This window comes from Burkholderia territorii (genome assembly GCF_902833055.1).
In the GTDB taxonomy this organism is placed as follows: Bacteria; Pseudomonadota; Gammaproteobacteria; order Burkholderiales; family Burkholderiaceae; genus Burkholderia; species Burkholderia territorii.
Window position 1 is genome coordinate 1 of the sequence record NZ_CADFEJ010000031.1, and the last position, 46,867, is coordinate 46,867.

50 protein-coding genes and 1 tRNA gene are annotated in these 46,867 nt (G+C 67.4%); 38 read left to right on the forward strand and 13 right to left on the reverse strand.

What is annotated here, in order from left to right; genetic code table 11:
• The 3 genes from gspD to gspF form a co-directional block, all read left to right on the forward strand.
• On the forward strand, positions 1 to 1,236 hold a 1,236-nt coding region (gene gspD / locus HW466_RS29340), incomplete at its 5' end, for a type II secretion system secretin GspD (protein ID WP_151006668.1).
• On the forward strand, positions 1,233 to 2,732 hold the full coding sequence (gspE, locus tag HW466_RS29345; RefSeq protein WP_151006670.1) for a type II secretion system ATPase GspE: 1,500 nt from the start codon (positions 1,233 to 1,235) through the stop codon (positions 2,730 to 2,732). The genes gspD and gspE, both read left to right, overlap by 4 nt.
• 4 nt (positions 2,733 to 2,736) lie before the next feature.
• Complete coding sequence (gspF, locus tag HW466_RS29350; protein ID WP_060348691.1) at positions 2,737 to 3,954, forward strand: type II secretion system inner membrane protein GspF; 1,218 nt, start codon at positions 2,737 to 2,739, stop codon at positions 3,952 to 3,954.
• A 30-nt stretch (positions 3,955 to 3,984) separates the two neighbouring features.
• Here gspF and HW466_RS29355 read toward each other — a convergent pair whose 3' ends face one another.
• Positions 3,985 to 4,395: a type II secretion system protein N gene (locus HW466_RS29355; RefSeq protein ID WP_059448336.1), complete on the reverse strand. Its 411-nt coding sequence runs from the start codon at positions 4,393 to 4,395 to the stop codon at positions 3,985 to 3,987.
• Between the two features lie 177 nt (positions 4,396 to 4,572).
• Between HW466_RS29355 and gspG the strand changes: the two genes are divergently transcribed.
• Genes gspG through HW466_RS29395 form a run of 8 tightly spaced genes read left to right on the forward strand, consistent with a single transcriptional unit; the run spans position 4,573 to position 10,542 of the window.
• Positions 4,573 to 5,025, forward strand: a complete 453-nt coding sequence (gspG, locus tag HW466_RS29360) for a type II secretion system major pseudopilin GspG (protein ID WP_059448335.1) — start codon at positions 4,573 to 4,575, stop codon at positions 5,023 to 5,025.
• 43 nt (positions 5,026 to 5,068) lie between these two features.
• The gene (locus tag HW466_RS29365; protein ID WP_059505733.1) at positions 5,069 to 5,611 is read left to right on the forward strand and encodes a GspH/FimT family pseudopilin; all 543 of its coding nucleotides are present in this window, start codon (positions 5,069 to 5,071) and stop codon (positions 5,609 to 5,611) included.
• A 2-nt stretch (positions 5,612 to 5,613) separates the two neighbouring features.
• Positions 5,614 to 6,012, forward strand: a complete 399-nt coding sequence (gspI, locus tag HW466_RS29370; RefSeq protein ID WP_151006756.1) for a type II secretion system minor pseudopilin GspI — start codon at positions 5,614 to 5,616, stop codon at positions 6,010 to 6,012.
• On the forward strand, positions 5,990 to 6,694 hold the full coding sequence (locus HW466_RS29375; RefSeq protein WP_059546691.1) for a PulJ/GspJ family protein: 705 nt from the start codon (positions 5,990 to 5,992) through the stop codon (positions 6,692 to 6,694). The genes gspI and HW466_RS29375 overlap by 23 nt, the downstream gene beginning before the upstream one ends.
• A gap of 2 nt (positions 6,695 to 6,696) precedes the next feature.
• Positions 6,697 to 7,821 (forward strand): type II secretion system minor pseudopilin GspK, encoded by a 1,125-nt coding sequence (gspK, locus tag HW466_RS29380; RefSeq protein ID WP_060348708.1) that lies wholly within the window; start codon positions 6,697 to 6,699, stop codon positions 7,819 to 7,821.
• 24 nt (positions 7,822 to 7,845) lie between these two features.
• Positions 7,846 to 9,219 (forward strand): type II secretion system protein GspL, encoded by a 1,374-nt coding sequence (gene gspL / locus HW466_RS29385; protein ID WP_059808834.1) that lies wholly within the window; start codon positions 7,846 to 7,848, stop codon positions 9,217 to 9,219.
• Positions 9,216 to 9,722, forward strand: coding sequence for a type II secretion system protein GspM (gene gspM, locus HW466_RS29390; protein ID WP_059448337.1), 507 nt, complete (start codon positions 9,216 to 9,218; stop codon positions 9,720 to 9,722). Before gspL ends, gspM begins: the two co-directional genes overlap by 4 nt.
• 31 nt (positions 9,723 to 9,753) lie before the next feature.
• Positions 9,754 to 10,542, forward strand: a complete 789-nt coding sequence (locus HW466_RS29395) for a type II secretion system protein N (protein WP_059448330.1) — start codon at positions 9,754 to 9,756, stop codon at positions 10,540 to 10,542.
• A gap of 27 nt (positions 10,543 to 10,569) precedes the next feature.
• On the opposite strand, the gene HW466_RS29400 is transcribed toward HW466_RS29395, so the two are convergent.
• Complete coding sequence (locus tag HW466_RS29400) at positions 10,570 to 12,126, reverse strand: efflux transporter outer membrane subunit (protein ID WP_174905990.1); 1,557 nt, start codon at positions 12,124 to 12,126, stop codon at positions 10,570 to 10,572.
• A gap of 283 nt (positions 12,127 to 12,409) precedes the next feature.
• Positions 12,410 to 12,694, reverse strand: coding sequence for a multidrug ABC transporter ATPase (locus HW466_RS29405; protein WP_081053054.1), 285 nt, complete (start codon positions 12,692 to 12,694; stop codon positions 12,410 to 12,412).
• Between the two features lie 175 nt (positions 12,695 to 12,869).
• On the opposite strand from HW466_RS29405, the gene HW466_RS29410 reads away from it, so the two are divergent.
• The 4 genes from HW466_RS29410 (at position 12,870) to HW466_RS29425 (ending at position 15,827) form a co-directional block, all read left to right on the forward strand.
• Positions 12,870 to 13,358, forward strand: coding sequence for a MarR family winged helix-turn-helix transcriptional regulator (locus tag HW466_RS29410; RefSeq protein ID WP_060117465.1), 489 nt, complete (start codon positions 12,870 to 12,872; stop codon positions 13,356 to 13,358).
• A 174-nt stretch (positions 13,359 to 13,532) separates the two neighbouring features.
• A complete protein-coding gene (locus HW466_RS29415; protein ID WP_060348694.1) occupies positions 13,533 to 15,095 on the forward strand; it encodes a DHA2 family efflux MFS transporter permease subunit in 1,563 nt (520 codons plus the stop codon).
• Between the two features lie 100 nt (positions 15,096 to 15,195).
• A complete protein-coding gene (locus HW466_RS29420; RefSeq protein ID WP_060322646.1) occupies positions 15,196 to 15,444 on the forward strand; it encodes a type II toxin-antitoxin system Phd/YefM family antitoxin in 249 nt (82 codons plus the stop codon).
• A complete protein-coding gene (locus HW466_RS29425) occupies positions 15,441 to 15,827 on the forward strand; it encodes a type II toxin-antitoxin system VapC family toxin (RefSeq protein WP_060322644.1) in 387 nt (128 codons plus the stop codon). Before HW466_RS29420 ends, HW466_RS29425 begins: the two co-directional genes overlap by 4 nt.
• A gap of 21 nt (positions 15,828 to 15,848) precedes the next feature.
• Here the strand turns inward: HW466_RS29425 and HW466_RS29430 are convergent, their stop codons facing one another.
• Positions 15,849 to 16,775 carry a LysR family transcriptional regulator gene (locus HW466_RS29430; protein ID WP_059505725.1) on the reverse strand — a complete coding sequence of 309 codons (927 nt, stop codon included), beginning with the start codon at positions 16,773 to 16,775 and terminating at the stop codon, positions 15,849 to 15,851.
• A gap of 139 nt (positions 16,776 to 16,914) precedes the next feature.
• Between HW466_RS29430 and HW466_RS29435 the strand changes: the two genes are divergently transcribed.
• The 17 genes from HW466_RS29435 to HW466_RS29515 all read left to right on the forward strand — a co-directional run bounded on the left by HW466_RS29435 (position 16,915) and on the right by HW466_RS29515 (position 34,694).
• Entirely contained in the window at positions 16,915 to 17,391 is a 477-nt protein-coding gene (locus HW466_RS29435) for a CidA/LrgA family protein (protein WP_059546679.1), read from the forward strand.
• A gap of 13 nt (positions 17,392 to 17,404) precedes the next feature.
• Positions 17,405 to 18,127, forward strand: coding sequence for an LrgB family protein (locus tag HW466_RS29440; protein ID WP_151005274.1), 723 nt, complete (start codon positions 17,405 to 17,407; stop codon positions 18,125 to 18,127).
• A gap of 220 nt (positions 18,128 to 18,347) precedes the next feature.
• On the forward strand, positions 18,348 to 18,884 hold the full coding sequence (gene fliL / locus HW466_RS29445; RefSeq protein ID WP_059505721.1) for a flagellar basal body-associated protein FliL: 537 nt from the start codon (positions 18,348 to 18,350) through the stop codon (positions 18,882 to 18,884).
• Between the two features lie 22 nt (positions 18,885 to 18,906).
• Positions 18,907 to 19,905, forward strand: a complete 999-nt coding sequence (fliM, locus tag HW466_RS29450; protein ID WP_059448321.1) for a flagellar motor switch protein FliM — start codon at positions 18,907 to 18,909, stop codon at positions 19,903 to 19,905.
• On the forward strand, positions 19,898 to 20,389 hold the full coding sequence (fliN, locus tag HW466_RS29455; RefSeq protein ID WP_059448320.1) for a flagellar motor switch protein FliN: 492 nt from the start codon (positions 19,898 to 19,900) through the stop codon (positions 20,387 to 20,389). Before fliM ends, fliN begins: the two co-directional genes overlap by 8 nt.
• Positions 20,386 to 20,958, forward strand: a complete 573-nt coding sequence (gene fliO, locus HW466_RS29460) for a flagellar biosynthetic protein FliO (protein ID WP_059797982.1) — start codon at positions 20,386 to 20,388, stop codon at positions 20,956 to 20,958. The genes fliN and fliO overlap by 4 nt, the downstream gene beginning before the upstream one ends.
• Before the next feature lie 36 nt (positions 20,959 to 20,994).
• Complete coding sequence (gene fliP / locus HW466_RS29465) at positions 20,995 to 21,756, forward strand: flagellar type III secretion system pore protein FliP (RefSeq protein WP_059505717.1); 762 nt, start codon at positions 20,995 to 20,997, stop codon at positions 21,754 to 21,756.
• A gap of 16 nt (positions 21,757 to 21,772) precedes the next feature.
• On the forward strand, positions 21,773 to 22,045 hold the full coding sequence (gene fliQ / locus HW466_RS29470; protein ID WP_006750427.1) for a flagellar biosynthesis protein FliQ: 273 nt from the start codon (positions 21,773 to 21,775) through the stop codon (positions 22,043 to 22,045).
• A gap of 28 nt (positions 22,046 to 22,073) precedes the next feature.
• Positions 22,074 to 22,856: a flagellar biosynthetic protein FliR gene (gene fliR, locus HW466_RS29475; protein ID WP_059465942.1), complete on the forward strand. Its 783-nt coding sequence runs from the start codon at positions 22,074 to 22,076 to the stop codon at positions 22,854 to 22,856.
• 142 nt (positions 22,857 to 22,998) lie between these two features.
• Positions 22,999 to 24,003 carry an ABC transporter substrate-binding protein gene (locus HW466_RS29480; protein WP_059505738.1) on the forward strand — a complete coding sequence of 335 codons (1,005 nt, stop codon included), beginning with the start codon at positions 22,999 to 23,001 and terminating at the stop codon, positions 24,001 to 24,003.
• 121 nt (positions 24,004 to 24,124) lie between these two features.
• Positions 24,125 to 24,922 (forward strand): ABC transporter ATP-binding protein, encoded by a 798-nt coding sequence (locus HW466_RS29485; RefSeq protein ID WP_059448019.1) that lies wholly within the window; start codon positions 24,125 to 24,127, stop codon positions 24,920 to 24,922.
• A 24-nt stretch (positions 24,923 to 24,946) separates the two neighbouring features.
• The gene (locus tag HW466_RS29490; protein ID WP_147955832.1) at positions 24,947 to 25,804 is read left to right on the forward strand and encodes an ABC transporter permease; all 858 of its coding nucleotides are present in this window, start codon (positions 24,947 to 24,949) and stop codon (positions 25,802 to 25,804) included.
• A 73-nt stretch (positions 25,805 to 25,877) separates the two neighbouring features.
• Positions 25,878 to 27,245: a sensor histidine kinase gene (locus HW466_RS29495; protein WP_059942066.1), complete on the forward strand. Its 1,368-nt coding sequence runs from the start codon at positions 25,878 to 25,880 to the stop codon at positions 27,243 to 27,245.
• Positions 27,246 to 27,257: 12 nt separating this feature from the next.
• The gene (locus HW466_RS29500) at positions 27,258 to 27,935 is read left to right on the forward strand and encodes a response regulator (protein WP_059797979.1); all 678 of its coding nucleotides are present in this window, start codon (positions 27,258 to 27,260) and stop codon (positions 27,933 to 27,935) included.
• 255 nt (positions 27,936 to 28,190) lie between these two features.
• Entirely contained in the window at positions 28,191 to 29,321 is a 1,131-nt protein-coding gene (locus tag HW466_RS29505; protein WP_059448022.1) for a porin, read from the forward strand.
• Between the two features lie 331 nt (positions 29,322 to 29,652).
• A complete protein-coding gene (locus HW466_RS29510; protein ID WP_174905989.1) occupies positions 29,653 to 31,659 on the forward strand; it encodes a site-specific DNA-methyltransferase in 2,007 nt (668 codons plus the stop codon).
• A complete protein-coding gene (locus tag HW466_RS29515) occupies positions 31,659 to 34,694 on the forward strand; it encodes a type III restriction-modification system endonuclease (protein WP_151003679.1) in 3,036 nt (1,011 codons plus the stop codon). The genes HW466_RS29510 and HW466_RS29515 overlap by 1 nt, the downstream gene beginning before the upstream one ends.
• Before the next feature lie 248 nt (positions 34,695 to 34,942).
• Here HW466_RS29515 and HW466_RS29520 read toward each other — a convergent pair whose 3' ends face one another.
• From HW466_RS29520 to HW466_RS29545, 6 genes are all read right to left on the reverse strand, one after another.
• On the reverse strand, positions 34,943 to 35,311 hold the full coding sequence (locus HW466_RS29520) for a hypothetical protein (RefSeq protein ID WP_059546663.1): 369 nt from the start codon (positions 35,309 to 35,311) through the stop codon (positions 34,943 to 34,945).
• A gap of 203 nt (positions 35,312 to 35,514) precedes the next feature.
• A complete protein-coding gene (locus HW466_RS29525) occupies positions 35,515 to 35,769 on the reverse strand; it encodes a hypothetical protein (protein WP_151003677.1) in 255 nt (84 codons plus the stop codon).
• 56 nt (positions 35,770 to 35,825) lie between these two features.
• Complete coding sequence (locus HW466_RS29530) at positions 35,826 to 36,128, reverse strand: hypothetical protein (protein WP_151003675.1); 303 nt, start codon at positions 36,126 to 36,128, stop codon at positions 35,826 to 35,828.
• Between the two features lie 249 nt (positions 36,129 to 36,377).
• Positions 36,378 to 37,391 carry an L-histidine N(alpha)-methyltransferase gene (egtD, locus tag HW466_RS29535; protein ID WP_059771416.1) on the reverse strand — a complete coding sequence of 338 codons (1,014 nt, stop codon included), beginning with the start codon at positions 37,389 to 37,391 and terminating at the stop codon, positions 36,378 to 36,380.
• A complete protein-coding gene (gene egtB, locus HW466_RS29540; protein WP_060348703.1) occupies positions 37,375 to 38,604 on the reverse strand; it encodes an ergothioneine biosynthesis protein EgtB in 1,230 nt (409 codons plus the stop codon). The genes egtD and egtB overlap by 17 nt, the downstream gene beginning before the upstream one ends.
• A 4-nt stretch (positions 38,605 to 38,608) precedes the next feature.
• Positions 38,609 to 38,923 carry a hypothetical protein gene (locus HW466_RS29545; protein ID WP_170296625.1) on the reverse strand — a complete coding sequence of 105 codons (315 nt, stop codon included), beginning with the start codon at positions 38,921 to 38,923 and terminating at the stop codon, positions 38,609 to 38,611.
• Positions 38,924 to 39,191: 268 nt separating this feature from the next.
• Here HW466_RS29545 and HW466_RS29550 point away from each other — a divergent pair, with 268 nt between their 5' ends.
• Both HW466_RS29550 and HW466_RS29555 read left to right on the forward strand, forming a co-directional pair.
• Positions 39,192 to 39,668 (forward strand): carboxymuconolactone decarboxylase family protein, encoded by a 477-nt coding sequence (locus HW466_RS29550; protein WP_060109748.1) that lies wholly within the window; start codon positions 39,192 to 39,194, stop codon positions 39,666 to 39,668.
• On the forward strand, positions 39,668 to 40,549 hold the full coding sequence (locus tag HW466_RS29555; RefSeq protein WP_151003673.1) for a sigma-70 family RNA polymerase sigma factor: 882 nt from the start codon (positions 39,668 to 39,670) through the stop codon (positions 40,547 to 40,549). Before HW466_RS29550 ends, HW466_RS29555 begins: the two co-directional genes overlap by 1 nt.
• Positions 40,550 to 40,780: 231 nt before the next feature.
• Here the strand turns inward: HW466_RS29555 and HW466_RS29560 are convergent.
• Positions 40,781 to 40,857: transfer RNA gene (locus HW466_RS29560), tRNA-Val, on the reverse strand.
• Positions 40,858 to 41,401: 544 nt separating this feature from the next.
• Between HW466_RS29560 and HW466_RS29565 the strand changes: the two genes are divergently transcribed.
• The gene (locus HW466_RS29565) at positions 41,402 to 42,301 is read left to right on the forward strand and encodes an Imm72 family immunity protein (RefSeq protein WP_151003671.1); all 900 of its coding nucleotides are present in this window, start codon (positions 41,402 to 41,404) and stop codon (positions 42,299 to 42,301) included.
• Positions 42,302 to 42,516: 215 nt separating this feature from the next.
• A complete protein-coding gene (locus HW466_RS29570; RefSeq protein WP_151003669.1) occupies positions 42,517 to 42,840 on the forward strand; it encodes a hypothetical protein in 324 nt (107 codons plus the stop codon).
• A 405-nt stretch (positions 42,841 to 43,245) separates the two neighbouring features.
• Here the strand turns inward: HW466_RS29570 and HW466_RS29575 are convergent, their stop codons facing one another.
• Both HW466_RS29575 and HW466_RS29580 read right to left on the reverse strand, forming a co-directional pair.
• Entirely contained in the window at positions 43,246 to 44,007 is a 762-nt protein-coding gene (locus HW466_RS29575; RefSeq protein ID WP_151003667.1) for an anti-sigma factor family protein, read from the reverse strand.
• Positions 44,004 to 44,522 carry a sigma-70 family RNA polymerase sigma factor gene (locus HW466_RS29580; RefSeq protein WP_059450697.1) on the reverse strand — a complete coding sequence of 173 codons (519 nt, stop codon included), beginning with the start codon at positions 44,520 to 44,522 and terminating at the stop codon, positions 44,004 to 44,006. Before HW466_RS29580 ends, HW466_RS29575 begins: the two co-directional genes overlap by 4 nt.
• A 157-nt stretch (positions 44,523 to 44,679) precedes the next feature.
• Between HW466_RS29580 and HW466_RS29585 the strand changes: the two genes are divergently transcribed.
• Together HW466_RS29585 and HW466_RS29590 are read left to right on the forward strand one after the other, a co-directional pair.
• The gene (locus HW466_RS29585; protein ID WP_151003665.1) at positions 44,680 to 45,765 is read left to right on the forward strand and encodes a catalase family peroxidase; all 1,086 of its coding nucleotides are present in this window, start codon (positions 44,680 to 44,682) and stop codon (positions 45,763 to 45,765) included.
• Positions 45,762 to 46,292, forward strand: a complete 531-nt coding sequence (locus HW466_RS29590; protein ID WP_151003663.1) for a cytochrome b — start codon at positions 45,762 to 45,764, stop codon at positions 46,290 to 46,292. Before HW466_RS29585 ends, HW466_RS29590 begins: the two co-directional genes overlap by 4 nt.
• Positions 46,293 to 46,867 lie beyond the last annotated feature (575 nt).

Genomic DNA, 46,867 nt, shown 5'->3' on the forward strand with positions numbered 1-46,867 from the left:
AAGGGCGACGACAACCAGCCGGGCGGGATGATCCAGGCCGACGCGGCCACCAACTCGCTGATCATCACCGCGTCCGACCCGGTCTACCGGAACCTGCGCTCGGTGATCGACCAGCTCGACGCGCGCCGTGCGCAGGTTTACATCGAAGCGCTGATCGTCGAGCTGAACTCGACGACGCAGGGGCAACTCGGGATCCAGTGGCAGGTCGCGAGCGGCCAGTTCCTCGGCGGCACGAACCTGGCCGCGGCGGCCGGCAACGTCGCGGGCAACAGCATCATCAACCTGACGACCGGCGGCACCGCGGCCAGCACCGGGCTCGCCGCCAATCTGTCGAACCTGAACCAGGGCCTCAACATCGGCTGGCTGCACAACATGTTCGGCGTGCAGGGGCTCGGCGCGCTGCTGCAGTATTTCTCGGGCGTGAGCGACGCGAACGTGCTGTCGACGCCGAACCTGATCACGCTCGACAACGAGGAAGCGAAGATCGTCGTCGGCCAGAACGTGCCGATCGCGACCGGTTCGTACTCGAACCTGACGAGCGGCACGACGAGCAATGCGTTCAACACGTACGACCGTCGCGACGTCGGCCTGACGCTGCACGTGAAGCCGCAGATCACCGATGGCGGCATCCTCAAGCTGCAGCTCTATACGGAAGACTCGGCGGTCGTCAGCGGCACCACCAATTCGCAGACGGGCCCGACCTTCACGAAGCGCTCGATCCAGTCGACGATCCTCGCCGACAACGGCGAGATCATCGTGCTCGGCGGCCTGATGCAGGACAACTACCAGGTGTCGAACAGCAAGGTGCCGCTGCTCGGCGACATTCCGTGGATCGGGCAGCTGTTCCGTTCGGAATCGAAGCAGCGGCAGAAGACGAACCTGATGGTGTTCCTGCGCCCGGTGATCATCTCCGATCGCGGCACCGCGCAGGAAGTCACGGCCAACCGCTACGACTACATCCAGGGCGTGACGGGTGCGTACAAGTCGGACAACAACGTGATCCGCGACAAGGACGATCCGGTCGTCCCGCCGATGCCGATCGGTCCGAGCCAGGGCGGCACGGCCGCCGGCAACCTGTTCGATCTCGACAAGATGCGCCGCCAGCAGCTGCAGCGCCAGGTCGCGCCCGTGCCGGCGCAGCCGTTGCCGGAGGCGACGCCCGCGCAGTCGCAGGGCGTGCCGCAGCAGGCGGTGCCGCAACAGCCGCTGACCACCGCACCGGGAGCGTCGCAGTGAGCGACGTACTAGCGTCCTCCGCCCACGACGGCGCGCCGGGCGAACGGCAGCCGCCGTCGCCGCTCGCCGCACGCCTGCTGCCGTACGGCTTCGCGAAGAGCGGCCAGGTGCTGATCGCGCACCAGCTCGACGACACGCTCGAGGTGTGGATCAGCGAGCGCACGAGCGATGCGGCGCTCGCCGAGATCGCGCGCAACTTCGGTTCGATCTCCGTGCATCGCGTGCCGGCCGACGAGCTCGCGCAGGCGATCAACCAGGCCTACGCGCGCCAGGACGGCAGCGCGGCGCAGATCGTCGGCGAGGTCGAAGGCGAAGTCGATCTGTCCCGGCTGATGCAGGACATCCCCGAAGTCGAGGATCTGCTCGAGTCGGAAGACGACGCGCCGATCATTCGGATGATCAACGCGTTGCTCACGCAAGCGGCGCGCGAACAGGCATCGGACATTCACATCGAGCCGTTCGAGAATGCGTCTGTCGTGCGGTTTCGCGTCGACGGCACGCTGCGCGATGTCGTGCGCCCGAAGAAGGCGCTGCACGGCGCGCTGATCTCGCGGATCAAGATCATGGCGCAGCTCGACATTGCCGAGAAACGCCTGCCGCAGGACGGCCGCATCACGCTGCGCGTCGGCGGCCGGCCGGTCGACGTGCGCGTGTCGACGCTGCCGACCGGGCACGGCGAACGCGCGGTGCTGCGTCTGCTGGAAAAGGATGCGCAACGCCTGAACCTCGAAGCGCTCGGGATGGGCCGCGACACGCTCGTGCAGTTCGACAAGCTGATCGGCCGCCCGCACGGAATCGTGCTGGTGACGGGCCCGACCGGCTCGGGCAAGACGACCACGCTGTATGCATCGATGTCGCGGCTCGAAACGGCGACGACCAACATCATGACGGTCGAGGATCCGATCGAATACGACCTGTCCGGCATCGGGCAGACACAGGTGAACGAGCGAATCGGGATGACCTTCGCGCGCGCGCTGCGTTCGATCCTGCGGCAGGACCCGGACGTCATCATGATCGGCGAAATCCGCGACCTCGAAACCGCGCAGATCGCCGTGCAGGCGTCGCTGACGGGCCACCTCGTGCTCGCGACGCTGCACACGAACGACGCGGCGTCGGCCGTCACGCGCCTGACCGACATGGGCGTCGAGCCTTACCTGCTCGCGTCGTCGCTGCTCGGGGTGCTCGCGCAGCGCCTGGTGCGCCAGCTCTGCCCGGTCTGCAAGGAAGAGCGGCACGAGGAGGGCCGCACCGTGTGGCATCCGGTCGGCTGCGACAAGTGCGGGCATTCGGGCTATACGGGCCGGCGCGGCGTGTACGAACTGCTGGTGGTCGACGATTCGATCCGCTCGCTGATTCACCGCAACGCGGCCGATGCGGAGATTCTCGCCGCGGGCCGCGCGCAAGGCATGCGCACGCTGCGCGACGACGCCGAACGCTGGCTCGCGGCCGGCGCGACGTCGCTCGAGGAAGTGCTGCGCGTGACGGGAGGCGCATAGCGCGATGCCGGCATTCCGCTTCGAAGCAATCGATTCGGCGGGGCGCGCGCAGAAGGGCGTGATCGATGCCGACAGCGCGCGGTCCGCGCGCGGCCAGCTGCGCACGCAGGGGCTCACGCCGCTCGTCGTCGAGCCGGCCGCGAGCGCGACGCGCGGCGCGCGCTCGCAGCGCCTCGCGTTCGGCCGCAAGCTGTCGCAGCGCGAGCAGGCGATTCTCACGCGCCAGCTTGCGAGCCTGCTGATCGCCGGGCTGCCGCTCGACGAGGCGCTCGGCGTGCTCACCGAGCAGGCCGAGCGCGACTACATCCGCGAACTGATGGCCGCGATCCGCGCGGAAGTGCTCGGCGGCCATTCGCTCGCGAATGCGCTGGGCCAGCATCCGCGCGATTTCCCGGAAATCTACCGCGCGCTCGTCGCGGCGGGCGAGCACACCGGCAAGCTCGGCATCGTGCTGTCGCGCCTCGCCGACTACATCGAACAGAGCAACGCGCTGAAGCAGAAGATCCTGCTGGCGTTTACGTATCCGGGAATCGTCACGCTGATCGCGTTCGGCATCGTCACGTTCCTGCTGAGCTACGTCGTGCCGCAGGTCGTCAACGTGTTCGCGAGCACGAAGCAGCAGCTGCCGGTGCTGACGATCGTGATGATGGCGCTGTCGGATTTCGTCCGGCACTGGTGGTGGGCGATCCTGATCGCGGTCGCGTTCGTCGTGTGGTTCGTGAAGGCGACGCTGTCGCGCGACGGGCCCAGGCTCGCGTTCGACCGCTGGGTGCTGACCGCGCCGCTCGCGGGCAAGCTGGTGCGCGGCTACAACACGGTGCGCTTCGCGAGCACGCTCGGCATTCTCACTGCGGCCGGCGTGCCGATCCTGCGCGCGTTGCAGGCGGCCGGCGAGACGCTGTCGAACCGCGCGATGCGCGCGAACATCGACGATGCGATCGTGCGCGTGCGCGAAGGCTCCGCGCTGTCGCGCGCGCTGAACAACGTGAAGACGTTTCCGCCGGTGCTCGTGCACCTGATCCGTTCCGGCGAGGCGACCGGCGACGTGACGACGATGCTCGACCGCGCGGCGGAAGGCGAGGCGCGCGAGCTCGAGCGGCGCACGATGTTCCTGACGAGCCTGCTGGAGCCGCTCCTGATCCTCGCGATGGGCGGCATCGTGCTCGTGATCGTGCTGGCCGTGATGCTGCCGATCATCGAGCTGAACAACATGGTGCAGTGACGGCCCGGGCAGCGGCCGGGCCGCCGCCGTTCAGCGCATGTAGATCGCGGGGGACGGCGTGTTCGCGGGAAGCTGGATTTCGGCGCGGGCGCCGTTGCGGTCGACGATGATCGAGCGGCTGCGGACTTCGGCGAGCTTTGCGCCGGGCGTGACCTCCGCGCCGAGCGACACGGCACGCGGCGGTTCGCCGCCGACGCCGACGATCGCGGCGCCGCCATGATCGAGCGCGAGAATGCCGAACAGGTGGATGTCCTGCACGGGATTCTTGTCGAGCTGTCCGCCGAAGAGCGCGGCGGCGTCCTCGGTGCGGATCGGCAGCCGCGCCGCGGCGGCGGGCAGCGGCGCTTCGCGGGCCGACAGCGTGACGACCCAGTAGGTGGCCGTCGCGCACAAACCCGCGAAGAGGGCTAGGGAGAGGATCCGGATCGAGAGCGCGTTCATGCGCGCTATTGTACGGATGTATGTGAAATTTGCGTTGGGTGAAAGCCCTCGGCAATGCGCGCCTTACAATGCGTGCTCCGCGCCCGGGGAAACGGAAGCCGGCCGTCAGGCAAGCGTCCGGAATGCCGCGGGTGCGTCACTCAATCGACGACATTTTTTGGAAAGAGGTAGTCAGTCATGCAAACGTGGATCACTCGCCGCAATGCGGCCGTGCGCCGTCAGCGCGGTTTCACGCTGATCGAGATCATGGTGGTGGTCGCGATCCTCGGGATCCTCGCGGCACTGATCGTGCCGAAGATCATGAGCCGTCCCGACGAGGCGCGCCGTATCGCCGCGAAGCAGGACATCGGCACGATCATGCAGGCGCTCAAGCTGTACCGTCTCGACAACGGCCGCTATCCGACCCAGGAACAGGGCCTGAACGCGCTGATCCAGAAGCCGACCACCGATCCGATCCCGAACAACTGGAAGGACGGCGGCTATCTCGAGCGCCTGCCGAACGATCCGTGGGGCAACGGCTACAAGTACCTGAACCCGGGCGTGCACGGCGAGATCGACGTGTTCAGCTACGGCGCCGACGGCAAGGAAGGCGGCGAGAACAACGATTCCGACATCGGCTCGTGGCAGTAAGCGTGCGCTGACCGGCCCGGCCTTCTCCCCCGCTCCTCACGCCATGCCCGCCCTTCGCACGCCCTTGCGCTCCGCTCGCGCCCGCCGCGATGCCCGCGACGGCCGCGTGCGTCGCGGCGCGGCCGTGACCGCCGCGCGTGCGCGCGGCTTCACGCTGCTCGAGATGCTGGTCGTGCTCGTGATCGCGGGCCTGCTGGTGTCGCTCGCGTCGCTGTCGCTCACGCGCAATCCGCGCACCGACCTGCGCGAGGAAGCGCAGCGCATCGCGCTGCTGTTCGAGACGGCCGGCGACGAAGCGCAGGTGCGCGCGCGCCCGATCGCGTGGCAGCCGACCGCGCACGGCTTCCGTTTCGACGTGAGCTCGGCCGACGGCTGGCGCACGCTGCGCGACGACGTGCTGCGCCCGCGCGACTGGGACGGCGGCGTCACGGGCGCCGACATCGATTATCCCGGGTCCGACACGCGCGCGAGCCGTGTCGTGTTCGGCATCGAAAGCATCGACACGCCGGTGCGCGTGACGCTGCATTCGGCGGTCGGCAGCGCGACGATCGTCGGCACCGGCAACGGTCGCTACGAGGTGCAATGACGATGCGTCGTCGCGTGCTCTTCCCGCTCGCTTCCCGAGGCTTCACGATGATCGAGGTGCTGGTCGCGCTCGCGATCATCGCGGTCGCGCTCGCCGCGTCGATCCGCGCGGTCGGCACGATGGCGACCAATGCGTCCGATCTTCATCGGCGGTTGCTCGCCGGCTGGAGTGCCGACAACGCGCTCGCGCAGCTGCGCCTCACGCACGCGTGGCCGGAGGTCGGCGAGCAGAGTTTCGACTGCTCGCAAGGCAACGTGCAGCTGGTCTGCACGCAGCGCGTGAGCACGACGCCGAACCCGGTGTTCCGGCGCGTGCAGATGTCGGTGAGCATGCCGGGCCACGCCGGCGTGCTCGCGCAAATGGTGACGGTGGTCGCGAATGAAACCAGCCGCCCGCTCTGACGCGCCGATGCGGCCCCGGCCCGTGCGTCGCGCCGGTGCGCGCCGCGCGCGCGGCTTCACGCTGATCGAACTGATGATCGCGATCGCGATCCTCGCGGTCGTCGCGATCCTCTCGTGGCGCGGGCTCGACCAGATCATGCGCGGCCGCGACAAGGTCGCATCCGCGATGGAGGACGAGCGCATCTTCGCGCAGATGTTCGACCAGATGCGCATCGACGCGCGGCTCGCCGCCACCGACGACGAAGCCGGCCAGCCGGCGATCGGTGTCGCCGGCAACACGCTGCAGATCGTGCGCGAACTCGACGTGCCGGGCGCCGCGCCGCGGTTGCAGGTGGTCCGCTACCGGATCGCGGGCGGGCGCGTCGTGCGCTATGCGTCGCCGCCGCTCGACGACGCGAACCGCCTGCGCGACGTGCTGAAGGACAGCAGCGTCGACGGCTGGAGCTGGGTCGCGCTGATGGGCGGCGTCGGCGCGATCGACGCGAAGCTGTACGTGCCGCGCGTCGGCTGGACCACCAACCTGCAGGCGGCCAGCGACGCGCTGTCGCAGAACAACGATGCGCTGAAGGTGCCGCAGATCGGCAACGCGCCGCCGACGCGCGCGGTTACGGGGCTGCAGGTCAGCATCGGCGCGACGTCGCTGCGCGTGCCCGTCACGCGCATTTTCCTCGTCGGGGAATGACGATGCGCGCGCGCCCTCACCGTTCCCGGTTCGCCGCTCGCGATGGCGTACGCGCGCACGCACGCACGCGCCGCGAGCGCGGTGCGGCGATCATCACCGCGCTGCTCGTGGTCGCACTGTCGGCGATCCTCGTGTCGGGGATGCTGTGGCGCCAGCAGGTGCAGATTCGCCGCATCGAGAACCAGCGCGTGATCGCGCAGGCGCAGTGGGTCGCGCGCGGCGCGCTTGACTGGACGCGCATGATCCTGCGCTCCGAAGGCGACACGGCGCCCGGCATCACCTATCTCGGCGGAATCTGGGCCGTGCCGATCGCGAAGACCAAGCTGTCGGACTTCCTTGGCCGGATCGGCGCGCCGAACGACAACGGCGGCGAAGACACCTACATCTCCGGATCGATCGAGGACGCGCAGGCGAAGTACAACCTGCGCAACCTCGTGTCGTCGCCGGCGCCGGGCGTGCTGCAGTTGAACGTGATTCAGCTCCAGGCGTTCCAGCGGCTGCTGACGACGCTCGGCTACGACGGCGCGTTCGCGAAGCGGATTGCGCTGCAGATGCGCGCCGGCCTGATGCACTCGGCAACGCGCTTCCAGACGCCGACGCTGCCCGGCGCCGGGACGGCCGCGACCGCGCCGGTGGCCGGCGGCGACATGGCTGGCAACTTCACCGACGAACCGGGGATGTCGGACACCGAGCGCGGGCCCGCGCCGCTCGTGATGACCGGCGTCGACAGCCTGCTCGACGTCGACGGCGTGACGCCCGAGATGGTCGCGCGGCTGCGCCCGTTCGTCACCGTGTTGCCGACCACCACGCCGGTGAACATGAACACCGCGCCGGCCGAGGTGATCGCGGCGCTGGTGCCGGGGATGAGCGTGTCGTCCGCGCAGGCGCTCGTGTCGCGCCGCGAGACGGTATTTTTCCGCAACGTCGGCGACGTGCAGCTCGCGCTGCGCGGCGCCGGCGCGCCGAACGTGACGATCGACTCGAGCCTCGTCGACGTCAATTCGAGCTATTTCATCGTGCATGGCCGGATTCAGCACGATCGCGCGGAGGTCGATCGCACCTCGCTCGTGTATCGTGATTCGACCACGCACTCGACGCGGGTCGTGCGCATCCGCGACCAGCTATAACGACGCCATTCGGGAGAGGAGCTCTTGAGCACGCTGATTGTTTCTTTGCCGCCGCGCGAGCCGGCCGTGCCGTTGCAGGAATGGCAGTGGCCCGAGCTGCCGTTCACGCTCGTGGACAAGGCCGGCCACGTGCAGCGCGCGGGCCGCGCCGCGCTCGCGCTGCTGCCGCGCGCGAACGCGACGGTGCTGATCGTCGCCGCGCGCGACGTGCTGCTGCTGGCCGCGACCGTGCCGCCGCTCAAGGGGCCGAAGCTGCGCCAGGCGCTACCCAACATCGTCGAGGATCAGTTGATCCAGGATCCGCTCGGCTGCCATATCGCGCTCGATCCGGTCGCGCTGCCCGACGGCCGGCGCGTGCTGGCGGTCGTCGATCGCGCGTGGTTCCGCGCGATCTGCGACGCGTTCACCGCGGCCGGCCACCGGCACCTGAGCGCCGTGCCCGCGACGCGCTGCCTGCCCGCACCGCGGGCAGCGGCGGCGGACACGGCGTCCGATGCAGCGGCCGACGATGAGGCCGCGCCAGCCGGGGCGATCGCCGATGCGACCGAACCCGTCGCGCGGCCCGCCGCGGTTGCCGCGGTGCTGGGGCTCGCCACCGCGGTCGAGCCGGCGCTCGTCGAAGCCGGCGCGCAGCCGGCGATGGCCGGTGCGCCGCGTCTCGAACTGGCGATCGCGCGCGGTGCGCTCGGCGAAGGTTTCGCGGCGCCCGCGTCGCGGGCCGGCGGCACGCTCGCCGCGCTGTCGGGTGGCGCCGAAATCGAACTCTACGAGCTCGGCGAACCGGGCGCGGAACCGCGTCTCGCATCGGTCGGGCACGCGGATGCCCCGCTGCTGCCCGGTGCGCAGCCGCTGCCGTTCGACGCATTCGCGCGACGCGCGCTCGCCGAGCGCTTCGATCTGTGCCAGTTCGAATTCGAATCGCAGCCGTGGCGCTTCGACCGCGCGACGGTGAAGCGCCTGCGCGTGCCGATCGCACTCGCGGCGGCCACGCTCGGCGTCGCGGTGATCGGGATGAACCTGCACTGGTGGAAGCTGTCGCGCGAGCGCGATGCGTTGTCCGCGCAGATCACCGAGACGCTGCTGTCGGCCTTCCCGAAGACGACGACGGTGCTCGATCCGCCCGCGCAGATGCAGCGTCAGCTCGACCAGCTGCGCCTGGCGGCGGGCGAGCTGTCGCCGAACGATTTCCTCGCGCTGGCGAGCGGGCTGTCGCGTTCGATGGGCGCGCTGCCGCTGAACGGAATCGCGTCGCTCGATTATCACGACCGGCGGCTCGACGTCGGCTTCAAGCCGGAGGTCAAGGTCGACCCCGATTTCCCGCAGCGTCTCGCGCGCAACGGGCTGGCCGGCGAAGTCGACAGCAGCACCGGCAAATGGACGATCCGGAGCCGCTCATGAAGACCGAACAACTGAACCAGACGCTGGCCCAGTTCTGGGGCGAACGCACGCCGCGCGAGCGGACGCTGCTCGGCTGGGGCGGCGCCGTGCTGGCCGTCGCGATCGCGTATTCGGTGCTGTGGTCGCCCGCGCAGGAAGGCCGCGCGCGGATCCGCCACGAATTGCCGACGATGCGCCGCGAGCTTGCGCAGATGACCGCGCAGGCCACCGAGGCGAAGTCGCTGACGGCCGCCGCGCAAGGCGTCGCGCCGACCGGTCTCGCGCTGAAGGACGCGCTCGCCGCGTCGCTGTCCGATCACGGGCTGCAGGGCGCGCAGGTGCAGGTCGTCGGCAACGGCGTGCAGGTCCAGATGAAGAACGTGGCGTTCCCGGCGTGGACGCAGTGGCTCGACGACGCGCGCCGGCAGTTCAAGGTGCAGGTCGGCGAAGCGCACGTGACCGCGCTGAAGGAAGACGGCCAGGTCGACCTGACGGCCGTGATGCAACCCTCGATGCAGAAATGACGCAGTGGATGAAACGAACGGCGGTCGGCCGATGAGGCCTGGAGTCCGGCGGCTCGTCGCCGCATTGCCGTGGGCGGCGGCCGGCACGCTCGCGACGGCGCTGACGCTCGTCGCGCTCGCGCCGGCCGCGTGGATCGCACCGCAGTTCGCGCGCGCGACCGGCGGGCACGTGAATCTCGTCGATCCGGACGGATCGCTGTGGCACGGTTCGGGCACGCTGATGCTCGCGCCGGGCGCGGACCAGAGCGCGGCGACGCTGCTGCCCGGCCGGGTCGAATGGACGACGGGCTTCTGGCCGCTCCTGACCGGGCGCGTGCGCATGCGCATGCGGCAGACGGAAGCGATGCCCGAGCCCGTCACGCTCGACGCGACGTGGCGCGGCGCGGTGCTCTCGGCGGGCTCGATGGCCGTGCCCGCGTCGCTGCTCGCCGGGCTCGGCACGCCGTTCAACACGCTCGACCTGCAGGGCGACGTGCGGCTCGGCTGGACCGACTGGCGCGTGATCGGCAACAACGCGTTCGGCCAGCTGACGGTGACGATCGATTCGATGAGTTCGCGCGTGTCGCGCGTGAAGCCGCTCGGCTCGTACCGTGCGGTGCTGCAGGCGAAGGGCTCGGACGCCGATCTCGACCTGTCGACGACGCAGGGCCCGCTGTTCCTCGACGGGCACGGCAGCTTCGGCCCCGGCCAGGGTTCGTTTCGCGGCACCGCGCATGCGGCGCCCGAGCAGCAGGCGAACCTCGCGGGGCTGCTGAACCTGCTCGGCCATCCGATCGGCAACAACCAGGTGTCGCTGATCTTCGGCGACGCGACGCGCTGACGCGCGCCACGCTCCCCTTTTCCCGACTTACTTCTGCGCGAGCGGTGCGGCCGCCGACGGTGCGGTCGCAGCCGGCGCAGCCGCACCCGATGCCGGCGCCGGCGCTGCCACGTCGCCCGTTTCGCGCGCCATGTCCGACGCATCCCAGCCGCCGCCGAGCGCCTTCACGAGGCCGACCGACGACACCATCCGCTGGCCGGCGATCGTCGCGAGCTTCTGCCGCGCGGTGAACGCGGTGGTCTGCGCGGTCAGCACGTTCAGGTACGCGACCGTGCCGGCCTTGTACTGATTCGTGACGATCGCGAGCGCGTGCTCGGCGCTGTCGACGGCTTGCCGCTGCACGTCGACCTCCTGCGCGAGGATGCGCTGCGACGCGAGGTTGTCCTCGACGTCCTGGAACGCGCTGAGCACCGCGAGGCGGTACGCGGCGACGTTCTGGTCGTAGGTCGCGCGCGCGGCGTCGGTCTGCGCGGCACGCAGGCCGGCGTCGAACAGCGTCGCGGCGAGCTGCGGGCCGACCGTCCAGAATCGCGCGGGCAGCGTGAACAGCTGCGACCATACCGAGCTCTGGAAGCCGCCGCTGGCCGACAACGTGAGCGTCGGGAAGAACGCGGCGATCGCGACGCCGATCTGCTCGTTCGCCGCAGCCGCGCGACGTTCGGCCGCCGCGATGTCGGGCCGGCGCTCGAGCAGCGCGGACGGCACGTCGACCGGCGTGATCGGCGGTTCCGCCGCGAGCGGGTTCGGCGGCAGCGAGAACGTCGATGCCGGTTCGCCGATCAGCGTCGCGATCGCATGCTCGTACTGCGCGCGCGCGACGCCGTTGTCGATCGACGCGGCCTGCGCGCTCTGCAGCTGCGTCTGCGCCTGGATCACGTCCGCGCGCGCGGCGACGCCCTGCGCGTACTGGTTCTGCGTGAGCCGCAGCGATTCGCCGTACGACTTCACGGTGTCGTCGAGCAGCTTCTGCAGCGCATCGGACGTGCGCAGCTGAAAGTAAGTCTGCGCGAGCAGCGCCTGCTGCGAGAGCCGCGCGTTCGCGAGATCGGCCGCGGCGGCCGCCTCGCCGGCGCGCTGCGCGCTGACGCTGCGGCTCACCTTGCCCCACAGGTCGGGCTCCCAGCTCGCATCGAGACCGACGCTGTAGCTGTTGCCGATCGACGAGCTGCTGCCGAAGCTCGACGCGCTCGACGACGTGGACGTGCGCCCCGTGCGCGAGCGCGAGCCCGACGCGGTCAGCCCGACGGTCGGGAAGTATGCGGCCCGTGCCTCGGCGACAAGCGCGCGGGCCTGCCGGTACGCGGCGGCCGATTGCGCGATGGTCTGGTTCGATGCATTGAGCTTGCCGATCAGCGCGTCGAGCTGCGGATCGTTGTAGACGGTCCACCATGGACCGCGGTCGGCCCGGTCGGCGGGCTGCGCGACCTTCCAGCCGGCCGGCGCTTCCTTGAAGGCGGCGGGGATCGACGTGTCGGGCCGGTGATAGTCGGGCCCGACGGCGCAGCCGGCGAGCAGCACGGCCGTCGCAACGGCGACGGCGGCGCTCAGCGGGCGAAGGGCGCGCGGGAGGGGGGCATACGGCATCGTGGTATTCCTGTCTGGGCGCGAGGGCCGGCGGGCGGCGTCGCGCGATGCGGTCGTCGTGCCGCTGGCGGACAAATGGTAACTGACGGTGGGAAAGCTGCGCAGCCCTAAGGGTACGGTGCGCCGCGGCCCGAATGTGTTACCGGCGCGGCCGGCCGGTTTACCGGTCATTACGGATCGCTTGCGCGCGAGACGAGCAACGAACGCCGCGCGAACGGCGCCGGTCCATGCGGAAGCAGCCGGCGTTCAGGCGTTCAGGCGGGATGACGGGGGCAGCGCGGTGTCAGTGGCAGTGCACGGGTACCGGGCCGGGCTCGGCGGCCGGCCGCCATGTCGACGGCTCCGTTGCCGCCGGCTGGCTCGCGCGGCGCGCGGAGTGCTTCGCGTTGCGCTGCCGGCGATGATCGAACCATGCGAACCCGAGCGCCGCGAGCGATCCGCCCGGTACCACCAGCATCGTCACGTACAGCGCGATCTTCCAGCCGCGGTGCGGCCCGGAGAACACATGATGAGCGGTATCGGTCAGGTTGCGGCGCAGCGCGCCGGCGGCATTTTTCAGGAACAGCATCGCGAACATCCTCGGGTGCCCGTCAGTGCGGGCCAAGCGGTCAGAACATCGTCTCCGGCAGTGCAACATGCACGTCGTAACTGGTTGCCTGAAATAATATTGACTAAGCAATCATTTTTCAAGATACTGGGCGCGTTCTGACCTGAAACGCACTGTTGCTGCGCGCGCAATTCGCATGAACGGCGGCCTCTACGATCCCGACACCATCGCGCTGGAGACGAGCCTCGGTTACTACCTGACCAAGGCCCGGCAGGCGCTCGTCGAGCGAATGGACCGCGCACTCGAGCCGTACGATCTCACCGCGCAGCAGATCGGCGTGATCCTGCTGCTGTCGCGCGGCTATGCGCGCACGCCGTTCGAACTGTCGCGCAAGATGTCTTACGACAGCGGTTCGATGACCCGGATGCTCGACCGTCTGGAGCGCAAGGGCCTGGTCGCACGCTCGCGCAGCGAACAGGACCGCCGCGTGATCGAGCTGACGCTGACCGAACGCGGTGCCGAAGCGGCCCGCGCGCTGCCGTCGCTGATCGCGACCGCGCTGAATGCGCAGCTTGCCGGCTTCTCGGCCGATGAACTGGCGCTGCTCACCGGCCTGCTGCAGCGGTTCATCGCGAACGGGCCCGGCGACACCGGCTGCCCGAAGCCCGACGAACCAGACTGCTGAGCGCGGAGGCCCGATGTCTAGGTTAAGCATTCGCTTATTTCTCTGTCTGGGCAGAAGATGACAAGGCACGTGCTCCGTCTCTTCCCTCACTCGTTCCAACCAGCCGGGCCGCGCGGTATCGTGCGCCCGTGCGCCGCGCCGGCGCGTCGCACGCGCCGCGTCTAGGAGATTCCGATGTCCTCTACCACGGCATCCGCCGCGTCCCCTGCCGCCGAACCCGCGCCGCTGACCGGCGGCGCGCTCGCGCTCCTCACCGTCGGGCTCGCGCTCGGCACCTTCATGGAAGTGCTCGACACGTCGATCGCGAACGTCGCGGTGCCCACCATCTCGGGCAGCCTCGGCGTCGCGACGAGCGAAGGCACGTGGGTGATCTCGTCGTATTCGGTTGCATCCGCGATCGCGGTGCCGTTGACCGGCTGGCTCGCGCGGCGGGTCGGCGAAGTGCGGCTGTTCACGCTGTCGGTGCTCGCGTTCACGATCGCGTCGGCGCTGTGCGGCCTCGCGGAGAACTTCGGGACGCTGATCGCGTTCCGGCTGCTGCAGGGCCTCGTGTCGGGGCCGATGGTGCCGCTGTCGCAGACGATCCTGATGCGCAGCTATCCGCCCGCGAAGCGCGGGCTCGCGCTCGGGCTATGGGCGATGACGGTGATCGTCGCGCCGATCTTCGGCCCGTTGCTGGGCGGCTGGATCAGCGACAACTACACGTGGCCGTGGATCTTCTACATCAACCTGCCGATCGGGATTTTTTCCGCGGCCTGCGCGTACTTCCTGCTGCGCGGCCGCGAGACGAAGACGACGAAGCAGCGGATCGACGCGGTCGGTCTCGCGCTGCTCGTGATCGGCGTGTCGTGCCTGCAGATGATGCTCGACCTCGGCAAGGACCGCGACTGGTTCAACTCGACCTTCATCGTCGCGCTCGCGCTGATCGCGGTGGTGTCGCTGGCGTTCATGCTCGTGTGGGAGGCGACCGAGAAGGAACCGGTGGTCGATCTGTCGCTGTTCAAGGACCGCAACTTCGCGCTCGGCGCGATGATCATCTCGTTCGGCTTCATGGCGTTTTTCGGCTCGGTCGTGATCTTCCCGCTGTGGCTGCAGACGGTGATGGGCTACACGGCCGGCAAGGCCGGCCTCGCGACCGCACCCGTCGGGCTGCTCGCGCTGGTGCTGTCGCCGCTGATCGGCCGCAACATGCACCGGCTCGACCTGCGGATGGTCGCGAGCTTCGCGTTCATCGTGTTCGCGGGCGTGTCGATCTGGAACTCGACGTTTACGCTCGACGTGCCGTTCAACCACGTGATCTTGCCGCGGCTCGTGCAGGGCATCGGCGTCGCGTGCTTCTTCGTGCCGATGACGACGATCACGCTGTCGAGCATCTCCGACGAGCGGCTCGCGAGCGCGTCGGGGCTGTCGAACTTCCTGCGCACGCTGTCGGGGGCGATCGGCACGGCGGTCAGCTCGACGTTCTGGGAGAACGACGCGATCTACCACCACGCGCGGCTATCGGAATCGGTGAGCGTCTACGCGCAGAACACGACCGACTACCAGGGCGCGCTCGCGCAGCTCGGGATCCTCGGGCAGACGGCCAACGCGCAGCTCAACCAGCTCGTCACGCAGCAAGGCTTCATGATGGCGACCAACGACTTCTTCCACCTGTCGGCGGGCGTGTTCATCGCGCTCGCCGCGCTCGTGTGGATCACAAAGCCGAGGAAGGGCGCGGGGCCGGCGATGGGGCATTGACCAACGCGTGTCGCATGCATTCGGGACGATTGCGCCACGCGCATCGCTCAATTAAACTAAGTCAATTCTGCGACTGAACTTAGTTTATTGGGAGGGTGCGATGCAGACCTACAACATGCATGACGCGAAGACGAATTTGTCGCGCCTGATCGACGAAGCCGTTCATGCCGGAGAACCGTTCGTGATCGCGAAAGCCGGCAAGCCGCTCGTCAAGGTCGTGCCGATCGATGCCCGGGAACCGGCTCCGCCGAGCCGGATCGGCTTCATGAAGGGACAGATTCGCGTTCCGGACGATTTCGATTCGATGGGCGGGGACGCGATCCGGAAACTGTTCGAGGGCGACGCGTGAAACTGCTGCTCGACACGCACCTGATTCTCTGGGCCGCCGCCGACGCGGCGGAACTGCCGAGTCGCGCCCGGACGCTCATCGAGGATTCCTCCCATACCTTGCTCTTCAGCGTGGCGAGTCTCTGGGAGATCGTCATCAAGCGCGGCCTGGATCGAGACGATTTTCAGGTCGACCCGCACGTCCTTCGCCGCAATCTGCTCGACGCGGGCTATGTGGAGCTGCCGATCACGAGCGCGCATGTCCTCGCGGTCGAGCAACTGCCGGCGGTGCATCGCGATCCCTTCGATCGCCTGCTGATCGCCCAGGCGATCTCCGAAGGCGTGACCCTGCTCACGCACGATCATACCGTTGCCCGATATCCGGGCCCGGTTCAGCACGTCTGAGCGCACGCCGCGCCGCGCGCGTCACTCCCGCGCGCGCAATCCGCCGAAGGCCAGATCGTCACCCGACGCGATCGGCAGCGTCGCCCGCGCGACGTCGAGCCACGCCCGCGCCGCATGCGACAGGTATCCCTTCTTCAGCCAGCCCAGCGCGATCGCCCACGTGATTTCCGGCTCGACGATCGGCCGGCACGTGAACTGCCGCGCGTCGAGCCGCCGGCAGTAAGGCTCCGGCAACAACGCGATGCCGACACCCGCGTGCACGAGCGCCGCCATGAAATCCCAGTGTCCGCTGCGGCTCACGATCGACGGCGTGAAGCCTGCCTGCCGGCACGCGTCGAGCACCGCATCGTGCAGCGCGAGGCTCTCCGCATAGAACACGAACGACTCGCGCGCGAGATCGGCGAGCGGCACCGCCTGATGATCCTCCCAGCGCGACTCGCGCGGTGCGACGAGCCACAGCGGCGCGCGCACCATCGGCAACCGCTCGAACGTGGCGGGATCGACCGGCTCCAGCAGCCCGCCGAGCTCGAGCTCGCCCGACATCAGCGCGGCCTCGATCATCCGTGCGCCCTGCTCGAACAGCTTCAGCTCGATGTTCGGATAACGCTGCTTGTACGCGGCGATGATCGGCGTGAACAGCGACCCGCCAAGCGGCGGAATGCCGATCGTCAGCTCGCCGCGCCCGAGCGTGCCGAGATCCTTCAGCTCCGACTGCAGCTGCGCCTGCGCGGCGAGCACGTCCTGGCCGCGCTGGAACACGATCCGCCCGGCATCCGTCAGCACCATCTGCCGGCCGTCGCGCAACAGCAGCGGCGAGCCGATCTCGTCCTCGAGTGCCTTCACCATCTTGCTGATGGTCGGCTGCGTGACGAACAGCCGGTCGGCGGCCGCCGTGAAACTCTGCTGACGGACCACCTCGACGAAGTACCGCAACGCGCGCAATTCCATCGATCACTCCCCAGGTTGGTGCAGCGAACACATCTGAATTCCGAATTGGAATGACAAGGATAGAGACAAGTCATTTTATTTATGGTTAGGGGAAACCCTATACTCACACCATCGATTCAATCTCTGTATGGAGCCCGCCATGACCAAGCCGACCGCCACTGCCGCCGCCCGCCCCGCCGCTTCGGGCAACGTTGCGCGTACCGGCCGGATCGTGCTCCAGGCCACCGCGCTCGGTGTGTTGTGGATGGCCGTCGACTGGGCGGTGCGCGCGGTCGGGCTGCCGGTGCCGTCCGGCGTGATCGGCCTCGCGGTGCTGCTCGCGCTGCTGTTCTCGGGCCGCGTCGCGCCCGCGTGGGTCAAGGACGGCGCGAACTGGCTGCTGTCCGACATGCTGCTGTTCTTCGTGCCGGCCGCCGTCGCGGCCGTTCAATACGGCGGGCTGTTCCGCGAGGACGGCTGGCGCATCGCGCTCGTCATGCTCGCCGGCACCGCATTCGTGATGGTCGCGGTGGCGGTGGCCGTCGACCTCGCCGCGAAGCTCGAACGCCGGCTCGCCGCGCAGCGCGTGTTCGCCGAGCGCCGCCGCGCGCGCCTCACCGCGGTGTCCGCCCACTGAGCCGGAGCCCGGAATGCCTGCGCTGCTGTCGAACCTGTCCGCCGACCACGTGAATACCGCGATCTCCGTCGGCTGCTTCGTGCTGACGGTCGCGCTGTATTTCGCGTCGAAGCGGCTCTACGCGTACAGGAAGACGCTGCTGTTCTCGCCGCTCGTGTTCGTGCCCGGCGTGCTGGTGCTGCTGGTCCTGCTGACCGGCATCCCGTATTCGGTCTACTTCCGCGACACGCGCTGGCTGATGTGGCTGCTCGGCCCGGCAACGATCGCGTTCGCGGTGCCGATCTACGACTACCGCGATCTGATCCGCCGCCACTGGCTGTCGCTGTCGGTCGGCGTCGCGGTCGGGATCGGTGCGGGCGTGTGCGGGTCGCTGCTGCTCGCGAAGCTGCTGCACCTGTCGCCCGAGCTGCAGCGCTCGCTGATGACGCGCTCGGTGTCGACCCCGTTCGCACTCGCCGTGTCCGACAAGATCCACGCACCGAAGGACCTCACCGCGCTGTTCGTGATCGCGACCGGCATCTGCGGGATGCTGCTCGGCGAGATCGTGCTCGCGCTGGTGCCGATGCGCACGCGGCTCGCGCGCGGCGCGCTGTCCGGCGCGGCCGCCCACGGCGTGGGCACCGCGAAGGCACGCGAGATCGGCAACGAGGAAGGTGTCGTGTCGAGCCTCACGATGATGATCGCGGGCGTCGCGATGGTGCTGATCGCGCCGTTGCTGTCGCTGCTGCCGATCTGACGCCGTAAGCCGTGGGCGGCCGCCTGCGCCGCTTCCAGCCGCCTCCCGCCGTTTGGACCCTTGCCGCGCGGCGCGCCGATGCCCGCCGTGCGCGCCGGCTTCGGCCGGTTTCCGTCGCGATCCTTCCCTGCATCGCGCCGACACCCGGCCGACAATCGGCTGAGATAGCCGCAATTCCCCCCTCTTTTCCGCCCATCGGGCTCGGCCCGGATGCCGAACAATGCATGCTACGAGACATCACGCACGCATTCACATGGCCTCCACGACCGCAAACCCGACCGCCGACAAGCCGGCTTCGTCCGGCAAGTTCAAGCGCATCGCGCTCATCGCCGTCATCGCGCTGGGCGCGGCCGCCGCCGCCGCGGGCGGCATGTACGTGTTCCTGAGCAAGGCAGGCGTCGGCCATGCGAGCGCGCCGGCCGAAGCCGCGCCGCTTGCGGCGCCCGTGTTCTTCCCGCTCGACCCGCTGACCGTGAACCTGCAGTCCGACGACGGCATGCAGCACTACCTGCGTGTCGGCCTGTCGCTGAAGCTCACCGACCCGAAGGCGCAGGAGCAACTGACGGCGCGCATGCCGGAGATCCGCAGCCGGATCCTGCTCGCGCTGTCGAACAAGCATCCCGAGGATCTCGCGACGCCGGACGGCAAACGTTCGCTTGCGACGGAACTGCGGGAGCTGATCGAGCAGCCGACGCAGCCGGGCAACCAGCGCGCGAAGGTCGACGACGTGCTGTTCACCGAATTCGTCGTCCAGTAACGCGGCCGGACAAGGAGCGCGCATGGGCCACCAGGAGTTCATGTCCCAGGAGGAGGTCGACGCCCTCCTCAAGGGCGTCACGGGCGAAACCGATTCGGTCGACGAGCAGCGCGACACGTCGGGCGTCCGCCCCTACAACATCGCGACGCAGGAGCGGATCGTCCGCGGCCGGATGCCCGGCCTCGAGATCATCAACGACCGCTTCGCGCGCCTCTTGCGGATCGGCATCTTCAACTTCATGCGGCGCACGGCGGAAATCTCCGTGAGCCAGGTGAAGGTGCAGAAGTACAGCGAGTTCACCCGCAACCTGCCGATCCCGACGAACCTGAACCTGGTGCACGTGAAGCCGCTGCGCGGCACGTCGCTGTTCGTGTTCGACCCGAACCTCGTGTTCTTCGTCGTCGACAACCTGTTCGGCGGCGACGGGCGCTTTCACACGCGCGTCGAGGGCCGCGACTTCACGGCCACGGAGCAGCGGATCATCGGCAAGCTGCTGAACCTGGTGTTCGAGCACTACACGACCGCGTGGAAGAGCGTGCGGCCGCTGCAGTTCGAATTCGTGCGCTCGGAGATGCATACGCAGTTCGCCAACGTCGCGACGCCGAACGAAATCGTGATCGTCACGCAATTCTCGATCGAGTTCGGGCCGACGGGCGGCACGCTGCACATCTGCATGCCGTACTCGATGGTCGAGCCGATCCGCGACGTGCTCGCGTCGCCGATCCAGGGCGAGGCGCTCGAGGTCGATCGCCGCTGGGTGCGGGTGCTGTCGCAGCAGGTGCAGTCGGCCGAGGTCGAGCTGACCGCGGATCTCGCCGAGATCCCGTCGACCTTCGAGAAGATCCTGAACCTGCGTGCGGGCGACGTGCTGCCGCTGGAGATCGAGGACACGATCACCGCCAAGGTCGACGGCGTGCCGGTGATGGAATGCGGCTACGGCATTTTCAATGGTCAATATGCGTTGCGCGTGCAGAAGATGATCAGCGCGGGCGACACGATGAAGGAAGGTGGATATGAGTGAGCTGAACCCGACGCCCGAACTCGACCCGCAAGCGCTCGCCGACGCGGCGCTCGCGGAATCGGCCGCGGCCGTGCCGGCGGCACCCGCCGCGGCGGAAGAGGAATCGGGCCTGGACGACTGGGCCGCCGCGCTCGCCGAACAGAACCAGCAGCCCGTGCAGGCGGGCGCGACCGGCGCCGGCGTGTTCCAGCCGCTGTCGAAGGCCGCGCCCAGCTCGACGCACAACGACATCGAGATGATTCTCGACATCCCGGTCAAGATGACCGTGGAACTCGGCCGCACGAAGATCGCGATCCGCAACCTGCTGCAGCTCGCGCAGGGTTCGGTCGTCGAGCTCGACGGCCTCGCCGGCGAGCCGATGGACGTGCTCGTGAACGGCTGCCTGATCGCGCAGGGCGAGGTCGTGGTCGTCAACGACAAGTTCGGCATCCGGCTGACCGACATCATCACGCCGGCCGAACGCATCCGGAAGCTGAATCGGTGAACGTCGTGAAGACCGGCCGCCACGCGCGCCTGTTGCCGGGCGTGGCCGCGCTGGCCGCGGCCGCGTCGCTCGCGTGCGCGCCGGCCGTCGCCGCCGACATGAACGCGGTGAACAACGCCGGCGCCATCGCCTCGAGCGTGGCGGTCGGCTCGGCCGTGCCGTCGCTCGGCGTCGGCGCGGTGCTGCAGACGCTCGTCGGGCTCGCGGTCGTGATCGGCCTCGTGTTCGGCTGCGCGTGGCTCGCGCGCCGCTTCGGATTCCAGCCCGTGCGGCGCGGCGGCCCGCTGAAGGTCGTGTCGAGCGTCGGGCTCGGCGCGAAGGAAAGCGCGACGATCGTCGAGATCGGCGATACCTGGCTCGTGCTCGGCGTCGCGCCGGGCAACGTGCGGCTGCTGCACACGCTGCCGGCCGGCTCGGCGGCGATCACGACGACGGCACCGGCTTCGGCCGATGCTCCGCCCGGAGCCGCAGCAGGCGACGGCGGCCAGCCCGGCACGTTCGGCGCGCGGTTCCGCGATGCGCTCGCGGACGAAGCCGCGAAGCGCTTCGGCCGCGGCAAGGACCGCTGACATGGCGCCGCGCCCTCTTCCCGTATCCGCGTCACGATGAAACACGAATTCCTGCGTCACGCGGCGCGCTTCGCGCCCGTGCTGATCCTCGGCCTCGCCCCCGCGCTCGCATGCGCGCAGGCGGCCGGCCTGCCCGCCTTCAACACGAGCCCGGGCCCGAACGGCGGCACCACCTATTCGCTGAGCGTGCAGACGATGCTGCTGCTCACGATGCTGTCGTTCCTGCCGGCGATGCTGCTGATGATGACGAGCTTCACGCGCATCATCATCGTGCTGTCGCTGCTGCGCCAGGCGCTCGGCACCGCGACGACGCCGCCGAACCAGGTGCTGGTCGGCCTCGCGATGTTCCTCACCTTCTTCGTGATGTCGCCGGTGCTGGACCGCGCGTATGCCGACGGCTACAAGCCGTTCTCCGATGGCTCGATGCCGATGGAGCAGGCCGTGCAGCGCGGCGTCGCGCCGTTCAAGAGCTTCATGCTGAAGCAGACCCGCGAGACCGATCTCGCGCTGTTCGCGAAGATCTCGAAGGCCGCGCCGATGCAGGGCCCGGAAGACGTGCCGCTGTCGCTGCTGGTCCCCGCATTCGTCACGAGCGAGTTGAAGACCGGTTTCCAGATCGGCTTCACGATCTTCATCCCGTTCCTGATCATCGACATGGTCGTCGCGAGCGTGCTGATGTCGATGGGGATGATGATGGTGTCGCCATCCACCGTGTCGCTGCCGTTCAAGCTGATGCTGTTCGTGCTGGTCGACGGCTGGCAGCTCCTGATCGGCTCGCTCGCGCAGAGCTTCACGTAAGCGGAGGACGCGCGCGATGACGCCCGAACAAGTGATGACGCTGGCGCACCAGGCGATGATGGTCGGCCTGCTGCTGGCCGCCCCGCTGCTGCTGGTCGCGCTCGCGGTCGGCCTCGTCGTGAGCCTGTTCCAGGCCGCGACGCAGATCAACGAATCGACGCTGTCGTTCATCCCGAAGCTGCTCGCGGTGGCCGCGACGCTCGTGATCGCCGGCCCGTGGATGCTGACGACGATGCTCGACTACCTGCGGCAGACGCTGCTGCACGTCGCGACGCTCGGCGCCGGCTGAGCGGCACGCCAGGCTCCGTCCCGCCGCGATGTTCTCGGTCACCTACGCGCAGCTCAACGGCTGGCTGACGGCTTTCCTGTGGCCGTTCGTGCGGATGCTCGCGCTCGTCGCGACGGCGCCCGTGGTCGGCCACGCCGCGGTGCCCGTGCGCGTGAAGATCGGCATCGCCGCGTTCATGGCGCTGGTCGTCGCGCCGACGCTCGGCGCGATGCCGGGTGTCACCGTGTTCTCCGCGCAGGGCATCTGGATCGTCGTCACGCAGTTCCTGATCGGCGTGGCGATGGGCTTCACGATGCAGATCGTGTTCGCCGCCGTCGAGGCGGCCGGCGACTTCATCGGCCTGTCGATGGGGCTCGGTTTCGCGACCTTCTTCGACCCGCATTCGAACGGCGCGACGCCGGCGATGGGCCGGTTCCTGAACGCGATCGCGATGCTCGCGTTCCTTGCGGTGGACGGCCACCTGCAGGTATTCGCGGCGCTGGCCGCGTCGTTCCAGTCGCTGCCGGTGTCGGCCGATTTGCTGCACGCGCCGGGCTGGCGCACGCTCGCCGCATTCGGCGCGACCGTGTTCGAGATGGGGCTGCTGCTCGCGCTGCCGGTGGTCGCGGCGCTCCTCATCGCGAACCTCGCGCTCGGGATCCTGAACCGCGCGGCGCCGCAGATCGGCATCTTCCAGATCGGCTTTCCGGTCACGATGCTGGTCGGGCTGTTGCTCGTGCAACTGATGATCCCGAACCTCGTGCCGTTCGTGTCGCATCTGTTCGACATGGGTGTCGATGCGATGGGGAGGGTGTTGCTGGGGTGGCGGTAGGCCACTCGCGCCCCGATTGCTGGAAAACCCCTAACGGAATCGCCGGCCCGCGAAAGGTTGCGGAAGGTTTCGCCTCCCTATACTCGTCAGGACGATGCAGCAAGCATCGCGCCATACGAATACAACGAAGGAGACGACCCCGATGCGACCCATCCTGCGCACCCTCGCCGTTGCAGCCAGCCTGAGCTGCGCGCTCGCCGCTCACCCCGCCTTCGCCGACGACGGCGGCAAGGTCACGATCATGGTCGGCGGGATCGCCAAGCTGATCTACCTGCCCGCGCGGCTCACGCAGGAGCTCGGCTACTTCAAGGCGGAGGGGCTCGACGTCGAACTGCTGTCGCAGCCGGCCGGCGTCGACGCCGAGAACGAGCTGCTGGCGGGCGCCGTGCAGGGCGTCGTCGGCTTCTATGACCATACGATCGACCTGCAGAGCAAGGGCAAGGAAGTGAAGGCGATCGCCGTGTTCGGCCAGGTGCCGGGCGAGGTCGAGATGGTGTCGACCAAGGCTGCCGCCACCTTCAAGTCGATGGCCGACGCGAAAGGCAAGACGCTCGGCGTGACCGGCCTCGGCTCGTCGACGAGCTTCCTCACGCAATACCTCGCATTGCAGCACGGCGTGGCGTCGACGCAGTACACGATGCTGCCGGTCGGCGCCGACGCGAGCTTCATCGCCGCGATCAAGCAGGGCCGCATCGACGCCGGGATGACGACCGAGCCGACGGTGTCCGCGCTCGAGAAGATGGGCGACGCGAAGGTGCTGGTCGACCTGCGCACGCTGGAAGGCACGCGCGCCGCGCTCGGCGGCACGTACCCGGCCGCGAGCCTGTACGTGCAGTCGGCGTGGGCCGATTCGCACAAGGCGGAAGCCACCAAGCTCGCGCACGCGTTCGCGAAGACGATGCAGTTCATCCACACGCACAGCGCGGATGAAATCGCCGCGAAGATGCCGGCCGACTACCAGAAGGACAAGGCGCTGTACGTGTCCGCGCTGAAGGCGTCGCTGCCGATGTACACGGCCGACGCGAAGATGCCGGCCGACGGCCCGGCGACCGTGCTGAAGGTGTTGTCGGCGTTCAACCCGTCGGTGAAGGGCAAGCACATCGACCTCGCGCGCACCTACACCAACGATTTCGTGAACGCGAAGTAATCGACATCGGTACAGGCGCCGGCGGCGGCGATCCCGCCGCCGCGCGTTCCCCGTTCCGGCCCGGCTGACCGGCCCGGCGCCGCCACGATGCGGCGCCCTCCTCACCCGCAGGACGAATGCGATGAACCAGGCAGTTTCCCCGAGCACACCGGCGATCGAGTTTCGCAATGTGTCGTGCCGCTTCATTTCGCCGGAAGGCAAGGCCACCGTCGCGTTGCGCGACTTCACCATGAGCGTCGCGCGCGGCGAGTTCATCGCGATCGTCGGGCCCACCGGCTGCGGCAAGTCGACGACGCTGAACCTGATCACCGGCTTGCTGAAGCCGGCGTCGGGCGAGGTGCGCGTGATGGGTCGCCCGGTCGACGGGATCGATCCGCGCATTGGCTTCGTGTTCCAGGCCGACGCCGTGTTCCCGTGGCGCAACGTGATCGACAACGTCGCGGCGGGCCCGCTGTTTCGCGGCCGCTCGAAGGATGTCGCGTATGCGCAGGCCGAGGAATGGATCCGCAAGGTCGGCCTCGACAAGTTCACGAAGCACTACCCGCACCAGCTCTCCGGCGGGATGCGCAAGCGCGTCGCGCTCGCGCAGACTTTCATCAACCAGCCGGAAATCCTGCTGATGGACGAGCCGTTCTCCGCGCTCGACATGCAGACGCGCACGCTGATGCAGGACGAGCTGCTGCAGTTGTGGTCGGCGAACAAGGGCTCGGTCGTGTTCGTCACGCACGATCTCGAGGAGGCGATCGCGCTTGCCGACCGCGTGTTCGTGCTGACCGCGCGCCCCGCGACGCTCAAGCGCGTGTACGAGATCGACCTGCCGCGCCCGCGCGTCACGTCGGAGATTCGCTACGACACGCGCTTCATCGAAATTTCCAAGGACATCTGGCACGACCTGCGCGAAGAAGTGCAGATCGGCTGACAGCAGCAAGGACAGGACAGGAGCATGACCGACATGACGCTTCCCCCCACCGCCATCGCGGCGACGTCGCTCGAGGACGAGTCGCGCGCCGCGCAAACCCGGCTGCGCCGCCGCCGGCAACTGATCATCGGCCTGCGGATCGCCGTGCTCGTCGTCGTGCTGGGCGGCTGGGAACTTGCCGCGCGGCTCAAGTGGATCGATCCGTTCTTCTTCTCGCAACCGACGCTGATCTTCGCGCAGATCCAGGACTGGTTCGTCAACGGCACGTCGCAGGGGCCGCTGCTCACGCAGGTCTGGGTGACGCTCGAGGAAACCACGATCGGCTTCCTGATCGGCTCGGTCGCCGGCGTGATCTGCGGGATCGTGCTCGGCCGCAACAAGTTGATGGCCGACGTGTTCGGCCTGTACATCCAGATCGCGAACTCGATTCCGCGCGTCGTGCTCGGCTCGGTGTTCGTGATCGCGCTCGGCCTCGGGATGGCGTCGAAGATCGCGCTGGCCGTCGTGATGGTGTTCTTCGTCGTGTTCGGCAACGCGTTCCAGGGTGTGCGCGAGGCCGACCGCTACCTGATCGCGAACGCGCAGATCCTCGGCGCGTCGCGCCGGCAGATCACCACGTCGGTCGTGATCCCGTCCGCGCTGTCGTGGATTCTCGCGAGCCTGCACGTGAGCTTCGGCTTCGCGCTGGTCGGTGCGGTCGTCGGCGAATTCCTGGGTTCCAAGCAGGGCATCGGCCTGCTAATCTCCACCGCCCAGGGCGCGTTCAACGCGAGCGGCGTGTTCGCGGCGATGATCGTGCTGGCCGTGGTCGCGCTGGCCGCCGACTACCTGCTGACCTGGCTCGAGAAGCGCTTGCTCAAGTGGCGCCCCGCCGCGTTCTGAGCCGCGCACGCATCGGATCACATACCCGAACCGCGCCGGTGGCCCCGGCGCGGTTCGGCATTGAGGAGAAGGAATGGCGCACAGCCTGCGCGGGCGGCTGTTGTGGTGGCTGCTGCTGCCGCTCGCGGCGTTCGTGCTGATCGCGGGCGCGATGTCGTACGACACCGCGCGGCGCACGGCCGCGCTCGTGCAGGACAGCGCGCTCGTCGCGTCCGCGCGCACGATCGGCGAGGACGTCGAATGGCGCAACGGGCTGCCCGTCGCCGACGTGCCGCCGGCCGCGCTCGAGATCTTCGAGTCGCCGTCGCGCGATTCGGTGTTCTACAAGGTGATCGACGGCCACGGCCGGCTGCTCGCCGGCAACCCGGCGCTCGCGCTGCCCGAGCGTCACGACGCCGAGCCGACGCTGTACGACACGTCGCTCGACGGCGTGCGGCTGCGCGCGGCCGCTTACGATCGCCAGCTGTACGACGAAGGGCAGATCGAGACGGTCACGGTCGTCGTCGCGAAGACGACGCGCTCGCACGACGCGATGGTCGCGACGATCTGGCGGCCGCAGCTCGTGCGCCTGTCGCTGATGCTGGTGCTCGCGGTCGTGCTCGTGTATCTCGGCCTCACGCTCGAGCTGCGCCCGTTGATGAAGCTCAAGGACGACGTTGCCGACCGCGGCCCGATGGAGCTCGAGCCGATTCGCCCGGAGCGGCTTCAGCACGAACTGCGGCCGATCGTCGACGCGATCAACCAGTGCATCGCGCGGCTCAATACGCACACGGCCACGCAACGCCGCTTCATCGCCGACGCCGCGCACCAGCTGCGCACGCCGATCGCCGTGCTCGACACGCAGATCCAGTACGCGCAGCAGCGCGAGCACAACGACGCGGAGCTCGCGTCGGTGCTCGACAGCATGCAGCGCAGCAGTCGCAGGATGGCCGACGTGACCGACAAGCTGCTGCTGCTCGCGCACGCGGAAGCGACGCCGTCGACGCTGCTCACGCATCGCGTCGACCTGGCCGCCGTCGTGTCGAGCGTGCTGGAGGAAACGATCGTGCTCGCGCAACGGCGCGACATCGACCTCGGCGCCGATCTCGGCGAACGGCTCGACGTCGCGGGCAGCGACAGCCTGCTGACCGCGCTGGTGATGAACCTCGTCGACAACGCGGTGCGCTACACGCAGCCGGGCGGCTGCGTGACGGTCGCCGCACGGCGCGACGGCGACGCGGTCGTGCTCGACGTGGTCGACAACGGCCCGGGCATTCCGGCCGAAGCGCGGCCGCACGTGTTCAAGCGGTTCTACCGCGTGTCGGCCGACACCGAAGGCTCGGGCCTCGGCCTCGCGATCGTGCGCGAGATCGCGCAGGCGCACGGCGGCAGCGCGTCGCTCGCGCCGGGCCCCGGCAATCGCGGTATCGTCGTGACCGTGCGGCTGCCCGCGTACGCTTGAAGAGAAGGCACCATGAAACTCCTGCTGGTCGAAGACAACGCCGAACTCGCGCACTGGATCGTGAACCTGCTGCGCGGCGAGGATTTCGCGGTCGACTGCGTCGGCGACGGCGAACGCGCCGACACCGTGCTGAAGACCGAGCGCTACGACGCGGTGCTGCTCGACATGCGGCTGCCGGGCATCAGCGGCAAGGAAGTGCTCGCGCGATTGCGGCGCCGCAACGACAACGTGCCGGTGCTGATGCTGACCGCGCACGGCTCGGTCGACGACAAGGTCGACTGCTTCGGCGCCGGCGCCGACGACTACGTAGTCAAGCCGTTCGAATCGCGCGAGCTGGTCGCGCGGATCCGCGCGCTGATCCGCCGGCAGGCCGGTGTGGGCACGACGCAGCTCGTGTGCGGCGATCTCGTCTACGCGTTCGGCACGCGCGAATTCCGTTGCGGCAACGCCGTGCTCGCGCTGCGTCGCCGCGAGCATGCGATTCTCGAAACGCTGATGCTGCAGCAGAACAAGACGGTATCGAAGGCGCGGCTGATGGACAGCGTGTTCGCGCTCGACGACGAACCGAGCGCGGATGCGATCGACATCTACATTCACCGGCTGCGCAAGCATCTTGCGGGCAGCACGGCCGAGATCATCACGCTGCGCGGGCTCGGCTACATCCTGCGCGAGAAGAGCGCGCAGCACTGACGGCCGTCCGTCGGACGTCGGTATCGATTCGTAGCACGTAACGTCCCGGCAACCCGCGGCCCGCCTGCCCGATTCGTGATTGTTGCGCGTTCGGTGTTTTCACCGATCCGATTCTTTCCTCCGGGAAAGCGGCGTGAAGGATTGCACCCTCTACGATGCTACACGCCGGCCTCCTCGCTGTGGCCGGCACCATTCGGCATACATTACGTACTGCCAACGAACAGATTTCAATGCGGCAGCTCGGAGGAGACGATCTTGAAACGAAAAACCCTTGCCCTTTCCATCGCGGCGGCAGGCCTGTGCGCCGGCACCCAGGCGCACGCGCAGTCGAGCGTGCAGCTCTACGGCCTGATGGACCTGAGCTTTCCGACCTACCGGACCCACGCCGACGCGAACGGCAACCATGTGATCGGCATGGGCAACGAAGGCGAGCCGTGGTTCAGCGGCAGCCGCTGGGGCCTGCGCGGCGCCGAGGACATCGGCGGCGGCACGAAGATCATCTTCCGCCTCGAAAGCGAATTCGTGGTCGCGAACGGCCAGATGGAAGACGAAGGCCAGATCTTCGACCGCGACGCGTGGGTGGGCGTCGAGGACGAGCGCTTCGGCAAGCTGACGGCCGGCTTCCAGAACACGATCGCGCGCGACGCAGCAGCAATTTACGGCGACGCGTACGGTTCCGCGAAGCTCACGACCGAGGAAGGCGGCTGGACCAACTCGAACAACTTCAAGCAGATGATCTTCTACGCGGCCGGCCCGACGGGCACGCGTTACAACAACGGCCTCGCGTGGAAGAAGCTGTTCAGCAACGGCATCTTCGCGAGCGCCGGCTACCAGTTCAGCAACTCGACCGCGTTCGCGACCGGCTCCGCGTACCAGGTCGCGCTCGGCTACAACGGCGGGCCGTTCGCCGTGTCGGGCTTCTACAACCACGTGAATCACGGCGGTTTCACGAACCAGACGTTCTCCGTCGGCGGCAACTACGCGTTCAGCATCGTGCGGTTGAATGCCGGCTACTTCCGCTACAACGGCGATCAGGGTTCGCTCGGCCAGCGCCACGACGATTCGTGGACGGTGTCGATGAAGATCGCGCCGAAGGGCCCGCTCGACTACGAGCTCGGCTACCAGCAGATGCGCATCAAGAACGCCGCGTACAACGCCGACGGCTTCACGCCGAACGCGAACCTCGGCGCGTTCAGCCTGACCAACGGCGTCGGCAACGGCTTCAAGGAAACGATCTACGGATCGGTGTTCTACCACCTGAGCAAGCGCACCGAGCTGTACCTGGCCGGCGACTACATGAAGCTGCATGGCGGCTACAAGGTGTCGTCGACGTTCGGCGCGAAGAACCAGCTCGAACTGACCTCGGGCATCCGCACGCGCTTCTGACCCCGCGGCCGGGGCGCGTCGCGCCCCGCCGTACCCTTCTCGTTCGGGATTCTCCATGCGGGCACGGCGGCGCATTGCGCTGAACGTGCCCTTTTTTCTTCGTTCTGCAAGCGCGATGCGCGCAGCGCCGCGACACGCGGGCCGCAAGCCGCTCGCGGCCCGTCGGACGGGCGTTTCCCGGCCGATGCGCGCCCACTCGCCTCGCATCGGTGCTTGACCTGCGCCGACCGACTCGCTAGCGTTTCGGGTTTGCCCGGGTGGCCATTGCCGCCGGTGCCGCGAGTGCGCCCGATGTCCTGGCGCACGCGGCCGGGCTCCGATGGAAAAAACGATGCAGAAACTCGATGCGGAGAGCCCGCAGGCGATGTCGACGGATTTCATCGCCGACAACGTCGCGCGCCTGAAGGCGCTGTTCCCCGAACTCGTGACCGAAGGCCCGGACGGTGCGTCGGTCGACGTCGACGTGCTGAAGGCGCTGGTCGGCGAGCGCATCGTCGGCGCCGCCGACGAGCGCTACGGCTTCCACTGGCACGGCAAGCGCAGCGCGCGCCAGGCCGCGCTCACGCCGTCGACGGGCACGCTGCGTCCGTGCCCCGGCGACAGCGTCGCGTGGGACGACACGCGCCATCTCGTGATCGATGGCGACAACCTCGACGTGATGAAGCTGCTGCACAAGAGCTACGCGGGCAAGGTGAAGCTCGTCTACATCGACCCGCCGTACAACACCGGCAGCGATTTCGTCTATCCGGACGACTTCAGCGACAGCATCCGCCACTACCTGGCGATGACGGGCCAGACCGAAGGCGGCGTGAAGCGCAGCACCAACACCGAGGCGAACGGCCGGTTCCACACCGACTGGCTGAACATGATGTATCCGCGCCTGAAGCTCGCGCACGCGCTGTTGTCCGACGAAGGTCTGATCGCCGTGCACATCGACGAGCACGAAGTGCATGCGCTCGTGCTGATGCTGCGCGAGATCTTCGGCGAGGAGAACGAGCTCGGCGTCGCCGTGTGGGACAAGCGCAATCCGAAGGGCGATGCGCGCGGCATCGCGTACCAGCACGAATCGCTGGTGCTGTTCGCGCGCAACGCCGAGACGCTGCTCGAGCAGGCGCCGCTGAAGCGCCCGAAGCGCAACGCGCAGCGCATGCTGGATGCCGCGCACGACGCGGTGTACCGCAGCGGCAACGCGAAGGATGCGCAAAAGGCCTACCGCGCGTGGATGAAGGCGCAGACCAACCTGTCGGGCGGCGAGGTGATGTACGACCGGCTGTCGGCCGACGGGCGCGTGTACCGCCTCGTGTCGATGGCATGGCCGAACAAGAAGAAAGCGCCGGAAGAATATTTCACGCCGCTGATCCATCCGGTCACCGGCAAGCCGTGCGCGATGCCGGCACGCGGCTGGCGCAACCCGCCCGCGACGATGCAGGCGCTGATCGAGCGCGGCCAGATCGAGTTCGGCCCGGATGAAACGACGCAGCCGCAGCGCATCTACTATCTCGACGAGAACATGTACGAGAACGTGCCGTCGGTGCTGCCGTTCGCGGGCTCCGACGACGCGTTGCTGAAGACGCTCGGCATCCCGTTCGACCAGCCGAAGCCGGTCGACTTCGCGGCCGCCGTGATCGGCTGGTGCACGCGCGGCGACGACATCGTGCTCGACTGCTTCGCCGGCTCCGGCTCGACCGGTCACGCGGTGATGCAGGTGAACGCGACCGACGGCGGCGCACGGCGCTACATCCTCGTGCAGCTGCCCGAGGCGCTCGACCGCCGCGACAAGACGCAGCTGGCGGCCGCCGATTTCTGCGCGAAGCTGAAGAAGCCGCTCACGCTCGCGGAAATCACGAAGGAACGCCTGCGCCGCGCCGCGCAGCAGGTCGCGCGCGATTTTCCGGAGAGCTATGGCGATCTCGGTTTCCGCGTGTACCGGCTCGACACGACCAACGTGATCGAATGGGATCCGCGCCGCGACGACTTCGATCACGCGCTCTTCGCGTCCGTCGAGCACGTGAAGACCGGCCGCAGCGAGGACGACCTGCTCGCCGAGCTGACGCTCAAGCTCGGCCTCGACCTGTGCACGCCGGTCGAGCATCACCAGGTCGCGGGCAAGACCGTGCACCTGATCGGCCGCGCGATCGTCGCGTGCTTCGATGCGCGCATTGCGCGCGACGACGCGGGCCCGCTCGCCGACGGCATCGTCGACCTGCTCGACGCGAGCGGCGCGACGCGCGACGTCACGTGCCTGTTCCGCGACAGCGGCTTCGTCGACGACGTCGCGAAGCTCAATCTCGCCGCGCTGCTCGAACAGCACGGCGTGAAGCGCGTGCGGAGCCTGTGATGCGGCTGCATTTCGAAGCGGATCTCGACTACCAGCGCGAGGCGATCGACGCCGTCTGCGACCTGTTTCGCGGCCAGGAATCGTATCGCGGCGACTTCAGCGTGTTCGCGAACGCGGCGCCCGGCACGACGGCCGCCGCGCAAGGCTCGCTGGGCTTCGCGGTATCGGAGCAAGGCGTCGGCAACCGGCTGTCGCTGACCGACGACGCGCTCGCGCGCAATCTCGCCGACGTGCAGCTGCGCGGCGGGCTGCCGCCGTCCGGCCCGCCCGACTCGCGCGACTTCACCGTCGAGATGGAGACCGGCACCGGCAAGACCTACGTTTACCTGCGCACGATCTTCGAGCTGAACCGCCGCTACGGCTTCACGAAATTCGTGATCGTCGTGCCGTCGATCGCGATCAAGGAAGGCGTGCACAAGACGCTGTCGATCACCGAGGATCATTTCCGCGCGCTGTACGCGGGCGTGCCGTACGACTATTTCCTGTACGACTCGGCGAAGCTCGGCCAGGTGCGCCACTTCGCGGCGAGCGCGGCGATCCAGATCATGGTCATGACCGTCGCCGCGATCAACAAGAAAGAGATCAACAACCTTTACAAGGACAGCGAGAAGACCGGCGGCGAGAAGCCGATCGACCTGATCCGCGCGACGCGGCCGATCGTGATCGTCGACGAGCCGCAAAGCGTCGACGGCGGGCTCGAGGGGCGCGGGCGCGAAGCGCTCGCCGCGATGGCGCCGCTCTGCACGCTGCGCTATTCGGCGACGCACGTCGACCGCCATCACATGGTCTACCGGCTCGATGCGGTCGACGCGTACGAGCGCAAGCTCGTCAAGCAGATCGAGATCGCGTCGGCGATTGTGGAGGATGCGCACAACAAGCCGTACGTGCGGCTCGTCGGCGTGTCGAACCGGCGCGGCGCGATCAGCGCGCGCATCGAGCTCGACGTGGCGACCGCGGCCGGCGTGAAGCGCCAGATCGTGTCGGCGACCGACGGCGACGATCTCGAACGCCTGACCCGGCGTGCGCTGTACGCCGGGCTGCGCATCGGCGAGGTGCATGCGGTGAAGGGGGCCGAATACGTCGAGCTGCGCCATCCGGAAGGCGAGGCGTTCCTGTCGCTCGGCGAGGCGTTCGGCGACATCGACACGCTCGCCGTGCAGCGCGAGATGATCCGCCGCACGATCCGCGAGCATCTCGACAAGGAATTGCGCCTGGCCGAGCGCGGCGTGAAGGTGCTGTCGCTGTTCTTCGTCGACTCGGTCGAGCGCTATCGGCGCTACGACGAGAACGGGATGCCCGTGAAGGGCGACTACGCGCTGATCTTCGAAGAAGAATATGCGCGCGCGGCGCGCGTGCCGGCCTACCGTGCGCTGTTCGACGGCGTCGACGTCGCGCTCGAAGTCGAGCGCGCGCACAACGGCTACTTCTCGATCGATCGCAAGGGCGGCTGGACCGACACGAGCGAGAGCAGCGCCGCCGCGCGCGAGAACGCGGAGCGCGCGTACGGGCTCATCATGCGCGAGAAGGAAGCGCTGCTGTCGTTCGACACGCCGCTGAAGTTCATCTTCTCGCACTCGGCGCTCAAGGAAGGCTGGGACAACCCGAACGTATTCCAGATCTGCACGCTGCGCGACATCCAGACCGAACGCGAGCGCCGCCAGACGCTCGGCCGCGGGCTGCGCCTGGCCGTCGACCAGGACGGCGAACGCGTGCGCGATCCGGGCGTGAACACGCTCACCGTGATCGCGACCGAGCGCTACGAATCGTTCGCGGAGAACCTGCAGAAGGAAATCGAGGCCGACACCGGTATCCGCTTCGGAATCGTCGAGGAACACCAGTTCGCGGCGCTGCCGGTGCAGGAAGGCGACGGGCCCGCGCATGCGCTCGGCATCGAGCTGTCGCGCGTGTTGTGGGCGCATCTGCACGAGCAGGGCTACGTCGACGCGCAGGGCAAGGTGCTCGACCGGCTGAAGGATGCGCTGCGCCAGAGCGCGCTCGTGCTGCCCGAGGCGTTCGAGTCGCTGCGCGCGCCGATCGTCGCGACGCTGCGCAAGCTGTCCGGCCGCTTCGCGGTGCGCAATGCCGACGAACGTCGCGCGATCGCGTTGCGGCGCGATGCATCGGGCAAGGCCGTCGTGTTCGGCGACGACTTCCGCGCGCTGTGGGACCGCATCCGTCATCGCACCGTGTACAGCGTCGAGTTCGACAACGCGAAGCTCGTGCGCGATTGCACGGCCGCGCTGCGCGACGCGCCGGACATCGCGCGTGCGCGGCTGCAGTGGCGCAAGGCCGAGATCGATATCGGCAAGGCCGGCGTCGAGGCGGTCGAGGTGGCGGGCGCCGGCACGGTGCTGATCGACGAGGGCGAGCTGCCGCTGCCCGACCTGCTCACCGAACTGCAGGACCGCACGCAGCTCACGCGCCGCTCGCTCGCGACGATCCTGGCCGACAGCGGCCGGCTCGACGACTTCCGCGTGAATCCGCAGCAGTTCATCGCGCTGGCCGCCGATGCGATCAACCGCTGCAAGCGGCTCGCGCTGGTGGCGGGCATCGCGTACCGCAAGCTCGGCGAACGCCACGTGCATGCGCTCGAATCGTTCGAGAGCGAGGCGCTGACCGGCTACCTGCGCAACCTGCGGCCCGATGCGCGCAAGTCGATCCACGAGGCCGTCGTGTGCGAGACCGACGCGGAGCGTGCGTTCGCCGATGCACTCGAAGCGCACGACGGCGTGAAGCTGTACGCGAAGCTGCCCGCGTGGTTCCGCGTGCCGACGCCGCTTGGCAGCTATCACCCGGACTGGGCGGTGCTCGCGGAGCAGGAAGACGGCGAGCGGCTCTATTTCGTCGTCGATACGCCGAATGCCGACGGCGACGTGACGAGCGAGCACGAGCGCGCGAAGCTCGCATGCGGCGACGCGCATTTCCGCGCGCTGGTAGACGGCGGCGAGGCCGCGCGGTTCGTGCGTGTCAGGCACGCCGATGCGTTGTTCGAGCCCGTTGCGGCCACCGCGCCGCGAGCGCACGCGGGACGTTGAAACGAAGGGCGGCGCGAGCCGCCCTTTTTTCATGTAGCGGACCGTGACGCTGCGATGCGTCCGTCGCTGCGGGGGCGAATCGGTGCGTCATCCGCGTGAAAGCGATTCGTATCCTCGCGTGCTCGAGCGACCGGTTACGGCTGGTTGCAAATCGGGGTCGATGCGATGCCGATGCGCGACGCCTCCGTTGCGCCGCAACCATGAAAAAGGGCGCCGAAGCGCCCTTTCTTCACATGCGCATGCCGCGGTCAAAGCGTGCGGCCGAATGCATTGCGATGTGCGTGATGCGTGGACGTCGATGCATGTGCAGTATGGCCATGCGTGCGACCGTGACCGTGGCCCGGCTGCGTGCCCGCACGATCGGCGATCGTGTCGGAGCGGTCGGCTGCACGCGCGAGGCCCTTGTCGCGGTCGCCCGCGTGCATGCCGTTCGAGTTGCTCAGCGCTTCACCGCTCATGTGGCCGCCGGACATGCCGCCCGCGTTGCCACCCATGCCGCCGGCGCCATGACCGCCGCCGTTGCCGCCGCCATTCCCGCCCGCTGCCGCATTCGCGGACACGGCACCGAATGCGAGCAGCGCGGCGGCCAACACGGACAGATATCGTTGCGTTTTCATTGTTTGCTCCCTGGAGCGTGTTCGAATGATTGCATTCTAGGAACACGCGATTTCCGCGCGACTCGACGTTGTAAATGATCGTAACGGCGTGCGCGATGCGCATTCATCGGATCAATGGGCGACTTGCCGGCCGCTCGTCGTCGAATGAAGGAAGGTGAAAGGCGGAAACGGCATCGTCGCACCGTTTCCGCCCGTGAGCGCGCTTAGTTCGCCGGCTGCCCGCCCTGCGCGGCCGCATTGCGCTGCGCGGCCGCTTCCTGCTCGTGTTTCTTCGCCATGTGATGGCCGACGATGCAGCCGCCGACCGCGCCGGCCACCGCGTGATGTCCCGCGTAGTGGCCGGCGACGCCGCCCACCACCGCGCCCTTCATGCAGCCTGCCGCGTGCGCGCTGCCGATCGTTGCGAACGCAACTATTGCAGCCGCAGCGCACGATCCGATGTATCGATTGGGCTTCATGCGATCACTCTCCTCTCACCGTCGTGATCCGTCTTCCCGCGAGCCGGTCGCCCGGTTCAGTTCCAGCGGCCGCGCCAGCCGTCGCCGTCACGCCACGCGCGCTCGCGCCACTCGTGCTCGCGCCATTCGCGGCGGCGCCACTCGTGTTCGCGCCATTGACGCGCACGCCAGTCGTTGTCGCGATAGCCCACCGGCGCGTACATTACCGGCGGCGGCGGCGCGACGTACACGGGTTCCGGCGCCGCGTAGACGCCCGGCACACCGATCCCGACCGACAGGTCGACGTGGGCCGATGCGACGCCCGAAGCTGCCAGCGCCGCTACACCGAGAACTGCACCGAGAATAAGTTTCTTGCTCATTTCGCGACTCCCTGCACGTGTCGTGCGTCATGTGACTACGGTTTGGAGTCTAGGCACCGGGCGCAGACACAGGTGAAACCGGTCTGCGAGACCGGTAACGGACGTTTACCGGGGGCTGCAAAGCCTTGCCGGGCAAGGATGAAAGGCGATTCGACACGCCGTTGCAACGGCGCACCGAATCGGTAAAGGCGGGAATTTTTGCCGGAAAGCGCGGCGGCGGCGCACGCCGCGCCGGCTGATGGAGCGACGTTATGCGCGGATATCGTCGACGCTGCGCAGCCAGTGCACGCTGAACAGGTTGTCCGCGTCGGTCCACACGGTGTCGGGCTCGAAGCCCGCACGGCGCGCGATCGCGCGGAAGCCGTCGATCGTGAACTTGTGCGAGTTCTCCGTGTGAATGCGCTCGCCGGCCTCGAAGCGGAACGCGTGACCGCGCACGTGCACCGTTTGCGCGATGCCGCTGACGAGATGCATCTCGATGCGCTGCCGGTCGCGGTCGTAGAACGCGCAATGCGAGAACGCGTCGAGATCGAAGTCCGCGCCGAGCTCCGCGTTCGCGCGGGCGAGCAGGTTCAGGTTGAACCGCGCGGTCACGCCCTGCGCATCGTTGTACGCGCGATGCAGCACGCGCTCGTCCTTCACGAGATCCACGCCGACCAGCAGGCCGCCGCCGCGCAAAAGCCGCGCCGCGTCGCGCAGGAATGCATCGGCTTCCTCCGGCGAGAAGTTGCCGATCGTCGAGCCGGGGAAGAAGCCGACGCGCCGGCGCGGCGTTTCCGTCAGCTCGGCCAGTTGCTCGGCTTTCGTGTAGTCGGCCGCGATCGGCGCGACGTCGAGCCACGGATACGCGGCACGCAGCCGCGCAGCGGCGCCGTGCAGGTAGTCGGCCGAGATGTCGATCGGCACGTAGCGCGCCGGCGCGTTCGCGTAGTTGTCCGCGCACGCGTCGAGCAGCACGCGGATCTTCTCGAGCGAGCCCGCGCCGAATTCGACGATGTCCGCATGCGGGCCGACGCGCCGCACGATCTCGGCCGCGCGATCGCGCAGGATGCCGAGCTCGGTACGCGTCGGGTAATACTCGGGCAGTTCGCAGATGCGGTCGAACAACGCCGAGCCGGCCGCATCGTAGAAGTATTTCGGCGAAATGCTGCGCGGCGTACGCGACAGTCCGTCGATCAGGTCGCGCTCGAACGCGCTCGGCCGCGAATCGCGGGCGGGTTGCAGGCCACCGCTCGTGGCCGTCAGATCAGACGTCTCGCGCAAGTCGCACTCCCGTGAATTGCCAGCGCGCGGCCGGCGGAAAGAAATTGCGGTACGTCGGCCGTTCGTGCCCGGGCGGCGTCGCGATGCTGCTGCCGCGCAGGACCTGCTGGCCGACCATGAACTTGCCGTTGTATTCGGCGGCGACGCCCGCCAGCGGCCGAAAGCCCGGATATGGCTCGTATGACGAACGCGTCCACTGCCACACGTGCCCGAGCATCTGCCGAATGCCGTCCGCGCCGAACGCCGCCTCCCATTCGAATTCGGTCGGCAGGCGCGCGCCGGCCCATTCCGCGTACGCGGCCGCTTCGTAGAAGCTCACGTGACACACCGGCGCGTCGGGCGCGAGCGGCTCCACGCCGTGCAGACCGAACGCGCGCCATGCAGGTACGGTGTCCGGCGCACCGCCGTCGTCCGCAATCCAGTACGCGGGGCCTTGCCACCCTTCCCGTTGCACCGTCGCCCAGCCGTCCGACAGCCAGTATTCGGGGCGTGCGTAGCCGCCGTCCGCGATGAAGGCCGCGAATTCCGCATTCGTCACGAGGCGGTTCGCGATCTCGTACGGACGCACGAGCGCCGTATGGCGCGGCCGTTCGTTGTCGAACGAGAACGCGTCGCCGTCGTGGCCGATCTCGACCAGCCCGCCCGGCTGCGGCAGCCAGCGCAACGCGCCGGCATCGCCCGCGGCCAGCGCGGCTTGCGAGTCGGCGCTGTCACGCGGCCGGAACGCCGGCTTCAGCGGATTGCACGAGAACGCATGCAGCATGTCCGTGGCGATCAGCTCCTGATGCTGCTGTTCGTGATGCAGGCCGAGCTCGATCTCGGGCGCGATCGTGGCGAGCAGCGCCGCATCGGCGCCGTCGAGCGCGCGCAGCATCGCGTCGTCGACGTACTGCCGGTACGCATGCACCTCGGCGAGCGACGGACGCGTGAGCAGCCCGCGCTGCGGCCGCGGATGGCGCGGGCCGAGTGCTTCGTAATAGGAATTGAAGAGGAACTGGAACGCGTCGTCGAACGGTGCGTAGCCGCGCACGCGGCGCATCAGCACGACGGTTTCGAAGAACCAGGTCGTATGCGCGAGATGCCATTTCACCGGACTGGCGTCGGGCATCGACTGCACGGCCTGGTCTTCGGCGGACAGCGTCGCCGTCAACGCGATGCTGTGGGCGCGCACGTCCTGGTAACGGCGCTGAAGCTGGGATGCAGGGAGGCTCATCGGTTTACCGTCCACGTCGCGATTCGCTGCGTTGCGTTGCCGGAAAAAGGAAAGCCTTGCGCTCGAATGCGCGCGGCTGACGTGCGACCTTCATTGCTGCGTCGTCGGGCAGCCGGCGCGCGCGCCGGGCCGCTGGGTGCGACTTCACTTCATCTGCCCGTGCAGAACAGTATGGGCCAGAAATGTGAACGTCGCGAATCGGATTTCGCGTGAAACGCATGCGAAAGACAAATGAAAGCAATCGTGCTTCCAGCGGCGGCGGCATCACGAACCGTCGATGCCCGTGATGGCTGGCCCGGAGCGTCATCGCAATGAGCATGCCTGCGCGCCGACATTACCGACGCCTCATGACAACCGCTCGGCACACGTGAAAGGTCGACCATTCGGATTCGCCCGAGGAACGGCGTCATGCGGTGGATAGCGGCCCCGATGTCGGCATCGTTGATGCCGCGGCCCTCTGAGCGATGTTCAACTGCCCTGTCCTTCGCACGCTCCCCGACTTTTGAAAAAAAGTTGCTCGCCGATGTCACACGCGCGGGTGCCTCGCTCGTCATATCACCGGAACCCACACGAAAGGAGAAGGAACCATGACTGCGAAACTCAATCCGTTTGCCGCCGCCCCCGCGCTGATGAAGAACTGGATGACCGTATCGGTCGCCGCTGCCGGGAGCCTCGAGCCGACGCTGATCGAGCTGGTCAAGATTCGCGCATCGCAGATCAACGCGTGTGCGAACTGCCTTAACATGCACACCGTCGAGGCACGCGAGCAAGGCGAGACCGAGCAGCGCATCAACCTGCTGGCCGCGTGGCGCGAAGCGCCCTGCTACACCGAGCGCGAACGCGCGGCGCTCGGCTGGACCGATGCGCTCACGCGACTGTCGGAGGGGCACGCGGCGCACGAAGCGGCCTATGCGGCGCTGAACGACCATTTCAGCCAGGAGGAACAGGTGAAACTCACGGTGATGATCAACGTGATCAATGGCTGGAACCGGCTGGCCGTCGGCTTCGGGCTGTGGATCGATCCGGCTGAAGCAAAAGCCGCTGCCGCGAAGATGGTGGCCTGATGACGAACGTCGATCCGGCCGCGGGCAATGCCGAAGACCGGGCCGACGCGGCGGCGAGCTTCGATCCGCTGCGTCGTACGCTGATACGCGTCGCGTACCGGATGCTCGGTTCCGTCGCGGACGCCGAGGACATCGTGCAGGACGCGTTCGTCCGCTGGATGGACGTCGATCGCACCGAGGTGCGCGTGCCCGAGGCGTTCCTGCGCCGGATGGTGATGCGCATGTGCCTCGATCAGCTGAAGTCCGCCCGGCACCAGCGCGAGACCTATATCGGCCCGTGGCTGCCGGAGCCGGTCGTCGAAGAAGATGAACAGGAGGATGTCACGCTGCCGTTGATGCTCGCGCTCGAACGGCTGTCGCCGCTGGAGCGTGCTGCGTTTCTTCTGCACGATGTGTTCGGTCTCGAGTTCGACGAGATCGCGACGACGATCCAGCGTGAGCCCGCCGCATGCCGGCAACTCGCCGCGCGAGCGCGCACGCATGTGCGCGAGGCGCGACCGCGGTTTCATGTCGAGAAGCAGCGCGGAATCGAGTTGGCCGAGGCGTTCTTTGCGGCGTCACGCAGCGGCGACATGCGCGCGCTCGGCGCGATGCTTGCCGAGGACGTGAGCCTGCATTCGGACGGCGGCGGCAAGCGTTCGGCAGCCGGCAAGCCGGTGTTCGGCTTCGAACGCGTGATGAAAGTGCACGAGTATCTGGCCGAGCTGTTCGCGACGCACGCATCGAAACTCGTGCGGGCCGGGTTCATCAACGGGTTGCCGGGTTTCGTCACGCTGGAGGCCGACGGCGAGCTGCAGACGACGGCGCTCGAGATCGAGGACGGGAAGATCGTCGCGATCTATGTCGTGCGCAATCCTGACAAGTTGAAGCATCTGCATTGATGCTTGACGGGCGGGGCTTTGCGCCCGTTTTTCGTGCTCTGCGCCCTGCCCTTGCCTGCTTCGCGTTGCCGATTGCCTGCTGCGTGCCGCAGCGTGAATCGCGCGAATGCATGTGTGACTTCGGCCGCAAAAAGAAAAACGCCACGCGATGTTGCCGCGTGGCGTTTGTATGTTGGCGAGCCGGATTGCCTGTAGGCAATGCGCGCTGCCGGACCCCTTCATTTTGTTCGTTGGTAGGCTCGATTGGATTCGAACCAACGACCCCCACCATGTCAAGGTGGTGCTCTAACCAACTGAGCTACGAGCCTAAGAAGCCGCGAATTATAGAGAGGGTTTTTGAGGAGCACAAGCCCCTTCGTGAAAATTTTTTGAATCGGATGTGTTCGTCGCTGACGATCGATGTTGCCTGGCGATGCCGGCCACCTCGGGTTCGTTGTTTCGCATCACAGCAAAACGTGTCGGTGTGCCGTGATGTTATCCACATCGCCCTCTGGATAACCGTCCCGCAAGCCTCTGGATTCACAGTGGAACGATTGAGGATATGTCGGCGCGGCTGTGAATCGACGAAAAGTTGTTCTGTGCTGCACAGAGTTTTGCGTGTGCATCGCGCGCGGTTATGCATTCCGTTTCGCGGTGTAGATTCAGGATGTTACGGAGGTTATCCACTGTGAGGCGCGGCGCTTGTTAACTATCACTACGTATGTATACGAACACTGTTAACACCTTTGGATAGGCACAGTCCGGCGACTGTGATCCTCGCCGAACAAGGGACGCCCGCGATGGCGGTATGGGAAGATGCGCACGGAATCGAGGTCGCGGGCAGACGGCCGCACCGGCTCGCAAGGATCAATGATGATGGGCACGACGGCGCCATACGACCTGACGGACGACGCCACGCGTCGCAAAATTTTTTGGCTGCTTCAACGCGTGAGCAGCCTGTCGCTCTGGACGCGCAAGCGCGACGCGTTTGCGAGATTCGCCGCCGCATACGAGCATGCAGCGCGCACATGGCCCGATGAGGAACCCGGGCCGATTCATGATGGCCACTTTCCGATCATTGCCGAAATTCTCGCGGCTTATGATCGCGGGCTGTCCGAATTGGCCCGAGGGAACCGGCTCGTCTGGAAGCGTGGTGGTCCGCTCGAGCATGCATGCAGGCGTTATGACTTTTTAGACTCGAATTTTTTTCCTCATCCCGATTACTGGGATCGCGGTGCGCAGGCTGCCCCGTACCCGCCGAGGGTTGAATCGCTGGCCCGGCTACTGCACGCGTCGGAAGTTCATGTCGAGTATGCGCCGTTCGATCCGGGGAATGGATTCGGCGATCTCGCGAAGCTGCGCTCGGCAAGCCTGCTGTTGTCCCCGAATGCGTACAAGCGCAACTTCCACACGCTTCCGTATCCGGTGTTTCCTGAGCGCCTGCCCGAGGTTCCGAAAACTGCAGGCCCGGTGATCAAGACTGGTCAGCGAGTGCCTTGCGATGGTATCTGGGAGCCCGTCGCCGTCGAGTGGCCGACGTGGCTCGGCATCGCATCTATCGGCAAGCGCAGACTGCGCAACGACGGTTGCTTCAATTATTTCATTCGAGGCATTCGAGCACCGAACCTCCGGGACGATGTCACGGGGTTGTTTATCCGAACACGCTGGCGATTGTTATGGGAAGATCGACGTTACATAGATGGCATCGCTCCCGACGAATCGCAGTATTTCCTGGAGCCGGAGCAGGAACCACTAATCAGCCCGAATCCGTGATGCACGTAGCCCAAGCATCACAAGAAGTCGGGCATTGGCACACGCACGACGACCACACGGTTCGTCGCGGTACCGCAAAGTTGATCGAGTGAAAGAAGGGCTAGGCAAAGCAAACCGACTAGATAATCGGCTTTATACAGTCGACGAATGACGGGAGCGAGCGGACGACACATTGCCGAAAGTTCGAGACCCGGTGTCGAGCCAGCGGAGGCTTCATGCCGTTAGTACATTGTTCGCATCACGGATACGTCGGCGGCGAGCGCGTCACTCGAGCCGTTCGCGATCTCGTCAATGATCGAGCGAACTGGAGGGACGATCACGGTGTCGTCCCTTTGACGCTCGTTCGCGACGAGCTCGAATATCCGGGATTCATGCTCGAATCGGAGAGAGGAAACATCGCTGATTTGGGCGCCACGTATGAGGACTGTGGCGTCTATCGTTTCAGCGACGACGAATCGATGGAGGCAGCGATCGGTATGCTGACACCGACCTGCAGCGCTTGCCTTCGCGAACTCAGGGCGCTGAGCGACGCGGAATAAATGATGCGAGCGCACGGAATTTGCGTCACGCGGCGCGGAAATCCAGCGATACCGGGCGCCTGCGTGCACTTTGAACGCGTACGTTTGCAGAGTCGGACCACGTGTGGATAACCGCCACATCTAACCAGTTGATCGCCTGTGCACCGAACGCAATCCGCCGCGACCAAATGCCTTGTGGATATCGCGCCCGAATGCAGCTCAAAAAACTGTGCAAACCGAGAGCGATCAAGCAGACCGATGACCGCGCGTGCTGCCGTCATGACTGATGTGGACAACACACCGAAAAGCCAGTCTGAGCCCTGTGCAAGCACTTGGTGGACGCGGGCCAGCCAAAGCCGACAATGCTGCACCAATCAGCGGGCCGACGGCCGCCGGAGATCACCGACAGGCCTTACACCGCCCCCATCAAATCTGCTGATCGAGCGCCTGCACGACGGCCTGTTCCGCGACCTTATCCACCGGCCCGACCACCGCATAATTGAGCCCATTCACCGACCCATACCGCGCGAGCAGCGCGCCATCCACACGTTGCCCGGCCGGCAGCAGCCGATGTTTCGATTCCGCCGGCCGGAGGTAGAAGCTCAGCGTTCGCCCGGCATCGTCCTCATAGAGCACCATCGCGGCAGTAGCGCCGCTGTCCGTCGTAAACAACCGCCCGCCAACCGGCCTGAACCCTGCCGCACTCAAATCCGGCAGCCTCGCCGATGCTCCCACGCGCCGGGTGAGCCACCCTTGCAAATCGCCCGCACCCGTCGGCCGGTAATCGACCTTTGCGGTTTGATCGACCACCATCATCCGATAAGCCTCGACCGCATCGCTCATCGGCGCGATGGGCGGCGGCGCGTTCCACCCGCGCGCCTGCCATCCGCCGAGCGTCCCGAGCCCGATACAGAACACGAACGAAGCGGCCATCGCGAACCGCATCCGCGAGCGCTCGGTGCGCTTCGCCCGAATCGCCGCCGGATCGAGCGCGGGATTCTCACCAGGCATCCGCACGCTCTCCAGCGCGGCCCGCAATCGCTGCGCATCCAGCTGCCATTGCTTCACTTGTTCCGCGCTCTCCGGATGCAGCGCGAGATATCGCTCGACAGCGGCGCGCGCATCGTCGTCGAGCTGGCCGTCGACATAGGCCTGGAGATCGTGTTCGTCGGGGCGGAGCGTATTCATTTCATCAAGCGAAGAGAAGGAGCGGGAAGCTCGCCGTCGCTGAGCCGGCGCAGTGCCTGACGCGCGCGGGAGAGTCGCGACATGACGGTGCCGATCGGCACGTCGAGCAGCTCGGCGACTTCCTGGTACGTGAAGCCCTCGACCGCGACGAGCAGCAGCAGGCTGCGCTGTTCGTCGGAAAGCCGGCCGAACGCTTCGAGCGTCGCGCGTGCGGCCACCTCGCGTTCGGCGGACGGCCAGTGCGCTTCGTCGTCGTCGCGAATGCGGCCGAGCAGCCATGCGTAGCGCTTCGCGCTGCGTTTGCCGTCGAGGAACTGCCGGTAAAGGATCGTGAACAGCCAGCTGCGCAGCGATGCATCGTCGCGTCGGCTTGCCCAGCGCGACAGCGCGCGCTCGAGCGTCGACTGCACGAGATCGTCGGCCGCATGGACATCGCGCGCCAGCCAGAGCGCGAAGCGGCGCAGCCGGGGGATGAGTTCGCGCAATGCGTCGTCGTCGGGGGCGTTGGAGGGCATGGCCGGGGCGCGAGCCGATAAGCGTGGAGATGCTGCGTAGGACGCCGGTCGGCGCCGCTTATTCCTTCAGCATACGAAAAATTTCTTGATGGAATAAAGCGGCGCGGGTGGCGTCCTACACGCGTTCGACAATGATCTGATGATCGGGAGTGCATCCATGAAGCAATCTTCTTCTTCGCCGCCGCGCGAGCCAGGGCGCGGGTGGTGGCGCTGGGCGGTGATCGGCGGCGCGGTGGCCGGCGTGGTCGTGGCTTTCGGGTATGTGGGCGGCTGGCTGGCGCCGGCGCGTCTGACCCCGCACCGGCTCGTCGACGCGCTGCAGACGGCCGGCGGCGAGCATCCGGGCTTCCGGCGCAATCACGCGAAGGGCGTGTGCGTGACCGGTTACTTCGAGGGCAACGGCGCGGCGAGCGCGTATTCGGTCGCGCCGTTCTTCAAGGCGGTGCGCACACCGGTGGTCGGGCGCTTCGCACTGCCGGGCGGGAATCCGTATGCGCCCGACAGCAGCGTACCGATCCGCAGCCTCGCGCTGAAGCTCACCGCGCCGGACGGCCAGCAATGGCGGACCGGGATGAACGCGATGCCCGTGTTTCCGGTGGCGACGCCGAAGGCGTTCTACGCGCAGTTATTGGCGACCCGGCCGGATCCGGCAACGGGAAAGCCCGATCCGGAGAAGGTGAAGGCGTTTTTCGGCGCGCACCCGGAGACGGCTGCGTTCCGCGCGTGGGTGAAGGGTGCGAAGCCGAGCGCGAGCTACGTCACCGAAAGCTATTACGGATTGAACGCGTTCTACTTCGTCGACGCAGCCGGCAAGCGTCAGGCGGTGCGGTGGCGCGTCGTGCCGGAGCAGACGACGGGCGCCGGCGACGTCGCAACGGCCGCGGATCCGAACGTGCTGCAGCAGGACCTGACGCGGCGCATCGCGGACGGTGCGCAGAAATGGAAACTGCTGGTCACGCTGGCGGAGCCGGGCGACCCGGTGGACGACGCGACGAAGACCTGGCCCGCGCAGCGGACGACGATCGACGCCGGCACGCTCGTGCTCGATCGCGTCGAGCCGCAGGACAGCGGGCCGTGCCGCGACGTGAATTACGACCCGACGGTGTTGCCGCAGGGAATACAGGTGTCGGGCGATCCGTTGCTGGCGGCGCGGTCCGCGGCTTATGCGGATTCGTATCTGCGCCGGACGAGTGAGGAGGCCGGCGTGGCCGGCGCGGCGCGACTGAGTGCGGAGGGACGATGATGAAGGCGACGACGTTTAGCTTGCCGGCGAGGCTGCTGCATTGGGTGATGGCCGCGATGATTGTCGCGATGCTGTTCATCGGAGTGGGGATGGTGGCGTCGGTTTCCGGGCGGCACGAATTCCTGGTCGCGTTGCACAAGCCGCTGGGGATTGCCGTGCTGGTGCTCGTTTGCGTGCGGATCGTGGTGCGGTTCGTGTCGAAGCCGCCCGCGTTGCCCGAGGATTTGCCGTGGTGGCAGAAAGTTGCCGCGCATGGGTCGCATCTCGTGCTTTACGCGCTGATGCTCGCAATGCCGCTGATCGGATGGGCGATGCTGTCGGCGGGCGGGTATCCGGTGACGCTGGGCGGCGGTGTGCAGTTGCCGGCGCTGGTCTCGGCCGATCCGGTGGCGTTTGCTTGGCTGCGGGTCGCGCATCGCGTGCTGGCGTATCTGTTCTTCCTGACGTTCCTCGCACACTTCGCGGCGGCGCTGTATCACGGGCTGATTCGGCGCGACGGGGTGGTGAGGGCGATGGTGGGGCGGTGAGCGACGGAGGTTGCATCGAGACGGCGGGGCTGTTTACGGGCGACCGAGGCTAATCCCGCCGTGTCTTTATGTATGACCACCAGGAGGGTTCAGTAGCCTTCCTCGCAGCATGTCAAAATATTTTCACAAAAGGGCTTGCGCAGACCGGGGCAGATGCTTAGAATCTCGCCTCTTTCGCGCTAACGGAAATACGGCGCGGGGGAAGAAGGGAAGCGGTGCGGTAGAGGGCGGTTGTAGCGGCCCCTGGCGCACACGGAATTAAACCGCAGCCCGTCGCAACGAAGTAGTTAAAAAGTTGTTGACGAGTTTTAAAAAGTGGTTAATAATTCCGCTTCTCTGCTGCTGAAAACGCAGCGCTGCTGAGAAACTCCAGGTTTCCCGCAGAAATGCTCTTTAAAAATTAACAGCCGATAAGTGTGGGCGCTTGATGGCAGCGAGCTGATCCTCGGATCAGATAGCAAAAGTATCAAGAGTCTCACACTAAAGTAAGTCAGGTTTATGAAGTGATTCATATTCCTGTCAGCTTTGAGTGAGCGACCGGTTCGAAAGAACCGAAAACAGTAACAGGTTTGAAC

Bases quoted from the DNA above. Each gene is read 5' to 3' on its own strand.
- HW466_RS29550 (WP_060109748.1), top strand. From the start codon at position 39,192: ATGACTGCGAAACTCAATCCGTTTGCCGCCGCCCCCGCGCTGATGAAG.
- fliM (WP_059448321.1), top strand. From the start codon at position 18,907: ATGGGCCACCAGGAGTTCATGTCCCAGGAGGAGGTCGACGCCCTCCTC.
- HW466_RS29545 (WP_170296625.1), bottom strand. From the start codon at position 38,923: ATGCTCATTGCGATGACGCTCCGGGCCAGCCATCACGGGCATCGACGG.
- HW466_RS29580 (WP_059450697.1), bottom strand. From the start codon at position 44,522: ATGCCCTCCAACGCCCCCGACGACGACGCATTGCGCGAACTCATCCCC.
- HW466_RS29515 (WP_151003679.1), top strand. From the start codon at position 31,659: ATGCGGCTGCATTTCGAAGCGGATCTCGACTACCAGCGCGAGGCGATC.
- fliP (WP_059505717.1), top strand. From the start codon at position 20,995: ATGAAACACGAATTCCTGCGTCACGCGGCGCGCTTCGCGCCCGTGCTG.
- HW466_RS29555 (WP_151003673.1), top strand. From the start codon at position 39,668: ATGACGAACGTCGATCCGGCCGCGGGCAATGCCGAAGACCGGGCCGAC.
- HW466_RS29440 (WP_151005274.1), top strand. From the start codon at position 17,405: ATGCCTGCGCTGCTGTCGAACCTGTCCGCCGACCACGTGAATACCGCG.
- fliL (WP_059505721.1), top strand. From the start codon at position 18,348: ATGCATGCTACGAGACATCACGCACGCATTCACATGGCCTCCACGACC.
- HW466_RS29495 (WP_059942066.1), top strand. From the start codon at position 25,878: ATGGCGCACAGCCTGCGCGGGCGGCTGTTGTGGTGGCTGCTGCTGCCG.
- HW466_RS29575 (WP_151003667.1), bottom strand. From the start codon at position 44,007: ATGAATACGCTCCGCCCCGACGAACACGATCTCCAGGCCTATGTCGAC.
- gspM (WP_059448337.1), top strand. From the start codon at position 9,216: ATGAAGACCGAACAACTGAACCAGACGCTGGCCCAGTTCTGGGGCGAA.
- HW466_RS29430 (WP_059505725.1), bottom strand. From the start codon at position 16,775: ATGGAATTGCGCGCGTTGCGGTACTTCGTCGAGGTGGTCCGTCAGCAG.
- gspF (WP_060348691.1), top strand. From the start codon at position 2,737: ATGCCGGCATTCCGCTTCGAAGCAATCGATTCGGCGGGGCGCGCGCAG.
- gspG (WP_059448335.1), top strand. From the start codon at position 4,573: ATGCAAACGTGGATCACTCGCCGCAATGCGGCCGTGCGCCGTCAGCGC.
- egtB (WP_060348703.1), bottom strand. From the start codon at position 38,604: ATGAGCCTCCCTGCATCCCAGCTTCAGCGCCGTTACCAGGACGTGCGC.
- HW466_RS29480 (WP_059505738.1), top strand. From the start codon at position 22,999: ATGCGACCCATCCTGCGCACCCTCGCCGTTGCAGCCAGCCTGAGCTGC.
- fliR (WP_059465942.1), top strand. From the start codon at position 22,074: ATGTTCTCGGTCACCTACGCGCAGCTCAACGGCTGGCTGACGGCTTTC.
- HW466_RS29420 (WP_060322646.1), top strand. From the start codon at position 15,196: ATGCAGACCTACAACATGCATGACGCGAAGACGAATTTGTCGCGCCTG.
- HW466_RS29520 (WP_059546663.1), bottom strand. From the start codon at position 35,311: ATGAAAACGCAACGATATCTGTCCGTGTTGGCCGCCGCGCTGCTCGCA.
- HW466_RS29530 (WP_151003675.1), bottom strand. From the start codon at position 36,128: ATGAGCAAGAAACTTATTCTCGGTGCAGTTCTCGGTGTAGCGGCGCTG.
- HW466_RS29355 (WP_059448336.1), bottom strand. From the start codon at position 4,395: ATGAACGCGCTCTCGATCCGGATCCTCTCCCTAGCCCTCTTCGCGGGT.
- HW466_RS29365 (WP_059505733.1), top strand. From the start codon at position 5,069: ATGCCCGCCCTTCGCACGCCCTTGCGCTCCGCTCGCGCCCGCCGCGAT.
- HW466_RS29395 (WP_059448330.1), top strand. From the start codon at position 9,754: ATGAGGCCTGGAGTCCGGCGGCTCGTCGCCGCATTGCCGTGGGCGGCG.
- HW466_RS29570 (WP_151003669.1), top strand. From the start codon at position 42,517: ATGCCGTTAGTACATTGTTCGCATCACGGATACGTCGGCGGCGAGCGC.
- HW466_RS29565 (WP_151003671.1), top strand. From the start codon at position 41,402: ATGATGGGCACGACGGCGCCATACGACCTGACGGACGACGCCACGCGT.
- HW466_RS29400 (WP_174905990.1), bottom strand. From the start codon at position 12,126: ATGCCGTATGCCCCCCTCCCGCGCGCCCTTCGCCCGCTGAGCGCCGCC.
- HW466_RS29510 (WP_174905989.1), top strand. From the start codon at position 29,653: ATGCAGAAACTCGATGCGGAGAGCCCGCAGGCGATGTCGACGGATTTC.
- HW466_RS29415 (WP_060348694.1), top strand. From the start codon at position 13,533: ATGTCCTCTACCACGGCATCCGCCGCGTCCCCTGCCGCCGAACCCGCG.
- HW466_RS29405 (WP_081053054.1), bottom strand. From the start codon at position 12,694: ATGCTGTTCCTGAAAAATGCCGCCGGCGCGCTGCGCCGCAACCTGACC.
- HW466_RS29485 (WP_059448019.1), top strand. From the start codon at position 24,125: ATGAACCAGGCAGTTTCCCCGAGCACACCGGCGATCGAGTTTCGCAAT.
- fliN (WP_059448320.1), top strand. From the start codon at position 19,898: ATGAGTGAGCTGAACCCGACGCCCGAACTCGACCCGCAAGCGCTCGCC.
- HW466_RS29500 (WP_059797979.1), top strand. From the start codon at position 27,258: ATGAAACTCCTGCTGGTCGAAGACAACGCCGAACTCGCGCACTGGATC.
- HW466_RS29410 (WP_060117465.1), top strand. From the start codon at position 12,870: ATGAACGGCGGCCTCTACGATCCCGACACCATCGCGCTGGAGACGAGC.
- gspI (WP_151006756.1), top strand. From the start codon at position 5,614: ATGCGTCGTCGCGTGCTCTTCCCGCTCGCTTCCCGAGGCTTCACGATG.
- HW466_RS29490 (WP_147955832.1), top strand. From the start codon at position 24,947: ATGACCGACATGACGCTTCCCCCCACCGCCATCGCGGCGACGTCGCTC.
- HW466_RS29435 (WP_059546679.1), top strand. From the start codon at position 16,915: ATGACCAAGCCGACCGCCACTGCCGCCGCCCGCCCCGCCGCTTCGGGC.
- HW466_RS29525 (WP_151003677.1), bottom strand. From the start codon at position 35,769: ATGAAGCCCAATCGATACATCGGATCGTGCGCTGCGGCTGCAATAGTT.
- HW466_RS29585 (WP_151003665.1), top strand. From the start codon at position 44,680: ATGAAGCAATCTTCTTCTTCGCCGCCGCGCGAGCCAGGGCGCGGGTGG.
- HW466_RS29375 (WP_059546691.1), top strand. From the start codon at position 5,990: ATGAAACCAGCCGCCCGCTCTGACGCGCCGATGCGGCCCCGGCCCGTG.
- gspK (WP_060348708.1), top strand. From the start codon at position 6,697: ATGCGCGCGCGCCCTCACCGTTCCCGGTTCGCCGCTCGCGATGGCGTA.
- HW466_RS29590 (WP_151003663.1), top strand. From the start codon at position 45,762: ATGATGAAGGCGACGACGTTTAGCTTGCCGGCGAGGCTGCTGCATTGG.
- fliQ (WP_006750427.1), top strand. From the start codon at position 21,773: ATGACGCCCGAACAAGTGATGACGCTGGCGCACCAGGCGATGATGGTC.